Source organism: Pedobacter sp. MR22-3, from assembly GCF_026240075.1.
Classification (GTDB): domain Bacteria; phylum Bacteroidota; class Bacteroidia; order Sphingobacteriales; family Sphingobacteriaceae; genus Pedobacter.
The window spans coordinates 634,387-692,057 of the sequence record NZ_JAPIVF010000001.1; the positions used below are offsets into that span (position 1 = coordinate 634,387).

At 41.4% G+C, this 57,671-nt stretch carries 37 protein-coding genes; 16 read left to right on the forward strand and 21 right to left on the reverse strand.

Annotated elements, in window-relative coordinates:
* The first annotated feature begins 136 nt into the window (after window positions 1–136).
* From OQ267_RS02805 to OQ267_RS02820, 4 genes are all read left to right on the forward strand, one after another.
* Window positions 137–760 carry a DUF6088 family protein gene (locus OQ267_RS02805; protein WP_265834798.1) on the forward strand — a complete coding sequence of 208 codons (624 nt, stop codon included), beginning with the start codon at window positions 137–139 and terminating at the stop codon, window positions 758–760.
* Window positions 744–1,745, forward strand: coding sequence for a nucleotidyl transferase AbiEii/AbiGii toxin family protein (locus OQ267_RS02810; protein WP_265834799.1), 1,002 nt, complete (start codon window positions 744–746; stop codon window positions 1,743–1,745). The genes OQ267_RS02805 and OQ267_RS02810 overlap by 17 nt, the downstream gene beginning before the upstream one ends.
* A gap of 335 nt (window positions 1,746–2,080) precedes the next feature.
* Window positions 2,081–2,845 (forward strand): metallophosphoesterase, encoded by a 765-nt coding sequence (locus OQ267_RS02815; protein ID WP_265834800.1) that lies wholly within the window; start codon window positions 2,081–2,083, stop codon window positions 2,843–2,845.
* Between the two features lie 801 nt (window positions 2,846–3,646).
* Window positions 3,647–8,215, forward strand: a complete 4,569-nt coding sequence (locus OQ267_RS02820; protein ID WP_265834801.1) for a sacsin N-terminal ATP-binding-like domain-containing protein — start codon at window positions 3,647–3,649, stop codon at window positions 8,213–8,215.
* Between the two features lie 219 nt (window positions 8,216–8,434).
* Here OQ267_RS02820 and OQ267_RS02825 read toward each other — a convergent pair whose 3' ends face one another.
* Entirely contained in the window at window positions 8,435–9,745 is a 1,311-nt protein-coding gene (locus OQ267_RS02825) for a hypothetical protein (RefSeq protein WP_265834802.1), read from the reverse strand.
* A 128-nt stretch (window positions 9,746–9,873) separates the two neighbouring features.
* Here OQ267_RS02825 and OQ267_RS02830 point away from each other — a divergent pair, with 128 nt between their 5' ends.
* The 8 genes from OQ267_RS02830 (at window position 9,874) to OQ267_RS02865 (ending at window position 17,468) form a co-directional block, all read left to right on the forward strand.
* Window positions 9,874–10,791, forward strand: coding sequence for a hypothetical protein (locus tag OQ267_RS02830; RefSeq protein WP_265834803.1), 918 nt, complete (start codon window positions 9,874–9,876; stop codon window positions 10,789–10,791).
* Window positions 10,792–11,296: 505 nt separating this feature from the next.
* The gene (locus tag OQ267_RS02835) at window positions 11,297–12,046 is read left to right on the forward strand and encodes a hypothetical protein (RefSeq protein ID WP_265834804.1); all 750 of its coding nucleotides are present in this window, start codon (window positions 11,297–11,299) and stop codon (window positions 12,044–12,046) included.
* A gap of 151 nt (window positions 12,047–12,197) precedes the next feature.
* Window positions 12,198–12,515 carry a helix-turn-helix domain-containing protein gene (locus tag OQ267_RS02840; protein ID WP_265834805.1) on the forward strand — a complete coding sequence of 106 codons (318 nt, stop codon included), beginning with the start codon at window positions 12,198–12,200 and terminating at the stop codon, window positions 12,513–12,515.
* Between the two features lie 677 nt (window positions 12,516–13,192).
* The gene (locus tag OQ267_RS02845; RefSeq protein ID WP_265834806.1) at window positions 13,193–13,765 is read left to right on the forward strand and encodes a BfmA/BtgA family mobilization protein; all 573 of its coding nucleotides are present in this window, start codon (window positions 13,193–13,195) and stop codon (window positions 13,763–13,765) included.
* 18 nt (window positions 13,766–13,783) lie between these two features.
* Window positions 13,784–14,725: a DUF5712 family protein gene (locus tag OQ267_RS02850; protein ID WP_265834807.1), complete on the forward strand. Its 942-nt coding sequence runs from the start codon at window positions 13,784–13,786 to the stop codon at window positions 14,723–14,725.
* 1,120 nt (window positions 14,726–15,845) lie between these two features.
* Window positions 15,846–16,415, forward strand: a complete 570-nt coding sequence (locus OQ267_RS02855) for a Crp/Fnr family transcriptional regulator (RefSeq protein ID WP_265834808.1) — start codon at window positions 15,846–15,848, stop codon at window positions 16,413–16,415.
* Window positions 16,416–16,644: 229 nt separating this feature from the next.
* Window positions 16,645–17,106 (forward strand): hypothetical protein, encoded by a 462-nt coding sequence (locus OQ267_RS02860; protein WP_265834809.1) that lies wholly within the window; start codon window positions 16,645–16,647, stop codon window positions 17,104–17,106.
* Window positions 17,107–17,174: 68 nt separating this feature from the next.
* Entirely contained in the window at window positions 17,175–17,468 is a 294-nt protein-coding gene (locus tag OQ267_RS02865; protein ID WP_265834810.1) for a hypothetical protein, read from the forward strand.
* A 69-nt stretch (window positions 17,469–17,537) separates the two neighbouring features.
* Here the strand turns inward: OQ267_RS02865 and OQ267_RS02870 are convergent, their stop codons facing one another.
* Genes OQ267_RS02870 through OQ267_RS02880 form a run of 3 tightly spaced genes read right to left on the reverse strand, consistent with a single transcriptional unit; the run spans window position 17,538 to window position 23,235 of the window.
* A complete protein-coding gene (locus tag OQ267_RS02870; protein WP_265834811.1) occupies window positions 17,538–18,806 on the reverse strand; it encodes a TlpA family protein disulfide reductase in 1,269 nt (422 codons plus the stop codon).
* 23 nt (window positions 18,807–18,829) lie between these two features.
* Window positions 18,830–20,236 carry a RagB/SusD family nutrient uptake outer membrane protein gene (locus tag OQ267_RS02875; protein WP_265834812.1) on the reverse strand — a complete coding sequence of 469 codons (1,407 nt, stop codon included), beginning with the start codon at window positions 20,234–20,236 and terminating at the stop codon, window positions 18,830–18,832.
* Entirely contained in the window at window positions 20,233–23,235 is a 3,003-nt protein-coding gene (locus OQ267_RS02880) for a SusC/RagA family TonB-linked outer membrane protein (RefSeq protein WP_265834813.1), read from the reverse strand. Before OQ267_RS02880 ends, OQ267_RS02875 begins: the two co-directional genes overlap by 4 nt.
* A 507-nt stretch (window positions 23,236–23,742) precedes the next feature.
* On the opposite strand from OQ267_RS02880, the gene OQ267_RS02885 reads away from it, so the two are divergent.
* Window positions 23,743–24,270: a hypothetical protein gene (locus tag OQ267_RS02885; protein WP_265834814.1), complete on the forward strand. Its 528-nt coding sequence runs from the start codon at window positions 23,743–23,745 to the stop codon at window positions 24,268–24,270.
* A gap of 42 nt (window positions 24,271–24,312) precedes the next feature.
* On the forward strand, window positions 24,313–25,161 hold the full coding sequence (locus OQ267_RS02890; RefSeq protein WP_265834815.1) for a hypothetical protein: 849 nt from the start codon (window positions 24,313–24,315) through the stop codon (window positions 25,159–25,161).
* 260 nt (window positions 25,162–25,421) lie between these two features.
* On the opposite strand, the gene OQ267_RS02895 is transcribed toward OQ267_RS02890, so the two are convergent.
* From OQ267_RS02895 to OQ267_RS02935, 9 genes are all read right to left on the reverse strand, one after another.
* The gene (locus OQ267_RS02895; protein WP_265834816.1) at window positions 25,422–26,585 is read right to left on the reverse strand and encodes a DNA cytosine methyltransferase; all 1,164 of its coding nucleotides are present in this window, start codon (window positions 26,583–26,585) and stop codon (window positions 25,422–25,424) included.
* A complete protein-coding gene (locus tag OQ267_RS02900) occupies window positions 26,566–27,633 on the reverse strand; it encodes a PD-(D/E)XK nuclease family protein (RefSeq protein WP_265834817.1) in 1,068 nt (355 codons plus the stop codon). The genes OQ267_RS02895 and OQ267_RS02900 overlap by 20 nt, the downstream gene beginning before the upstream one ends.
* The gene (locus tag OQ267_RS02905) at window positions 27,630–33,707 is read right to left on the reverse strand and encodes a DEAD/DEAH box helicase (protein ID WP_265834818.1); all 6,078 of its coding nucleotides are present in this window, start codon (window positions 33,705–33,707) and stop codon (window positions 27,630–27,632) included. Before OQ267_RS02905 ends, OQ267_RS02900 begins: the two co-directional genes overlap by 4 nt.
* Window positions 33,704–36,547, reverse strand: coding sequence for a hypothetical protein (locus tag OQ267_RS02910; protein ID WP_265834819.1), 2,844 nt, complete (start codon window positions 36,545–36,547; stop codon window positions 33,704–33,706). Before OQ267_RS02910 ends, OQ267_RS02905 begins: the two co-directional genes overlap by 4 nt.
* Window positions 36,548–37,186: 639 nt before the next feature.
* Window positions 37,187–37,672 (reverse strand): very short patch repair endonuclease, encoded by a 486-nt coding sequence (locus OQ267_RS02915; RefSeq protein WP_265834820.1) that lies wholly within the window; start codon window positions 37,670–37,672, stop codon window positions 37,187–37,189.
* A gap of 462 nt (window positions 37,673–38,134) precedes the next feature.
* Window positions 38,135–38,959, reverse strand: coding sequence for a DUF3883 domain-containing protein (locus tag OQ267_RS02920; protein WP_265834821.1), 825 nt, complete (start codon window positions 38,957–38,959; stop codon window positions 38,135–38,137).
* 7 nt (window positions 38,960–38,966) lie between these two features.
* Window positions 38,967–40,568 (reverse strand): response regulator receiver domain, encoded by a 1,602-nt coding sequence (locus tag OQ267_RS02925; RefSeq protein ID WP_265834822.1) that lies wholly within the window; start codon window positions 40,566–40,568, stop codon window positions 38,967–38,969.
* Window positions 40,561–43,548 (reverse strand): ATP-binding protein, encoded by a 2,988-nt coding sequence (locus tag OQ267_RS02930; RefSeq protein ID WP_265834823.1) that lies wholly within the window; start codon window positions 43,546–43,548, stop codon window positions 40,561–40,563. The genes OQ267_RS02925 and OQ267_RS02930 overlap by 8 nt, the downstream gene beginning before the upstream one ends.
* Window positions 43,535–44,647 carry a DNA cytosine methyltransferase gene (locus OQ267_RS02935; RefSeq protein ID WP_265834824.1) on the reverse strand — a complete coding sequence of 371 codons (1,113 nt, stop codon included), beginning with the start codon at window positions 44,645–44,647 and terminating at the stop codon, window positions 43,535–43,537. The genes OQ267_RS02930 and OQ267_RS02935 overlap by 14 nt, the downstream gene beginning before the upstream one ends.
* Window positions 44,648–45,453: 806 nt before the next feature.
* Here OQ267_RS02935 and OQ267_RS02940 point away from each other — a divergent pair.
* Window positions 45,454–48,615 carry a P-loop NTPase fold protein gene (locus OQ267_RS02940; protein WP_265834825.1) on the forward strand — a complete coding sequence of 1,054 codons (3,162 nt, stop codon included), beginning with the start codon at window positions 45,454–45,456 and terminating at the stop codon, window positions 48,613–48,615.
* Between the two features lie 590 nt (window positions 48,616–49,205).
* On the opposite strand, the gene OQ267_RS02945 is transcribed toward OQ267_RS02940, so the two are convergent.
* Entirely contained in the window at window positions 49,206–50,918 is a 1,713-nt protein-coding gene (locus OQ267_RS02945; protein WP_265834826.1) for an amidohydrolase family protein, read from the reverse strand.
* Between the two features lie 748 nt (window positions 50,919–51,666).
* Between OQ267_RS02945 and OQ267_RS02950 the strand changes: the two genes are divergently transcribed.
* Window positions 51,667–52,278: a GIN domain-containing protein gene (locus OQ267_RS02950; protein ID WP_265834827.1), complete on the forward strand. Its 612-nt coding sequence runs from the start codon at window positions 51,667–51,669 to the stop codon at window positions 52,276–52,278.
* Window positions 52,279–52,331: 53 nt separating this feature from the next.
* On the opposite strand, the gene OQ267_RS02955 is transcribed toward OQ267_RS02950, so the two are convergent.
* The 7 genes from OQ267_RS02955 to OQ267_RS02985 all read right to left on the reverse strand — a co-directional run bounded on the left by OQ267_RS02955 (window position 52,332) and on the right by OQ267_RS02985 (window position 57,332).
* Window positions 52,332–52,859, reverse strand: a complete 528-nt coding sequence (locus tag OQ267_RS02955; protein ID WP_265834828.1) for a thermonuclease family protein — start codon at window positions 52,857–52,859, stop codon at window positions 52,332–52,334.
* Window positions 52,841–53,050 carry a hypothetical protein gene (locus tag OQ267_RS02960; RefSeq protein WP_088301148.1) on the reverse strand — a complete coding sequence of 70 codons (210 nt, stop codon included), beginning with the start codon at window positions 53,048–53,050 and terminating at the stop codon, window positions 52,841–52,843. Before OQ267_RS02960 ends, OQ267_RS02955 begins: the two co-directional genes overlap by 19 nt.
* A gap of 88 nt (window positions 53,051–53,138) precedes the next feature.
* A complete protein-coding gene (locus OQ267_RS02965; protein ID WP_265834829.1) occupies window positions 53,139–53,999 on the reverse strand; it encodes a hypothetical protein in 861 nt (286 codons plus the stop codon).
* An 11-nt stretch (window positions 54,000–54,010) separates the two neighbouring features.
* The gene (locus OQ267_RS02970; RefSeq protein WP_265834830.1) at window positions 54,011–55,339 is read right to left on the reverse strand and encodes a hypothetical protein; all 1,329 of its coding nucleotides are present in this window, start codon (window positions 55,337–55,339) and stop codon (window positions 54,011–54,013) included.
* 21 nt (window positions 55,340–55,360) lie between these two features.
* Complete coding sequence (locus tag OQ267_RS02975) at window positions 55,361–55,792, reverse strand: DUF6804 family protein (RefSeq protein WP_265834831.1); 432 nt, start codon at window positions 55,790–55,792, stop codon at window positions 55,361–55,363.
* Entirely contained in the window at window positions 55,792–56,901 is a 1,110-nt protein-coding gene (locus OQ267_RS02980; RefSeq protein ID WP_265834832.1) for a DUF4236 domain-containing protein, read from the reverse strand. The genes OQ267_RS02975 and OQ267_RS02980 overlap by 1 nt, the downstream gene beginning before the upstream one ends.
* Before the next feature lie 224 nt (window positions 56,902–57,125).
* Window positions 57,126–57,332, reverse strand: a complete 207-nt coding sequence (locus OQ267_RS02985; RefSeq protein WP_265819481.1) for a hypothetical protein — start codon at window positions 57,330–57,332, stop codon at window positions 57,126–57,128.
* Window positions 57,333–57,671: the final 339 nt, after the last annotated feature.

The window sequence follows — 57,671 nt, forward strand, 5'->3', positions numbered from 1 at the left end:
TTTAGGAAGTGCGAGTAGCAAGTAGACTTAAGTGACTTATTCCTATACGTCAATCATTCTTCTTATGAGCCTAAAAAAGCTAGCGTAAAGTGTCACAAATATTTCATAAATTTGTGGCAAAATAATTCATTTTATTATGAGATATTCAGCACATAATCAGATATTTAATAAGATAATAAAGAATAAGCGCGGAAAGCTATTTTTCCCAACCGACTTTTCGGATATTGGTAGTGCTGATGCGATCAGGAGCAGCCTGTACAGGCTTGAAAGGGATCATGTATTGGAACGGCTTGCGCATGGAATTTATTTGTATCCGAAGATAGATCCTGTTTTTGGTAGCCTCTACCCTTCTACTGAGGAGATAGCGGAAAGTATTGCTAGGCGTGATCATGCGAGGATTATTCCTACAGGATCTGCTGCTTTACATAAACTGAGGCTGACTACACAGGTGCCGATGAATGTTACTTATCTGACTGATGGTGCGCCTAGGAAAATCAAGATCGGAAAGCAGCGGATTACTTTTAAGCCTACAACGGCAAAGAAGCTGGCTACTAAAGGAAAGATCAGTACGCTGGTGATACAGGCGCTTTCAGAACTGGGTCAGAAGAATGTGGATAGCCAGGTGCTAGACCGTTTGAAGTTGGTACTGAAGAATGAAGATAACAGGAACATTGAACATGATGCTAAATTAGCACCGGCATGGATTGCGGTGATATTGAATGAACTCTCTAAATCGATAGAAAATGATAAACTGGCTTAAATCAACGGCTGAACGTCAGAAAGAATTATTGGGACTGGCCAGTAACAAGACTGGTCTTCCCGCTTATGCGATAGAAAAGGATTGGTGGGTAACTTTGGCGCTGTATGCGATATTCCGGACTCCCTGGTCGGATCATTTGGTGTTCAAAGGTGGTACTTCTTTAAGTAAATCCTGGGACCTGATCGAGCGTTTTTCCGAAGATATCGATCTGGTTATTGACCGGTCGGTACTGGGTTTTGGGGAAGAGCTGAGTAACTCCAAGATTAAAGAATTGCGCAAGGCTTCCTGTGCCTTTATTTCAGGGGAATTTAGGGACGGGTTGGAAAAGGAGTTGCTCGATTTGGGCATCCCTGCAGATCTGTTTTCTTTAAAAGTGGCTGAAACGACAGAATCTGACCGGGATCCTCAGGTACTGGAGCTGTATTACGAGTCTGTACTAGAAAAAGGCGGTTATTTAAAAGAGGCTGTACTTATCGAAATTGGTGCCAGGTCGCTAAAAGAGCCTTCAGAGCAAAGGGAAATTAGCCCGATTATTTCGCAGGCTTTGGGCGATTTTAAGGTAGCTGGGGAACCGTTCAGCGTGCTTACTGTTCTGCCAATGCGTACATTTTTGGAAAAGGTTTTTCTCCTACATGAGGAATTTTGTAAGCCTGCTGAGAAGATAAGAACAGAAAGAATGTCGCGGCATCTATATGATCTGGATAGGATTATGGATACTGAGCATGGTAAACAGGCGCTGGAAGATAAGGATTTATACAAGGGAATAGTGGAACATCGGGCAAAATTCAATGTGATCCGAGGAATTGGTTACGAAAAACATGGGTATCAGGATATCAGCTTTATTCCACCGGCTGAGGTATTGGGAGCTTGGGAAAATGATTATAAGGCCATGCAGAAAAGTATGATCTATGGTGACTCGAAAACGTTTAAAAAGTTGGTCGGACGTATGGAGGAACTGACCAAAAGGTTCCGAGATGTAAAATAACTTCTTTATTTCAGGAGGATAAATTGCCTGCTTTTTTGTTTTAAGGTTTATTCATACCAGCTGGATTTTGGTTTACGAAAATGGGAGTTTTCGGCGATGATCGCCGCAATTCTCCGTTTCGGTAAACCGAATTTGCGTGTCTGTGCACCGATTATACCTAATTACTTATAAGCCAATTGATTTTTTAGATAAACAGTGATTAGCTAATTGATTGTTATTTCAATCATTTATGTTGATTAAGTTTGAAATAACAATCATCATACATCGAATGCAGTCATCCTTTTTTGTAAAAACGTTAGGAACAATTTCTGTCTGAAAAACCATAATATATTCGAATGTTATCAACTAAAGAAATGAAAATAAAGATAATTAGCGACTTACATCAAGAATTTGGGATCTCAGATTTGGATTTTAGTAATGCTGATCTCATTATCCTGGCTGGAGATACAAACTTGGGGACAAAAGGAATAGAATGGGTAAAGCAAAACATCCCTGATAAACCGGTAATATATTTATTGGGTAATCACGAATATTATAAGGGATCATACCCGAAGACACTCAACAAAATACTTGAAGCATCCAAAAACTCAAATGTAAATGTCCTTGAAAATAATATGGTTGAGTTTGAGGGCATAAGGTTCCACGGTGCAACTTTGTGGACGGACTTTAGCTTATTTGGAAATCCTGTGGAATCTGGCATTATTTGCCAGGCTAGAATGAACGATTATGCACAGATACGTGTTGATCCAGCATACTCAAAATTAAGATCAATAGATACTTACCAGATTCACCAAAAATCAAAATCTTGGCTACAAAAAAGTCTCAAAGAATCAATTGGCTTTAAGAATGTGGTAATTACCCATCATGCTCCTAGTGTGAAGTCGATACCCGAGCTTGATAGAGATCATGCCTTGTTGGCTGCCTATGCTTCGAACCTGGAAGATGTGATTTTGGAGCATCAGCCCTTGTATTGGATTCATGGCCACATCCATACGCCTATCAGATATACTATTGGTAACACTGAAATTATCTGTAATCCACATGGCTATCTGAATGAGAAGTATAATGGCTATGAGAAAGATTTGATCATTGAGGTTTAAGATCCAAATGAAACTTAACATTTATCATCATGAAAAATTAGAACTACGATAGTGATTGATGTTTATATTTTAGCGAAATGGGGTCAATTTGATATTTATACCAATTTTAGAATTTAACGTGCTAAAAAAACAATAAAAATCCTTTAGGGTATAGACTAATGTTCAAGAAATCAAGCGGTTCATGATACATGAACATAAGAATAAAATGAACATTACTGCATTTTTTAGGTAAATGCTTTTTGCTGTCAAACTATCGGCAGTAAAGCGCCATTACTGCCGATAGTTTGTATTTCAGCTAAGTCGTTTTATGACTGAAATCTGGTGCAAATAATAAAATGCTTCTGGGTTTCTTTTTTTAGTTTATTCAATTTTTGGTTGAAGCTTTGATTGAACAAACCAATTTACTTGACCCCATAGGACCAATTTTTGTTTACTTGAAAAATGCATTGATAATTAGTGTATTGTTAAAAAATTGATTTCGGCGACCAGGTTCAACAGACAATGGTTTATCCACTCGGGACTACAGGGCTCGAAAAATAAGCTCCGATTCGAAATTGATAACGACTGATCATCGCATTTTCTTGCCATTGAGTTGCTGCAAATAGCCTTGTGTTGATTTCGAGATACTAAAGAAGATTTGCCTATGTATGATTACTCTTACGCTATTTGGATATATACAGAATAATGGCTCTTATTTGTGCATTTTTTGAATACCTTTCTCAAAATTTCACTTGGAAGTAGGCGATTACGTTCTATATTTATATCCAACGCTATATCACAAATGAATACGCAACCTCAACTATGACCTTCAAAGACGAGATACAAAAGCTCAAGGATAAAAACATAAACACATACACTAACGATTGGGACAGATTTATCGCTGATTTCAATAGGGAACAGGAACTCACTAAGGAGTACAATGGAAGACAGTTGCTGGAGCTTCTTCAAAATGCTGACGATGCAGGTTCTTCAAACGTTCTAATTTCATTGAATACAAGAGAAAAAAAACTAACTATCTCTAATGAAGGCAAGAAATTTGGTGTTGGGGGAATAAAATCCTTAATGCTGGCCAATCTGAGCACAAAGACCAAGATTGAGTACATAGGCAACAAGGGGCTTGGATTCAGATCAATCCTGAACTGGGCCAACATTGTCACCATATTCAGCAATGGTTGTAAAATTTCCTTTTCTCCTGTGATCGCAAAAGAAATTTTTGAAAACAAGATCGGTCTATCTCAAAAAGAACAATTAGTGATTAAACAGGAACGAAATCTGGCGGCTTCCGCAATTCCCTTTCCGGTGCTGGCTATTCCCGAAGTTGTTGAAACGATCTTTGAAAGTAAATGGAGCACCGTAATTGAAATAGATTTTAAGCCTGAATACCTCAAGGATATTGAAGATCAGATTAAGGAGCTTAGTGAGGAGGTTTTGCTTTTTTTAAATAACATTGGATCGATAACAGTAATAAAAAATGGCATCACAGAAATAGCGCTGAAAAGTGAAAAGTTAGATTTCGGCGAGTTCAGCTTGATTACTATAAGAGACAAGTCATGGAAAGTTTTTGAGGAAAGCAAGGAGTTACCCGCAGAATACCAGGACAAAGATAAAAATGAAAAGCAGCATTTCCAACTTAAAGTCGCCTTTCAGGAAAACCTATCGGACAGTTTCAATAAAATATTCAATTTCTTTCCAACCCAGCTATCCCTGTCATTGCCTTGCATAGTACATGGCACTTTTGAACTGAACAGCTCCCGAAATCACCTCAACGAATCAAAAAAAAATGGTTTCATTCTAGAAAACCTGGTTGGATTATTACAAACCTGTTCTATTTACCTGAGTAAGTTATCACTAGATTGGAGAGCTTATCAATTATTGACACCGAGGTTGCTTCAATCAGACTCGAAGCTAATCGACACTTTTTACTCTAACTTAAATAAAGCAAAGCAAAGTTCATTGATTTTCCCGTGTGTGGATAGGTTCTACCGAAACTTTCAAGATATCCATTATTATAACAATGGTTTCAATGGTTTTTTTATGAAGCATTTTCCTAAAGCCCTACCGACACTATTGATACCGTTTCCAGATGAAATCGATAACATTTTCAATGGCAAGACTGTCCCTGAAAATGAAGTGATCGATATCATGGATGCACTCTCTAGGGATGGGCTAACCATTTCAGAGAGAACTGAGCTGATCGTACAGCTTTCTACCCTATCTTTAAAGGAAGAGACTACCAAGGCATCGTTGCTCATAAATGAAAAGCACATTATCATTGACAAGAACGACGTAGCATTCACTCCTGTAATCCGGTCTGGGGAAGAGTTCAATATTCCAAAATCTGTTAAGGTCGACTTTATGAACTCCGAACTCTACGATGCCCTGGTAAAAAAGCTGGAGCATCGCTTTGAAAAAAAGGAGCCCCGGTCCAGGGAGCTTCAACGGATTATCAAGAACATTGTCAACCTGCAGCCTTATGACAGCAACAATGTGATTGAAAAAATCATCATCGGCACCGCAGATGCTCTGGACTCCATAAGAGAACATGAAGATAAAAATGGGTGTATAAGGGAAATGGTATCAGCACTCTATTATAACTTCAGAAATATCGAAAACAGACAAGAGCGAGTAAGGCTAAAAGTTCCACTAATGAGCCGAGCGGGCAGGATAATTACCGCATCTGATCTTTTTCTGAGCGGCACATATCCCAGTGGAAGGATTACCGAGGAAATCTATTCTGGGGAATTTTCTAGTGACAACTATCTCCAGGAGATTGCATATTGGAATTTGAATCAAGAAAACAGCGATAACGTAGAAGACTTCTTCCTTTGGCTTGGGGTAAATAAATTTTCCAAGATCGAAACCTTTAGTCTTCAAAATAATTGGTCCGAGCAAGATTATATTAATTTTTCATTCAAGAACGGAACAGAACGGCCAGACAATTTTGAAATCAACAAGATCCAAAGGGAATCTTTTGTGAGCCGAATTGTAAATTTCGACCAGATAAAAACACTTTCGTTAAGCAAAATGATTTTGCTCGCATACTACGATACCTTTATCAGAAAACAGTTGGAGGGGAATGACGAACGAATCAATTGGTATTATGTAACCCAGCGCCCAGCAATATCCTTTAAATTTTCCTATCTGCGTTATCAATTCATTAGTTCTCGGATTTTTTCAAAGTTCCTGCTTGAGGATGGAAACGACCAGTTCAATAAGTTGATAAACGATGGTCTAGAGATCGACTACGCTTTTCTACTTTCCTATGGGATTAACAAGGCTGATGTAAGGGCTATCTTGTTAAAAATGGGTGCCAAGGAGTCTTTTGGAGAATTGGAGCCTGTGGACATATATGATATCCTAAGGGCCATTCCAACAAAAGATAAGGATGGAAAAGGTTCTACTACTCAAAAAATATACAAGCTGGCCCTGGATGGACTAGTGGACCAAAACTCAAATTATCCTGTTCCACAAGATTTGATATTTTTTTCAAAAATGGGAGACCGGGAAGAGTATCGCCAGGCCAATGAAGTTTATTATTCAGATAATACGATACTCCCTAAGACGATCTTAAATACACTATATCTTCTTAACCTTCCTAAACGAAGTGGTGAGGATAAGGTCGAAGAGTATTTCGGAGTAAAAAGCTTAAGGGAATTCAAGATTTCCCTAGACTCCGGTAAGATTAAGTATAACCATTGCGATACTGATTTTTCGGTCTTTTTTGAATCTATCAAGCCATATTTACTGGCCTATAGGTTGAGCAGTCCCAATTTAAAACGCAAAACAGTGGATGGGGAAGCTAAACGGCGAGAGGCCAGGTTGATCAGGGAAAGCAGCATACATATCGTTGACCAGGCCTTTTTCAGTTTCGGAGAAAAAAGGGACATTCAAGTGGAGCAAAAGGAGTTTATCAATGTGAAAGGAGAATTTTATTACAGGGATTTCGAGACAAATAGCTTGGAAAGCCTCAGAAAAGACTCTATTTTCTGTGATGCATTTGCAGAAATGATCTGTATAATTTTTAAGCTAAACGATCTCAAGAATGATTTTAGGCAGGTACTAAAAAACGACATCACAGATACTGTTCATCTCGCAAGGCAGGATCTGGGAGAAGACACGCTTCAAGAAGCTTATGAATTATTGGGTATCTCAAGGTTAGAAATCGATTTCTGGAATAATATCCTGACATTTAAAAAAATGGATTTGCTCAGAGAACCCATGGAAAATCACGCTAAACTTAAGGCCAACCTCGAGCAATCACTGGGAATTATCATGAACGAAGATTACGACAAAGTTGATTTCATGACCTTTGAAACCAATGAAAGCTTTGCGCTGGCTAGAAACATTATTGAACAACTGGAATTGGAGTTGAGCGACTTCTTGCCCATGGGGATAGGGAAATTTCACACGGCGCAATTTTTCAATCTACTTAAGGACAATGAACACAATTTTAAACAGCTGACCTGGGAAAATCTCAATAAGAATCCCAAAAACCAGAGAAGCTTTATCAAATCGCTCAACCAATATAACCAGGGAATCAGAACCAGATTAGTCCTCAAGGGAGAGGAAACAAAGTACCTTCTCGATGTCCCCTATCTTGATATTCTTTCCGCCATGATTTCGGCTGAAACTGGTATTGACCTGCAGGCCCACTTTACGGAAACGGAAATAGCGATGCTGTACCCTAGATTATTAGCATTACACCATATCGAGGAGAATGATATTAGTAATGAGCATATCAGGAGCCTGCTCTACTTCTCAGGGAATGAAATAGAAGTTCAATCCTACCTATCAGCCTATCATCCAGTATTATCTCCAGATGACAAATCGGATGATAGGACAACTCCAGCTTCCCAAAAAGGAAAATTAATTGAAACAAAAATTGGGAAGGGAGGGAAAATATTTTCCGGCCGAACAGGAAACGATGTCAGCGGATCTTCGTGGGTACATAGCAATAATGGGGAAAAAGGAAAAAAAAGAAAAGGAAAGGATGCCGAGCAGCTGGTTTATGATACCCTTATCGGTGAATTTGGTTTAAAGAATGTACGATGGGTTTCGGGAAACTCTAACACTCCCGATAAAAACGACAAACTGCACTATGACATGGAATACAAAAACCATCAGGGACAATGGAAGAATGTTGAGGTTAAAGCCATCATGGAAAATCAGTTTATTATCTCCGGGGCTGAGAAAGAATTTGGTCTCTCTCACCCTGACAGCTTCGAGATGGCATTAGTGAGGGATACAAATATCTTTCTGGTAAAGGACATCTTCAAGCTTGACGTGCATGAGAGTTTTGAAAACAATTCCAAGTTTAATGCTCAACCCAAAGACTACATATTTACCTTTAACCTAACCGGTCCAATCTAATTTCCTGAGCAGCAAAACTAATTCACAAACAATTTGGCCCATCACAAACGAAATAAAAAATTAAGAAATCTATTGATCAGACAAACCTTGAATAAGTAGCTGCTTAACTAAATAAATAAAATACGTAAAAGCGTTTTGGCTGATTGTGAGGTTGAGCTAACAATATCTTGGTTCACCACCTGGATCAAGAAAGGCCAATATGATCTAACTGCTATATCATTATTCGCTTTGTACCGTATTCGGTATTTTTCTATTCAGCTGCCACATCTTGAGAACCCGGGTCATCGAACAGTCCAGATCCTGATAGGCCCTAAACCATGGGTTTATATCACACAGTGCATTGGTATAATCGGGAACTCCCCCAGCAACTGCGGATGCCCTACAAAAGGATTTCATTCCACAAGGAACTTGGATACCGATCAGGATCTTTAGGATGTTTGCAATCGCCCAATTAAGATCAGGCTGAATATATTTTCCTGCCAATTCTTCAATAACGATAAAAGTTCCGGATGATTTCGCATTGAGTTGAAGAGGGCCACCGATATTCCGCATCGTTAGCTTCAGCTCTGGGTTGTCATAGAAGGAGCCGTGAAGGACTATATCAAGTGGAAATGCGATATTTCGGTTTCTCAATCCCAAACCATGATCAATAATGTGATCCATCCATTCTATGTTTGCCTTAAACATTTTCGATGGGAAATATCCTGCCAAGTAACATTTTGCAATTTGCCCCAGTGCACTAAGCATCTGTATTCTAGCTAATTTCTGGTTTTGGTAAAAAAAGATATCATTCGAAAAATATTCGTATATTTTCTTTGGATTTCCGTTAGTATAAGCGGAATCGCGCAGTTTAAGCAGATTTTGATAAAATTTCGGACCAGGTTCAGCCGTCATGAGTGAGATATCGCATAATGCGAAAATATTGAGTTTGTCCACCGCAAACTCGGGAAACAAAAACCTGCTCAGTAGCTCAGCCGCATGATAAGGAAGCGTCGGAGCGAGTACACTGGCAGGAAACAGTATCTTCTCTGCAATATATGCCATGCTCTCGCTAACCGCCAGAGAGCCAAAAGTATAATGTCGACCGTCATTGAATGTGATAATAAGTTCGGGGATATTTGCTTGCTCACTGGTGATCACACTGGTCTTACGCAATTCTACATGCTCGATATCCACCTGACCAACGATGTTGTGTACCGATCCCAGTAACTTATTGGTGATATCGGTAGTGACCTTTACTCCTGGATCTAATTGGGCGGGATGAATAGGTACAGAAAATACGGTTGAGCCATTCTCAATAATTTCCCTGCAATGGTGGATGTATTCGCCCATCCTGATGATGTTGCTGAGTCCATGGAATGTCGATACATCCTGAATGAAGTGCATGTATTCGTGAAAATAGGTACTTGCAGCTTTCTCGCTTAAATTCTGGATATCCAAGAAGGATTCTTCAGATCCGATTTCCATCTTGAAAAAAGATGGCAAATAAGTACCTGAAGAGGCAAAAAATTCAACTTGATCAAACAACATAAAATTTGGATTGATAGCCTTTCTACACTTTTGCAGATCAGGCCGATATATTCCGAAAACCAGCACATTCCAAATAGAAGTAAAATGTGTATCTTCATGTCATAAATTAACATAAAAAAATCTCAAATATGAAGCGCTCCATGATTCTTTTGGCCTTAGGTCTATGTGTAACCCATACTTTACTTGCCCAAAGCAGCTCTTGGAAAATAAGATACAAGATCTTCCTTCCCGGAAATGAAAACTTTTCGATACAGTATAAGACCGGAGTCGAATCGACTGAAGAGACAACGGGCTATATCACGGATGGAAATGACATCAAAAGTACAGTTACAAGCATCAAAATAAAGGATCTAGGTAAAAAATTTGACTATAACACCTATGGTACTTTCAAGGGGAGGTCATATCTATATGCCGATGTGTTGCAGAGTGCGGACAAATCGAAGCTAATCATTCATTTTTGGCCAATTAAAAATTATGATGCAGCACAGCGTCACGCCACAAAGAAAGACTCATTATCAGCCGATAGCGCAGCGATTACCTTCAACGGATTGATCGAAAACAACACTTTTTATTTTAATCTCAACAAACGGGAATATCTATATCTAAACTCAGCTGCATGGCACGCTGGTCCTTTGACCATGCCCTTCAAGGTTTATCTGGGCTCCAGGGACAAGGTTCACACCAACAATGTCGCAGCGGATATAAATGCAGGACTTTATATTGGCCAAAAATGGGGAAAGAAAGGGTTTGTCGACATGCCAGCAGAGAAAGACGGAAAGAGTCATGAGGGATTCGTTTCTTTAAATGGAATCATTGGTTTTTCAAAGATCAGCGTCGCGAAAACCGACAACATCAATGACAACACAAATGAGGGATCCGTTCTTGGTTTCAGTCCCGGCATAGGGCTTGGTCTCCACTACGATAGCTTTGTGTTTTTCTTAGCTGGGGGAATAGATATACCCATTAGCAATTCGATAGCTGAAAACTGGAGGTACAAAAATCAGCCATGGCTAGGGTTTGGACTTGGCTTCAGCATATTTAAATAGAAAATAAAGGCCAAGATATCTCGATTAATTTCCATATGTTGGCAGAAGATCAGCTGACAATAAACTCTACTGATCCTGGACACTTGCGTACTTTATGATGAACTTAGCAACTTATTTGACCAATCCAGTTATTCCCAGATTTAACTTTTATCCTAATAGCCTTGATTCATATTAGATGCATTTAGTGAACGGTTTGGCCTCATTTACAAAAGAGAAAAAAGAATTCACTGAGTTAACAGAATAGGGATTCCTGTGGGAGCAGTGTTGCCCTCAAGGTGGTGCGAAAATTGAACAGGGAAAGGATGGTAAAATGAAGAGTAAGTTTCATTGAACATCTTTTCCAATAATATGTGTATTTCCGTCGAAAGGTTCCACTCTTAAAAAACAAAGTCAGAATTGGCGAAAGCCGGCAATTGCCTACAGACTTTAATAGTTGTATATTGCTATCAATTGTTAACAGTTCCCTGTCTGGTTACTGAAAGGGAACCCCACTCCATAATTTATCATGACGAAACGTTTCTTTAAATTTCGGGGGAGATTTGATTTTTCTCCACATCCATATGAGATAGGCAACCCAATATTTTCCAATAGAAAATTAGAGGATAATTTCTTTGCTCTAAAACTTTATAGCCTACTTGACAGTGAATATAAAGCCTTTTATGATTTTCACCTCAATCATTATCTGCAACGAAATCCAGATGGAAAGGAAGCTTTCTTTCGTAAGGTAAACCGCAGCATTCAAAGACGAATTACTTTTTATTCAGCTAAGGATCCGTTCAAATCCGTATATGAGATTAACTCGGCCAATCTTGATAAATTAGAAGCCTTCCAAGGATTCTTAAATACCATTGATGAGTGGAATGTAAATACCTCAACAGAAAAGATGCTGAATCAAAAAGATGCAGAAATTGGGCTGCTTAAAAGCAATCTGGCAGACCTGCAGGCCCGTCTCGATGAACTATTGCAGTATGAGGCTAGCGAAAAAATTGTAATCAATAGCGGAAATATAGTGGCATTCATGGATGTGATGAGAAAGATCCGAAAACTGGTATTACCCAATGGCAAAAGGCTTTTAGTTACACAAGGTCACAGTCCATGGTATAAAATGATCGCCAAGAACTTTGTTCATGGAGATAAACCAATATCATTGGCGACAGCTCAAAATTATTTTTCTCCCGAAAACTCCTCCAAGCATATTTTTATATCCGATGAAGATAAAGCATTTGATATTGTTTCCCATGTGCCTGTTAAATAACATTGGGATAGTTGAGCGCATCTATGCCCAAACACCTCCATTGGGCATCTGATTACACGTTTCTGTTCTCACTTTTGATGTGAAATCTCCGTACAGATAGGGGTTTGTCTGTAGCAAGCCGGAGAGAATTGATCATTAAATTTTAAGAGACATGAATTTAGACCTGGTTACCAAAAGTGATTTGCTTGAACTAAAAAGCGATCTGATCGAAGAGATCAAAAAAATTGTTCCACTTCAAACGGCAGCGCCTGATGAGTACCTCAAAAGTTCTGAGGTCAGAAAGCTCATGAAAATTTCTGCCGGTACCCTTCTGCACTTGCGGGTAAGCGGCAAACTGCCCTTTACTAAGATTGGCCGCATTGTATATTTTAGCCGGGAGAATATTAGGCGGATCCTAGGTAATGGTACGCCTGAAAATGCGGTTGTCAAACGGTTATTTCGAGAGGAGGCGCATGGGGAGCGTAAATAAAAATCTTGAATATCTTAAAGACCGGATTCAGGCGGATCAGAGACTTTCAGCGTTTCACGTGAGCCTTTTGGCTGCGCTGATTTTTGCCTCAGAAAACCTCGGCTTGACTCACCCTTTCCAGGTGAGCCGGAGCAAACTGATGCGTTCATCCAAGATCTTCTCGACCTCTACTTATCACAAATGTATCAGTGAGCTTCAGGTTTTTGGGTACATCTTTTACAGCCCGTCCTATAATCCTTTTCTTGGAAGCGAGGTATCCTGGAACCTGGAAAACGAAATTGTATTAGGTTGAATTTATCTTAAGATCGGGCTATGGCTTTGCAGGTTTTGACATAGTAGCGAAGCGTTTTGAGTTAGCGTTCTTAAATATTTCTTATGGGAGATCTAAAGGGAAGGATCTCCCGCTGGAAAACTTTGAGGGGTTATGCGTCATGCAAAAAGTCCTTTTTCATTTTCCAGAAAAAGGAGCAAGCGGAAGTTGGGCAGTGGCCCTACTTTCTGGCCTTACGATACCGTAAGGCCCGCTTGAAGAACCCTCCAGGGGTTCTTAGGGCCCGTTGGAGGGCCAAGGTAAAAGAAAAAGGAACCCCAGGCAGGGTTCAACATATCTGCATATCTATAGCATGGGTAGGCTATATATGCAGATATATAAATAATTAATTTAAGGATTAAAAGTTATGTCAACTGACCCGATCAATACAAAGGAAGAAACATTAAGCACGATAAAGTTCAACAGGCAGACTGCTCTGAAATTGGACAGGATCGTTTTAAAACTGGGACGTTCAAAGCGGTTGGTCTTCACGCAGATGGTGGATTATTTCTATAGGAGTAAAAAAGATCCGCTTGATTTCAATGATGAACTGTTAAAAAATATGCTGGTTAAAAACCATCAGAAGTACATCGGCTTCATCAAGGCACAGGAAGAGATGCTTCTCATTCCTGCCAAAATGGAGATGAGCAGAATATCCGAATCACAGCGGCAGATTATAGACCGTTTCAATAATGAAGTGCTGAAGCACAACGCGAATGTGCTGAATAATCAAAATGCCCTTGCAAATGCATTCGGTGAATCAGCAACGATTTTACATAAGATACTTGAAGGTCTTAATAGCAAGCAGGCTATGAAAGCACAGTTTGTCTTTATTCTGGAAAGCTATATCAGGTCAAGGGATGCGTTCGGCATGATGACTTCTGCCAGGGAAAAAGAAGATCTTATTGCCCTTACCAAAGAACAGATCAGATTACTATAGACAATTAAACTCAAGTTTATGTTTATCAACATTACGGACAATAAACAAACGGATAATAAAGCTAGCAGTAATGGCCTGGTTAATTATCTGGAAAAAGAGAACCGTATCCATAACAAAGAGCCTGAGTACTGGTTCAACGGAAGTCAAACCAATATTGAACCTTATGAGGTGCGGCGTAAGATCGATGGCAATATTGCTAAACTGGGAAGAGATGATGCTAAGTTCTTTTTGATCAACATCAGCCCCAGCCAGAAGGAAATAGCGTTTTTAAAACAGTGCTATGGAGAAAATGGGGCAAAATATCAGATGAAAGTATTTGCTGCCAGGGTAATGGATGCCTATGCGCAGAACTTTAAAAGGCCGGGTATTGAAAGCCATCTCGACCTGATCTGGTTTGGTAAATTGGAAAACTACCGGTATTACAGCCATAATGATCTTGAGGTCAAGCGGGGCATTAAAAAAAGAGGAGACCGTAAACCTGGAGATCAGATGCACGTTCAGATTATTGTCAGCCGGAAAGATGCAACCAATAAAATCAAGCTCAGTCCGCAGAATACCTCACGAGGAAAGAATGCCGAGCATTCAAAGAAAATGGGACAGTTTGACCGCGTAGCCTTTAAACAGAGTGGGGAAAGTTTATTCGATGATCTGTTTGGCTTCGACAGGCACCTGAACGAAACAATGGCCTATTCCAATACACTGAAGAATGGTACGCTTAAAGAACGCATAGAGATGAAAGTCCAGGAAGAACAGTTGGAATCAGTAGCTACTGAGACCAAGGAAGTAACGGCAGGTATGGAAACTTTGCCAGAACCTTATCAATCCCATACTGATTTTCTGCAGAATGAAGATAGCTATGTGTTTTCTCTGGATATAGATATCAAGGATGATATTGATGACGAAGCCATTAATGGGCGCAACCGCCACAGAAAGAAACAGGCGAGAACCAATACACGCTAGCAGATATTAGTAATGTTGAACCGCTAGTCTGGTATCCCCAGCGTACAACTTCCTTATGTAAATCCCGGCCGAATAAGCCTAGGCTGTTTTGGCATCTGAATCCAAATGAAAAAAGAATGGGATATAATACCAAGGGAGAAAAGCAAGACAGCAAGAGCAGGTTATGGAGCGTTTATATTAGTCTGCATTTACTTAATCTTGTTTTAAGAATATTAAATATTATCCCCCTCGCACATTTGCGGCCTGCGAACTGCTCCGCTCATTCCCCCATTTATTTCGCTTCTTGCATTTATGGTAAAATCTGGACTGGAGCAAAGAATACAAACGCCTTAAAAGTCATAATTGTAATTTCCTTCGTCACGGCTATTATGGGGTTTGGTGTAACCACACTTCAGATTCATCCCCTTTTTTTGCAATTCCGGTTATACCCATGTATGTTCAGGCAGAATTTCTCTGATTTCCAGGGATCTATGTTTAGTGATTAGGGATATTTGTCACCTCATTAGGCAATATTAGTAAACTTTTTTCAAGAAAAGCATGCCGAAATTTACTTAAGACTTCATGAAGAGTGATTTATGTGGAGCGGTTCATTTTCTGATCAAATGGTCAATCATTCCCTTTCAAGGCTGTTAAGGAGCCGAAATGGTATATTTTTAATCTTTTGTGATGATATGTTTTGAAATAATTGATAAGTGGAAATTGACTGACTTCGCATTTGTGAACGCTAAAACTCAGTTTATCCCGGTTGAAAAATTAATAAAATATTTTTTTTGACAGTTCGATATCAAAATAAGGTGTTCTTATTGATATCCTTAAAATATTAATTGAATTAATAAAAATTTAAAAAAAGAAGCCTGGGGGTTGCTTGGGGTTGCGAATTCAGCAACTTGACAGGTATTGCCAATAACTTGTTCTTTGTAAATGTAATCGGGAAATAGAAAATGCTGCAAGCCGGATGTCATTCACAGCGTCATGCACGCAATTCACATTATAAATGGTTCCTTCACATCATATTTTTGGATTAGCCATTCCGGATTTATATGTTTTAGGAATTGTGACAAATATGGAAATTGGTATCCAATGGATACTAATATAGATTTAACGAGTTAGAAAGGGTAAAATGGAAAGCCTTATTAATAAATTTAGAGCAATGCAGAATGCAGACCAGGGATTGATCACCCTGCTCTCAGGACTTTTTGTGTCCAGGTTTTTTAAAAAAGGCGCTATACTTTGCATGCCTGGGCAAGTCCTCCACGCGCTTCATTTTGTTGATCATGGACTCGTGCGCGGGTATTTTTCCCGCGGACGGGAAGAGCATACTTCATGGATTTTAGAAACCGGCTTCATCTCCCCGTCAAGTGGAGTCTTTTCCAGATCTGTCTCAACAGAGTATGTAGCATTTTTAAAAGATACCTGGGTTTATTCTCTCGACATGACCTTAGTTAAAACATTGGCTGAAAAGGAAATCCGTTTGAATCATTTGATCATGGAAATATGCGAAGAAAAGATGCAGGAGCGAATACAAACTGAAGAACTTTTGCGCATTGGTCACGCGGAAGACCGCTACCTCGCCTTTAGGCAATTCTATGAAAGGCTCCTCGACCTGCCCGTACATGACATAACCGCCTCCCTTATGAATATAGAGCCTAAGTACCTCTATAAGATCAAAAAGAAACACCTCCGCTCCTAAAAAATCCATTAGTATTTTTTGACACCATTTACGCTACAATTCCCGGTCAAAAGCCGTGAAAATTTAAACTGAAAACTACCAAAAAGCGGTAGAGTTCAAAACATTCATGTCCCGTAAATTTAGGTTGTTCGTTTCAGGAAGTTAAATCTTTCTGCAAGTGAAGGGATTTATGGGGAGTACCGGCGTGCTGACCCTCCGTTCCTGAGGGAGAATACCAGAAATATAATTTGTGAGGTCCCCAAGGTCGAGCCTGCAGATTATTCGTAAAGCCCGCGGTACTGGTAAGAAAAGCCGGGCATCTGGTATAGGGAACGTGGGTACAACGATAAAGTGCAAAACAATGGCAGGCCAGCGCCAAGGTTGCGCCGCTTTTCAAAGGGAAAACAAAAACCAGGATAAAGAAATGAAAATTTTAGATACAGCAAAGATAACACAGGTGCCCAGGATCATTTCCTTAATGGCCACACTTGCCTATATGGTAGTGCTGTTTATCGGATTTATCATTTACTTTATCATTGCGCTGATCCGGATTTATATCCATCAGTGCAAATTGGCCTTAGTGTATCCCCATGCTAAAAAGAGGGTTATCCACAGATTTACGCACAACCGTAAACATAGCCTCTTCGCGGTTATCCCGGATGATGCCAGCAACATTATCCGGGAAATGGAAACCATGATCATTATGTTATGAAATAGTTTCCGGCGAGGTCCGCCAAAGGACAACACCATTAAAAATTTCAATTCCTTAAACTAAAAACCATGAACAAGATGTTCAATATCAAAAGTATCGCTGTAGCAGTGGTACTTTCTCTAACTTCAATTGTAGGATTTAGCGCATTTACCGCGAATCCGGTTTCGAAAGAAAATAAGAGAGTAAATTATTATTGGTACGATCCGCAAACAGGCAACCTGCTTTCGGAAACGCCTAGCGAGGTTTCTCCTAATGGATGTCCCGATGAAGGATCAATTGAATGCGCAAGGGGTTTTCTAGCCCCAACCGATCAACCGACAACTGATACACCTGATAGAATCGTAATGAAACCGACTTTATAGAAGGTTAATCCGTTTGAGATGCACCAGAATAGTCTATTGACTTCTGGTGCATTTTTATGGTGTTTCAATTTATATTCCGTAAAGAACAAGAAATGGGAGATTTCTCTCTTCTTCTACCAATTCGAGACCGTAATGCTTGAGTTGTTTTCGAACACTTTCGATATCTTCAATTTTTCCCTTTAAATTTATGTCTACAAATCCTTCGTAGTCAGTTTCATTGAGAACTGGAAGGCTATATTTTGTTCCAGGGTATCCAACGGTGGCCGTAAAAAACTCTTGCAAAGTGACATGTTCCAGTTCGAAATCAGAATTGTCATCAACTTTATACCGGATCGCACGCTCCGTTTTTTTAGACTTAAGCTTGCTTTTATCAAATATCTTCAATACCAGCACAGGTGAATTCCTTTGCTCGATCTTTCCAGACAGAGAAAAAAACCTTTTCATGTCTTCCAGCATTGTTTCTTTTATCTGCTCCTCAGTTGCACCTTGCTGGAAGAGTTCATAGCAATAAGAATGTTCCTCTGACCATTTTGCAGTCATCTTATCTGGAAATTTATAGTCTTTGGCTTTTCCTTCCAAGATTATACGTCTCCAGTCTGAAAAAGTATTTTTCTTATCGCGAAGAGCAGCTATTAGAACAGTAAGAGGAATGGAATTAATAGACTGGTAGCCATTGATTTTTCTATCGATTGAGTCCCTGGTGAAACCACTCACTGAGGTGGTTCCTTTCACGTGTCGGGATATAATAGATGCATAACTAGGTTGCAGTGAGCTTTTGTTTAGTTGTTTCCATAATGGTAATGACCTTGAGAAATCTGTTTGTCTACTGGCTAAAGTAATTGCATTCTTTCCGAAATACTTTTTTAGGTTCTCGCTATTGCTGCTCTCGCCATCGGTCATATAAATAAAAGCCCCTTTTTCATCAATCCATATATGTGTCGGAACTGCCTGATAGGGAAATAACTTTTTCAGTTCACTGTTCCCTGCGACAATCGGCAAGGTGTTTTTTCGAAAAATCTCTGATTTCTTTTTTAGGGCCTCGACCTTTTCTATATTATCAGGTGTTACCATAACGACCTCGAGCTGGCCCCTGAATTCTTTTTGTAATGCCTCCATCTTAGGGATAGAGGCAATACAGGGAATGCAGCCTGTAGTAAAGAAATCAACAATAACGAGCTTACCTGTTTTATCGTTAAGATCAAATTTCTGCGTAGAACCCAGAATGTCAAGTGGTGCCAGCTCTGGAATCTTTGTCCCGATTTTAAGCGCTTCGGTTTGCTGTCCAAAAAGATCAGCAATAATTAATATTAATGCGATAGTTGATGATATTCTTTTCATTTTAAATTTTTTGATTTTCATAATTAATTATATCCAGGATTCTGGGTGAGCAGGGGATTCCGGGCTATCTCATTGAACGGAATAGGGTATAGGCTGTAGGTCGAAATCCAGCTGGGTTTGGTTTGCTTCATCACCATATCAAGTTTACCTGTTCTTTTCAGGTCAAGCCAGCGATGTCCCATTTCACAGAAAAACTCCCGTTGCCTTTCCTGTATAATATTTTCGATAAGTTCTTCCTGTGCTATGTTTGGATTTAAAACAGCCAACCCCTCTAGTCCTGCCCTTGACCTGATCAGGTCAAGGTCTTTGATTGCTGGCGACAGTTTCCCCTGATGCGCCAATGCCTCTGCCCTGTTCAGAATGACCTCGGCATAGCGGATGAACATATAATATTCGCTAATGGAACTTCCTGTTTTCACTTTGTACTTATAGGGATAATAATAGGTTGTTGCGGCGATAATGGCACTGTTGATCCAGTTACTCCTGCGTAGGTCTGTGGCAGAGAATATATTAAATAGGGAAGGATTCAACCGGTACTGGGGAACCGATCCGGATGCCGGTATAAAGTTGTTCCCATCCCAGGTATTTACTGTGGAAGTAGTAACCGCTCCGGTGGGAAGCAACTGAAAAATCGCCTCCCTGCTCCCCGCAAGAAAAACACTGTTCAGATTTTGAACCAAAGCATATTCGCGGGAGGACACTATTTCATCCGCCTCGGATGCGGCCTCAGCCCATTTCCCCTGATACAGAAATATTCTGGAGAGTAATGCTGTAGCGGCCCACTTATTGATTCTCACCCGGCCTGCCGAAGGGTAGCTCGCTTGAAGCAAGCCTTTAGCCTCTGTCAAATCTGATATAATCTGCGTATATAGTTCTTTTTCCGAAGTTCTGGCAATGACTGAACTCTGTTTGTAATCAATCGAAGTGACTAATGGGACAGGCCCAAAAAGGTTGAGCAGATAAAAATGATAGAATGCCCTGATAAACCTGGCTTCCCCCAAAAGTTGGGTTTTAACCGCCGTGCTTATGGAAGGATTGTCCTGTAGTCCTGCAATTATACTATTGGCCTGAAAGATTAGGTTGTACGCTTTGTTCCATATATAAGTTCCCAGCAAACTATTGTTACTAACCAGTGCATTGTTGCTGAATTCATCATAGGCTGCAACTGAGGAGCTGCGGGATATTTCACCTGCGGAAAGTCCAGGGTACAGGCTCAGTCCAAAATTCCCCACTGAACCGTTAAGGCCTGTCATATCCTGATAAAGTCCGAGCAGTGCAGCAGTGGCAGTTGCATCATTACTGAATACCTCCGCCGAAATAATACGGTCAGAAGGAGAGGAAACCTCAACAATTTTTTCGCACGAGGTACCGGTGATCATTAACACCAGTACAATGGATACCTGTATTCTTTTCGTTATTTTTTTCATCATAGTGTGGTTTGAATACCGATAGAGATGTTCTTTAATGGGCCTGTTCTGAGTAGGGTCTGTGTTTCGGGGTCTGCATATTTATACCCGGTGAGCACAAATAAATTTTGCGCATTCGCATAGAAACGCAGCCGCTCTAAGCCCATCTTCCCAGTTAGCTTCTTGGGAAGTTCATAGGCCAGTGAGATGTTTTTCAATCTTAGGTAAGAAGCATCCCCGACTTTAAAGTTTGATCCGTACAGCCGAATATTATTGATGGCGGAATAAGCTGCGGATCCGGCAGTTGCTGTATATTTCGGAAGCCCGGAACCAATGTTATCCGGTGTCCACCTGTCCAATGCAGCCAGTGGCTGATTGAACATGGTTCCGGGATAGGTGGCATTGCTGTACATATTTCCGATTACCGTGTTACCCAGTTGCTTTTTGAATTCGAACAAGAAGCTTAGGCTAATGCCTCCATAGCTGATCTCATTAGATAACCCACCATAGAAATCCGGATCCAGATTACCCAGGTTGGCATTTTTATCAGCAGAGAACACCGGGCTGCTGATCACGCTGCCATCGGCTTTCCTGAATTCGGGAAGCCCTGATGAAGCGTTGATCCCAGCAAAGTCAAAACCATAGATAATGCTGAGCGGTTGCCCGATGAGCAGATAGTTGTAGCTGGAAGCTGAAAGATTTTCAAAACCAACAAGCCTGTTTTTTGGGATGGTAAGATTGACAGAACTTGTCCACTTGAATTTTCCATTTGAAAAATTAGTACTTCCGATTTCAAATTCCAGTCCGCTGTTTTCTACGTTAGCCGGAAAGTTGACGATGATTGATGTGCCCCCTGTTTGCGCCGGAAGTGCGAAACTGAGCAACTGGTTACCGCTCCTATTGTTATAATAAGAAAGGTTAAAACTCAGCCTGTTCTTCAAAAATCCCAGTTCGATTGCTATCTCCAGTTTCTTGTTCAGTTCCCAGACATAATCAGCATTGGGCAGGCCTGTAGGATATAGGCCATATACGCCTTGAAATGATGTTGTCCTCGGTGAGTAAGTGTTCAGGTAAGCATAATCTCCGATTTTATCATTGCCTGTTAATCCGTAACTTGCCCTGAGTTTACCAAAGCTAAGAAACGATAATGTCCGGGCAACAAGAGGTGCCGCGGAGAATACATAAGCTGCCCCAAGGGCTCCGAAATTGGAAAACCTCCTGTTCGGGCCAAATCTGGAAGAACCGTCCCTTCTGCCAGTAAGATTCAAAATATAAGTATCCTTAAAATTCAGGTTTATCCGGCTGAATACGGCAGCATATTTATAATCTGCTGCAGAAGATGAAACTGTAGTGCTCGCAGCACTTGGAGAACCAAGTAGCAGGTCATTCGTATAACCAGTTGCAATGATTGAACTCGCTTTGTTCCCGTTCACCTGATAACTGCCTCCAACGAGTACATTTAGTTTAAAATCTCCCAGAGACCTGGAATAATCAAGCTGCGGCTCAATAATCACCGAGCTATAACTGGCATCCGAAAACGCAGAGGAACCTGTCGGATTCGTTGAGGGATCAAGTGAACTGATTGGGACCTTGCTTTCCTCACTACTTAAAAGCAGATTATATCCTAGGCTTGTCCTGAACTTCAGATCATTGGTAAATTTGTAACCTGCCTGAAGATTTGAGATCAGGTTTTTGGTAGTCCCCTGATATGTTCTTTGCAAATAAGCCAAAGGATTGTTAAAACTATAACCTCCAAATGACCAGTTCAACCTGCCGTTCTCATCATATAGACTTGGAAGATTCGGTGGAAGATTCAGATAGCCCGAGAGGTCGCTTGAGGTAAGGTTATTTTTGGTAGCCACAAAATTCCCAGATAAGGTAATATCGAACTTTTTATCTTTTGAGCTGTGCCCTATATTAAAGAGGGCTGAACCCCGGTTGTTGCCGAAATTTCCTGGTATTATTGCGCCTTGACGGTTGTAAGTGCCGCTGATAAGGAATTGTGTTTCTGCGCTTCCTCCAGAAACCGAGAGATTGGCATTGGTGCTATGTGAAGTCTTGTTCAGTAACAATTTTTTAAGGTCTGTGTACCGCGTAGTATCCCATACCAAAATATCATAGGCGTTGGCATTTGTCATTGCTACATTATCATTTCTGAACGCTTCTTTTCGCATAGAAACATAATCTTTGGTATTCATCCAGTCACTTGACCTGGTGATACTGCTCCAGCCATAATTGATGTTGGCATCAACTTTTGTCCGTCCCGCTTTTCCCTTTTTGGTCTGGATGAGAATTACTCCGTTTGATCCCCTGCTACCATAGATAGAGGTGGCATCCGCATCTTTTAGAATATCGATGCGCTCAATATCTTCCGGATTGATACTGTTAAAAGGATTTACTGATCCTGCGGCGTTTCTGCCAATTACACTCAGGTCACTGTTATTTGCCGCAAAGGGAATGCCGTCAATGATGAATAGCGGATCGTTTGATATCGCACTATTGATGGAGGTTCTGCCGCGTAACTGCACCTTTACAGCTGCTCCGGGAAGTCCGCCAGTAGATGTGACCACCAGGCCTGGTACTCTGCCGTAAAGTGCTTCAAGCGGATTGCTTACTGGTTGACTGGAAATTTCCTCAGAACTGATCTTTGCAGTTGATCCGGTATTTAGTCTTTTGGTGGTTGTACCATATGCGATCACCATCACATCATCAAGAGAGCCAGCTGACTCATTCAAGATGATCTCAAACGTTAATTTTGGCCCATAAGGCGTATCAACAGTCCGGTAACCGATACTGCTTATCCTAAGCATACCATCAGATCTGTCAACTGTAAAACTGAACTTTCCATCTTTATCCGTGAAGGTTATCCTTTCTTGTTCAGAGGCTTTAATGGTGGCTCCAGGAATAGGCTTTCCGGCTTTATCCCTCACGATGCCGGAGAGTTTTATCGGAACAGTTTGTGCATTAGCCCAAAAATTAAGGCATAGCAAAGCCATTACGACTATTTTTATCGTTTTTTTCATGAATTAGGTTAGTTGGTTTTAGAAGAGATATTCCTTAAAAAGGAGCAAAATATAAGGCAGGGAGCATCATTAAGAACCTATTTATCATTAACCATTAGGTTCCCTGCCTTCTTGTAAAAAGCTATTCTGGCGCGCAGATCACCAACGAGATGAGGTGATCGAAAAGGTGTGATAATTTGAAATTCATACTCGTATTGGTTATACGAGTCTTGCAAAATGCTTCCTTAAAATAGAAGTGGGTTTCCGCATACCGTAACTCCATTCAGTTCTCAGGCCTCACGTTGATACGGATTTACAGCAGAAACCCACTCTTATTTAGAAATGCTAAAATAACATAAACCATATAAGAAGTGGGCATAAATCTACTGTTTTGCATCAACGGCCTGAGATTGGAGCTGCAAAACTCTTATTTATACCTAGTTATTATAAATCAAACTTACATTATTAACATCAAAAAAAGAAATAAATTACCGTTTTTGTTGTCTTGAATGATTTGAGATTAGCTAAATGGCCAATTTAAGTCTCAAAATTATAACAAAAAATATCTTTAAATTATTGGATTACTCAGGACTAACAGACATAATGTTTGCAAACGTATTGGGTATTTCTGAAAAGCAGTTGAGATTAGTTAAATCTAATGAAGCTGAATTCAATATTGATAATATTAATAAAGCAGCTGAATTTTTCGCGGTATCAATAAATAAAATCAATAGTGAAGAGATTGAGATAGATGTTTGTTTTCGAGAAAAACTAGCATTAAAGCATAAAAACAATATCGAATATTATAGCCTCTTAGAAACCAGACCGACTTTGAGACATGCTATTAGGTTTACATTACTTGAAAATTCTAATTTCAAAAGCAATGGATTTACAATTGGTGAAATTCGTGATCTATTTCTTGAGCAAAAATGGAATTTTACAAGTGGATACATTTCGACAGGGATGGCTAGAAACAACGATTTGATTGAAATTGCAAGTAAAAAAATAATAAAAGGAAAAGAAGTGAACGTTTATAAACCTAGGAAGACTATCTAACATCACTACTCAAAACAATACCAAGATTAACAAAAGTACTCCATGACGTGGCAAGAATATCAGTTAGCAACTTCGAAGTTTTATGAAAAATTTGAAACTTTTGGAAATATTACACATAATATTCAAATCCCTGATAGATTGACTGGGCAACTTCGTCAAGTCGATGTATGGGGTGAAATTTATGTAGGAAGTCATACTATAACAATGCTTATTGACGCTAAGTTCAGAAAGATTAAATTAGATGTTAAAGATGTCGAAGAGGTGGAATCTTTGGGAAGAGCTGTAAAAGCAAACAAAATTGCCATCGTAACGAGTTGTGGCTGGACAGCACCCGCAGAGAAATACGCGAATTTGAGTGCTATAGATTTGAAAATCATGGATACAGAGGAAGCATTAGATCTAATATTAGAGGATAAATGGTTCATGTGTTACAATTGTGAGGATGAATGTGTAATAATGGATAGCGATGGTGTTATATATCAAGAAGACTCTGGTTTGTTTTTTATTTGGTATTCAGGAAAATGCAGAAATTGTGGAAATATTTACTTCTATTGTCCGGCCTGTGGAGATCGTAAAATTCTAGAAAAAAATGATAAATACGAATGTCGCTGCAATCATATTTGGAAAAAAAATAAGGATGAGTTAATGATTAAATTTAGAGGTTTTAAAGCTTTCCAGCGAATTGATAATAGAAGGAAAATACCAATAGAATTTTTGTATTGGATTAATGGATATACAAAAGAATACTGGGGAAGGTTAATTATATCAACAATCGCAATGGATACCGATAAGCAAAATACTCATTATTTTGCTATCGCTCCTGACGGAAGTTTGGTGAAACCTGATATGATGGATGACGATGAAGCAGTTTTCTTTTTTCCAGTAATCTAATGTCTTTTGTGGTGAATATGTTAATGTTGAAGAATAAGTTATGGGGCTTGTGTTTATAATAAATTCTTTTTTAATCTTTGGCTCTGGAGCTTGAACCAGCCATTTGTTGAAATGAATTTTACTATCTATTATTAGCCCCTTCAGCAAGGATTAAAAAATAGCTTCGATGTAAAATTAACTAAGAAAAAATGCTGGATTGCATAATTCTCTAGATTATCCAAATAATATTGTTCATTCTAATCAGTTTACAACAATGCAGATTATATGGTTTCCACTGATTTTTGCTTGACCACTGCCTTTGCCTGGATACCGGGTGAAACAAGAAATCCTGACATGGCATCAGCCATTGCCTTTGCAAGTGGTACTGGAACCCCATTGCCAATCATTTTGAATTTTTTGGATATCGGGATATCTAAGGGAAGCTGATATTCATCTGGCACACCTTGTATACGCAGAGTCTCGCGGACGGAAAGGCGCCTGTTCAAAAACGGATGCAGGTGAACCTCGTTGTTCCCGTAACAGGCCGTCGGGCTGTATCGGTACCGATGGAGCCTTTTGAATGATGGCCTTGTGGTTTCTCCTTCTTTAATGGTTTCAAGTCTTTCTTTCGGAATTCTCAAATTAAAATATTCCCCTGCATTGGCCATTGTACCAATCTCCTCTTCGCTCACCAAACAGCTATCCACGCATAGTTCAATCGGTAAGGTGTCTGGCTTTAAAGGTTTTCCGCCAAAGTCACTAATCAGCGGCCATTGGAATTTATGTTCCGCACCACGGTACTTTTCATTAACAGGAAATGGAAACCAGCTTTTATCCAAGCTTTTAGAAATAAAATTTTTGTTCAATCCCTGTTTACGCAAGCCCACGAAAAATACGCGCTCCCTCGACTGGGGAACACCAAAATCCAAGGCATTGAGGACAGCATGGTCAATGAGGTATTTTTTTCCGACTTTTTTGAGCAATCCAAATAGAAATGCTCTGGATTCCTGGTTCCGGATAAGTCCAGTAACATTTTCCATCACGAAGAAAGTGGGGGCGATTTCAATGACCTTCTCAAGATATACAGCGGTTAGCTTACCCCTGTCGCCAGCAAAACCCTCCATCTTTCCGTTAATCGTGAAATCTTGGCATGGCGGACCGCCGACCATTCCAAAAATATCAGGTGTGCCAGAAGGAAAAGCCTGCTGGAGGATTTCGTTTGAGGGAATATCTGTGATGGAACGGCTGTTGAAAAAGCTATATCCGGTCTGAAGCCCCTGTGCATCTTTCCAAGCGCTGATGCCCTGCTTGTTCATCTTTGCAAAACTACTGTCAAATTCATTGCTCCACACCGGGTCGAAACCTGCCTGGTGGAAGCCCATGTCCATAAATCCACCTCCGGAATAAAAAGAAAGTATAGGGATTTTAGTGTTCTGTCCGTTCATATATAATCGTCGTTGGCCCTGCCTGGAAGGCGTTTGGTGTTTGCTTCTTTTTGAGGTTAAAAATATTTATTTGACAGCCAGTGCGGCCAAGTAGCGGTGTATATAAGGATTGGGACAAGCCGCTTATCCGCAGCTGTCCCTGGTCGGTATCCATTAATAGGTTAATGCCGTCTCCACCTGATGCGGAAACCTGGCTGACGCTGCCAGTTAGGTCCCCCTTCATTTCCGTTGTACCAAGGTAACGGAGGTAAGCTGCGCATGCCGGCCTATAAAGACAGTATCCGCAATTCTCTTCTCTTGGATTTGCATAATAAATGCCCTGCTCTACACCCTTGTTTATTTTGTCTAAAATATTTTTTGCTTCGGCAAATATAGCAATGCATTCCTGGCTGGAAAATTTTACGTCATATTTTTGGCCGAGCATATCTACCAAGGACAACTGGTCTGGGAAGCGGCCGTTTTGTTCAAAATAAAGGTAAGCATATAACCTGAGCTGGTTAACGTAATCCGTTTTAAGTACACCAGGGAGGTTCTGTTCTGCCACTTTTCCCGTTTTGAAATCAATAATTTCCACTTGCCCACCGTGTTCCTGGATTCGATCAATGAATCCACCGACCGTTTTATCCTTTGACTCCAGCCAGTGTTCGCTAAGCACTTCCGAACGCCCATTCCTGGCGGGGTGGTAATTATAAACTGGAAGCTGAGAGCGAAGGAATATTTTTTTCATGGTATAGTCTTTCACAAAGCGGCTCAGTGGCACCCCCATTCCCCAGCCTGACTGGGTGAGGGTGGTTTCTATTCGTAATACTTCGCTTGAAAACGCCCGCTCGAAACCCTGTTCATTCCGGATTACGCCTTTAGTGATGAGTTCGGAGATTTTATGCAAAACCGTACCGTAACTGGCGTATGGTGAAGGAGGAAGCAAAATCTTGCGCTCTAGCGCCTCCCCCAACACTGCCTGTTGTGGACAGCGCAAGATGGCGCTGAGCTGGCTTGGGGAAATTCTTTTGAGCTTGATAGGTTCTATCAAAGGTATTTCTTTGATCATTTGCTCAAAAGTTTTTCGTAACACCATCCCGGCCTTCTTTGCAAGTTGAAACTGTCTATAATGTCCAGCTTGCCTCCGTTGCGTCCTGTTTCCAGACGCAATGCCGTCAGATTGCGCAGAAGCCAGTTTTCAGGATAGTTTAAATTCTGTACATTCCAGAAAGGATGGACCACAACAACGACATCTCTGTTAGTTGCGCCCCAGCGGATAATCGGCAAACCGTCAAAGTCTACCGGGGCTTGCATATCGAAGCTCTGAGCAAAGACTGACAGCATTTTCTTGGCATCCTTTTTCCATCCGCGGAGTTCCGTAAAATCAAAATTTCCGTCCGCGCCGCACTGGAATTCAACGCTGTTTAAAATACGGAGGAGTGAAAGGGCAAGTTTCCAGTCTAGTAAGCCATGAAAGCTCATGTTACGGTAAACTTTTAGGCACTCATAACATGCATTTTCACAGTTTTCTGCGTGCTTGGGGTTGTGAATGCCAAGAAGGTAAGCATCCTGGGTGCCAGGCGAAAGTGATGAGGCCAGTATCTGGGTAAATTCTTCATGTAGACGGCGTACAAAGCCAGAGCCGTTGGGAAGCTCATCGGTCAGGATGATTTCAGCGGCATAGCGGTCAGGGTTTTCTTCGATTTTTTTTCTCAAGATATCCGCAATCTCGATTTCCGCTGGATCCACGTCTAGCCTGTCGGCGATGATGCGCTGAAACAGGAAGGCCGCTGAATAGTAACCTGCTCTGGTACCATAACTCTGGGCGACAACGCTGGTCGGGTCACCGGGCTCGCTGACCATATTTAAATTGAGGGCAGGATGTACTGCTGCCGGTGAGATACGGAGAACTTCGGTGGTTTTACTGCTGGCGATGGCAATGGTTTCTTCCTGCCCGCCCTGTAGCGCGTAGGAATCCATTCGATAACGCTCATCGCCCGGAGTACTGGCCAAATATTCGGTGGCAATCCACTGCTGGCTTAACCGCTGGTTATCACTGTCAAATGGAAAAGTGTTTCTGGTATCATACAGTCTTCCAGTAAAAAAATGGTCACCATTGGTATTAATCCTCCAGGTTACATCTTTATCTTTAATATCAAGCAATGCATTTCCTACAAATTTTGGGCCTTCACCTTCAGCATCTCTAGACTCAGCGAAAACCGGGGGACGTGAAAGAATGATACCCATATCTTCACGGGAATCTCTACCTTGGGACAAATTGGTCCGGTATGCCCGCGGCGATTTAAGCATCACTGGGGGCTGATAAGCCGGGCCTTCTTCAAGGCAGACTAGGCAATGCGCTATCGCATTCGTGCTTTCTGCCTCCGTCCGGTATGTTTTAAAATCCCCGCAAGTTTTGCACCTGGACATCCATCTATTCAGGTAGAAAGGCCCACCTGGAAAGTTCTGTGCTCCTCTGCCATTAAACTTTTCTGAAAATTCCGAAGTAAAGCCGATAGCAGTATGAATTGCTTTGTCCTTGGTCTTCTGTGCACCTGGAGCAAATTCATATATGGCCATGGCCTGGTCCCGGTCAATAACAAGAGGTTCCATGTCCTCGGAAAGGCCGTGGTAAAGGTTTTTAACTGTAGTAGGCATTCCAAACATCGGCAATAATCCGCCTTCAGCAAGTTTTTGAGCTATGTCTTCAGTAGAAATTTCTTCGTTTACGATGATGCGTTGCGCGTGAGCAATCATGCCCTGGACAGTATCTAGGTCGCATACCCAGTCGACTAATGCTGGACTACTCTCGCACAACTGTCTGCTAACGAGGGTATGCACAACTTCCTGCACGACTCTCCGGTTTGCGCGTATCCAAGCTACGATCTGGTCTTTATATTGCAACCAGCCTGACTGCTCTGGCCCGATGGAGCCGAACTGGCCATGGATACTGGATTCTTCATTGACAGTGATTTCTGTAGATAAATATGCGCGTCTGAACACTTCCTTGGCTAACAGTCTTTTTAGTATCCTAGGCTGGTCCATAGTTAAAAACGGCGTCGGAGGAACATCATTGGTGATTTTTCCCGGATGCAGAAAATAAAATTCATCATGACTACGCCCACGACAGAATGTCAGAATAGCCGAATAAGCCTGTCCGCGCCTACCTGCGCGCCCGACGCGCTGTTGATAGTTGAAACGCTGCGGGGGCATATTGCCGAGCATGACTGCCTGCAAGGATCCAATATCCACTCCAACTTCCAGCGTGGTTGTTACGCTAAGTAAATCAATTGTCCGCACGTGGGACATCCCTTCACTAGGTAGAATAACATTTCTGAAGTGCCTTTGACGTTCAAACTGGTCATCGGTTTGTCCTGTGAGCTCCTCACAGTGCAGCCTGATGGGGTTGCGTTCTTTAACAATTGCGTGATAGGCCAGGTAGTTTTTTTCCCAGAGCTCTTCACATCGGCTTCCGTCTGAGGTTAGGCTGGTCATTTCCGGGGTAGATTTAATGGTGCCTGCAAATGTACACACCCCCCCGCATTCGTGCAGGTGTGGCCGTTTAGCAAGCGGTCCGTAACTGATCGGATCACCAGGGCGGGAGACAATCAGAAAAAGCCTTTCAATAACGAGGCCATTAGTGGGATCAAGCACACCGGAATCGCTTAGCGTGCGGTGTATATTTTCTCCAAGCAAATCGGGATCTCTTTCCTGCGAGCGGGCTACATTTTGTATCCAGCGTATAAGCGGTGCTGGAAAATCGCTGTAGGCCCGTATGGGCTTCTGGTCGAATTCTGAATAATTATGTTTCGATTTATGGCCTAAGATCCTGATAGTTCCGTTTAGGATACCAAGGAAACGTTCTTTGGTGAAATTGAGGCGCGCCGCACTCTGTCTGACTTCCAAAGCCGAGGGGTCTATCGAAAGGTAACCAAAGCCCGAAGATTCAAAAGAATAAAAAAGCTGCCCGAAAAACATCTTAGTCAGCACTGAAAATGTCTTTTCCCGTACTGAGTTGATAAACCCATTTAATTCAGGGTTGCTTCTCCATGACCCAGCCTCGAAATCTATAAGCTCATACCAGTGTTGCCAGACGTTCCTGCCTGCATACTGCCTACGCAGAGAAATATCAGGCCCTCCAGGATTCACCCCTAATCGGGCAAGGCTCTCCATTAGTGGGGCAAGCACCGTTGAGGGTGAGCGGTCAATTAGGTCTAGGATTTTGATTGCACCGGTCCTAATTTTGTCCAACTCCCGCAGCGCTTCTTCTCTTTTTTGTTCGGTAGGATGGTTTGTTTCGAATCGCAACGCATTTATAGAAGCGTAAACTTTTGGTGACTTTTCATTGAATTCATCTATTCTGGCTTTGTCGTTTTGGTCAAATGCTTCCAGCAGGCTGCGCTGTGCAGAGATAGTCCGGTGGAGTTCTACCAGGAGAGTTTCCCGCAACAGGTCGTCGAAATGGTTGCGCTCAATACCATTAGCCACCTGTGCAGCATCCTCTCTGCTGTCGGAGAATACCACTAGCTTACGCTCATCGGCTTTATCAGGCAGCTGCAACATAAGTTCCTTTGCAAATATCTGGCTGGTTTTTGCGAAACCAGTCCTGAAGCCCCTAATTGGTGATTTCCGGTTGCGTTTCATGGAATAATCACTAGCACAGCACGGACATACCGTAGGCAAGGCAAGATGGGTTTCATTCAAGCTCTGCCCACTCAGCCAGTCCTCTTTTGCAACATCACTGCGATTATGTTCGATCTTAAACATATATCCTTCAATCCAGTCCTCCGGATGTTCCATTTCGCTCGCTGGTCCTGAATCCACGTCACCTGAACGCTTGTTTATAATAGCCTTGCACCATTTAGAGTGGTAAGTTCGGTTGTCGTTAGCGTCAGTCAGTGGCTGGCCAGTCCAGTGGTCGACTTCGTGTCCTGCATTGGCTCCCCTGAGTTGGGTACGTCGCACAAACTGCTGTTTGCCGATTGGCCAAAAGATACCGTATTCCTGGTACGTCCTGTTCTCCAGTAGCTTACCTGGAGTTTTCTCTGGGATCCCTTCGATTTTGGGGCTGGTGGGAAGCAGTTCATGTATCCCGTTTCTGCCGACCGAACGGCTGCCACCAAACATTGTTGTTCCGCAGCTGTCGCAATATAACAGTTCCAAAATCCGGTTCCCAAGCGCAGAGGTGATGCGCATCGACGGGTAAAGTCCTCCTGCGGTCCGCAATCCGTCCTGGTAATCTGTCCGGTCAAGATCGCTGGGATCAAGAGAGGCCCAAAGACCCTCAATATTGCGCAGAAAATAGTGGAAGCGGAACCTGGGCAATTTTGCTCTCAGGATTGCCGCCGAACTGGGTTTTTCCATAAGGGACCTGGCGATGAGCAGTCCGCGAAGAGCCTCATGTAGCGCCTCCGGTATCTCGCTCGGTTGGAATATTTCCTCTGCATAAAACTTCTCCTCTGATTCATCCCCTTCGATGCGCAGGGATGCTACTGCCTTATAGTCCCTGCATGGGGAAAACAGGCGCTCGCGCAAAAGTATTTTAGCATTGGACAGAACTGAAACTAAGGCTTCTTCGCCTGCGCCAGTCGATTTGAGGGAAAATTGCGCAGCAATCGCTTCTGAGGCCTGGGTACAGGCGTCTATAAAGAGTTGGCCAGAAGTATCACCTGCGCAGTCGCTAAAAGCTTTTGCAACTGCTGCAAATGGTTCAGGCTTTAATTTTTCAGTACCCGTAGGAAGTTCAGCAACCCTTGTGTTTTGTCCCTGGATAATCTTAAACGGCCTGGTTTTCCAGTCGGTGCCGAAAAAGTCTTGCAGGAACTGTTTGCTTTTTTCGCCTTGTATGGATTCATCAGCCACAATAGAGGCGCTGGATGCCATTATTCTCAGTTGCGGGTGCCCTGGATTCAAGCCAAGCCTGTCCAATACCAAACGGAGCAGATATGCCACTTCAGTACCCTGGGTACCTCGATATAAATGGAGCTCATCAATCACCAGGTTGAATATTCGGTTGGTGCGTTCCTGCGCCCGCTTTGATTCATCAAGATCAAGGCACTGAAGCCAATTTCGTGTTTCGTCAAAAATCCCTGAATCCACTTCGCGCATCATCATGATACTCAGCATGGAATAATTGGTGATCAGAATATCCGGCGGGCTTAGCTGCATATCAAAACGCGAGCGCATCTCCGAGCTTTTTTCCAGACGCTGAAAGAAAGCTTTAAGGTCCTTAATTTTTTCAGCCTTTGCAGCTGCGTCCAGTTTTATGAATTCGGGATCATTGGGAAGGTTTTCAATAATATACTGTTCCACACGTTGGGCAGCATCATCCACACCCTGAAGTTTTTTCTTAAGTTTATTGATTTTAGTGTCATTGCGCTCCCCACTACGTTTGAACAGCCCGCCGGCTATCGGTGTTACCCCGTTATAGCGGCCAAAATAAATGGCATTACCATTAGCTTCGCGCTGAAGCCAGTTGCGCGCATCATCTGAATCCAGGGCTTTTCGGAGTCTGCTCATCTGATCTTCAACTAGGGCATTCATCGGATACAATATCAACGCCCTGACCCCTGACGGACGTACCTGATGGGCCCGTTGGGCAACCCTGGAATCAAGAGCTTGGGTAAACGGATCACAGATATTTTTCGGGCTCAGCCCGACACGCGGTTTCCACCATGAGTCCAATTCTGCTGAACGTTCACCTGCGGCCGGCCAGCTTGCCAGTTCTTTGGCCAGCTGAGCAAAAAGCGGTAGTAAGAAAGATTCTGTTTTACCCGAGCCCGTACCAGAGGTAATGATACAGTTATGTCCCTCCATGGCCGCTTTGAGCATATCTGTCTGGTGAAGGTGTAATTTCCCTGTAGCTGGAAACAGCCCCTTTTCCACAAGGCCAGCAAAAAGGCGTATTTCCTGTTCGTTAAGCTTTCCGGCGAAGTTTTCGCTCCTCAATCCGCTGACAGTTAGTTCGCTACTTATATAATCAGGCAAGGGCTCCATCCACGGGGTTCGGTAAAGGACTTTGTCGTGGTTGAGTTTTTCACGACGTTCTTTTTCAATGCCTGTAAATGCGGTGGAAAAGGCTGTCTCCACATAGCGTATAAAATTATTTTTGATGGTGTCAAAGGCACCAATTGGATCTTTCATAATGGCTCGTCTGTTTTGTGGATTTCTATATTCAGCTTGAATTTAAATAGGTTATCAATGAAGGGCGTTCCCGTGTTTCCATAGATGTTATAGCTTCCACGTACTCCTTGAATATTCAGCTGCTTGAATTCTGGTGCGATTCCACCGAGCTGGATGATCAGTCGTGAAAACAGCCTTGGAAGGGGCAGCTGGGCTGGTAGGGCAAGTTTTGTGCCGTTGCGTAGCAAGCGCTTGGTGCCCGCCAAGTCGATATCACGGTCATACGAATATACCTTTGGGGAATAGTGGTGGAAAAGGAGGTATTTTCCCCAGTTTTTATCCACCACGTAGTAGCTTCCCTTAATCCAGATTCCGTACTCAGGTAGATATTTAGGGCGACATTCGATTAAGGCGTAATTGCGGTCATAGTCTTGCCCAGGCATGAATGCAAGGGTCTGGAGGGAAAAGCTTTTTTGTTCAATATCTACCCCATCCCAGGACTGGGCCGACTCGCCGCCTAGCAGCATCGCTTTGTAATCGCTAAGCGAAGGCAGCAGAGCTTTTAGTTTTAAAAGGTACCATTCATCAAATTCGATGGATGCTTTTTCTGCAAGCCTTTCCAGTGTTCCCACCTGTGCGCATTCAAAAGTAATTACTGGTGGGATGAGCATTTCCTGGTGCTGCAAAGAGCGTGGATTGACTGATATGCTGATGTCCTCCTGGTGTGCCCGACAATAAGCGGCTAGATCTTCCAGCAGCCCCGCTGACGCACAGCCGATCAGCAAAGCTTTACGCCCGCTTGACGTCGGCAGGCTGATTAGCTTAGGGGGTAAAGCTGTGATTTTATCCTTGTTATAGTCATAATCGATATAACCCAAATAATCTAGCAGGTTCACAGCCGACTTGCGCTTTTGCAGCAGTCGGGTTGGCTCTCCAGGAAAGAGTTGGCGACAAATGTATTCAAAAGCGCAGTTAAATCCCGCGGTATTGGTGTTCACGGTAGCAATAAGCCAGTTCATTAAGATGTTATCACTTGTAGGAGAAGCATCGTTTTGGCAAGGAATCCATTTTAGATTTGGTGTAAAGGGATTGCGGTCGGCTAGGCTCTCAAGTTTCGTACTTACTTTGATTAAATTGCCCTGGTAACTCTCGGCAGGATTCTCCACAGGGTTTCCAAAAGCATCCCTTAAAGGAACATTTTCATTTTTTAAATCATTCAAAAAGGGCCGTATAATCTCATAGAATTTTGCTCCTTCTGCAGCAACATCCTTTAGGCATATGGTGAAGGGTGAGCCGACGCGTACCTCTTTCGGCAACAGCCATACGCCTCCGAGCGAAGGATGGGCAAGCAGGTTTTGCTGAGTGTCATCATCCCGGTATCGCAAGAAGGGCTTCTCATTCCCTTCAGCGTTGCTGACGGTGAATTCCGGCATGTAATGGTTTAGATAGCGATTGTAGCTAACTTTTAGTCCTGTACTTTCCCTTACCGAAACCGATTTTTCTCCCTGGACTTTGAGCATTTCGAATTCGGGATGGCTGGCGCGGGGTTTACTAAAGCGGAACAATGCATAACCGACCGGAAGGCCTTGCAGTTCGGACTGGTCTGAAAATGTGGCACAATTTTCCCTGCCCCAGTTTTTGATTTTTTCGGTTAACGATTCTTTGCAAAGCAAGTACATATCATCAATCCGGGAAAGCCTGAGCGTTTCCAACCAAAACCGACTATTAAGGTTAAAATGTGCAGCGTTGATGAAAAGGCGGATTTCGCGGTTAGGTGACTGGGCTTTCCATTTATGCACTTTGTCCTGTAGAACAAGTGTGTCTTGGAATTCAATATCAAGAGTTCTTGACCAGTTTTCACCCTGGTACAAATCATCCATCCCCCCCAGGCACAAGTCTGCTGGCGGTTCGGTGTTGAAGGCGGCCCGGTAAGAAAAGCTGACTTGCCCCGCTGTGCCTGGTTTCAATTGCACCAGCAGCGGTACAATGGTGCCGATACGGTAAGCTCGTTCCTTTTCCTCGCCCGTGAGCTGGAACTGCTCACCTGTCCAGCGGGAAAATTCAGTCTGAACCAGCTCGGTTAAGGATTTTCCAAGCCCGCTTTCCCCCTGAATTAAGGAAATGGCATCTGCCCTTAGACCAAGCCACTGCACCCCTTTATCAATCAAAAGATCTCGAAAAGATCGCTGGGTGTAAAAGTCCCCGGGTATGAGTGAAGCTTTTGAGAAAAATTCGGGCAGCCTTCTAATTGCAATTGGTGGAAAAACGCATTGTGAAAGTGGCTTAGCAACATATTTCCAGCTCTTGTTGCCGGTGTAGCCGGCTTGAAAGCTACCCCACTGGCTATCCATGCGAACATTAGCCCAATCAGCAAGCTCGTCCCACAAGTGGTCAATATCCTGTAGCTTGTTTCGCAGATTTTGAGGCCGCCTGGGTTTACTGCCAATTTCATAGGGACCATTCTCTTTGATAAAATCTTCCATCCTCCCGTGATAATTATTGGTGTTGTAGCTGCCTTGCACCTCAATGAGCGGTAGGATACTGAAGACCAAATAAGCTAGATATGGAGGAAAGCTTTGGTCGTAACCGCTGAGCCTTTGGTATTGGCCAGCCCGCCACTTAGTTGCTACCTGTGCGGCTTTGTCAAAAACGCTATCTGCACCGTTTGCTGCTAGTGGTCCTGTTTGGAGCGCACTCATGAAATCTGCCCAGATTTCACTATCCTGTTGCTCTTGAGTAAAATGCAGCCTTCCCATAGCAATGATTTCGGCTTTACTTACAAAGAGCCTCACCTGCCTAGCGGACTGCGAGGGATTGAAAAAGTGGTTGGCAAGAAGGTTATTCCAGTCTAAAAACCTCATGGTATATAATACTCGGTTAGCTAACGATAAAGTCAGTTTTGTACTGGGCCATTTAGTCGTTTTTGGTATTTAATTAATTTTTTATCGGATATTGGCGGTAAATCTGGTTTTTTAAGCCGGAAATGCCCACCGCGGGTAATCCTTGTCATGCGCGATGCTTAAAAAAGTTATCTTAGGACTTTTCCCCTTGGCTAATAAGGAAATAAATAAATCTGTCGAATGTTTTAACGTTTTGGCCGCAAGGCCTGTAAGTAATTTGATGGAGCGTCATATGGCTAATATAATAAGTATTCTCAATAAAAGAAATGTTGGCTGAAAGTTTCTATGATAGGAAGCTGGATAGTGCAAATATAATGCTGGCTTTAAACCTGATGATACGGTTTTCCGTATTTTTTAGATAAATTGATAATATCCCTATCCCCTTCGCAGTATTGAAACCTTAAATTGGCATTATTTTTTTTGCTAAAGCCTCTTTCGATCTAAGAGCAGTCAATTTCAGGTATTGGTTTGACGCGACGACTAATGTGGGAAATATTAGGAAGCAGTCCGTGAAGTGTTTTAGTCCGAGTTGCTTACACTATATTGAAAGGCTGATAGGGCAAAAATGGTGATTGAAGAAATTTTTTATCAGTTGGAAGGTTAACTAAAATTTTCAGGAATGGTTCCTTCGCATGACGATTCAACATAAAGCATTATTTGATTGACGCACTTGTCAAGTTCTTTCAATATCTGATGGTCCCAAAAACGCATCACGGTATAACCGCTTTCTAGAAGTAAATGGTTGTTAGCCCTGTCCCTTGCTATATTACGTTCTATCTTTGCCACCCAGAAATCAATGTTTGTTTTCAGTCTGGCCTTTACGGCTGGCCATTCGTATCCGTGCCAAAAACCGCCGTCTATAAAAATGACAAGTCTATATTTTTTTATAAAAATGTCTGGTTTGCCCGGAATCTGGCGGGTATGGATTCGGAAGCGCAGGTTTTTCTTCCAGAGTGCCTTCCTGAGCATAATTTCTGGTTTGGTGTTTTTTGAGTGGATTCTCGACATGTTAAGCCGCCGTGAAGCACTTGGTAACTTTTCGTTTTCATTGTCAGGAAAATTTTCAAGTTGTAGTTCTTCCTCCATTATTATCTAACAAGCGTCCAATATTGAAGTTTTAAATTCTTTAAATTTGTATTCTTACTATGATTCAACTCATAATATGGGTGGGAAAATTATCTCATTGAATTGTTAAACCAACCACTATTTTCGAAACATACATCACTATATTGAGTTAAAAAAATATACTTTCATTGAAGATCAATCGATATCTTTACTAAAGCGAACGACTATCCAATGTTTTAATCATCTTTTCCAGTTATTGAGAAAGGTTTAAAAAACACAAAGCACTATCATAGCATTTAACAATACAACTAAATAAGTTCCTTGTTTTTCAAACTAAGCCATCTCCACTATATCGTCAATAGTGGCTATTTGTCAATGTTGTTGAACTGGTTGATTTTGATTAAGATTTAATATTCAATGAGATATCACGAATATTATAGTTAGGATTAGTTGGGGTAGGTGGCCACTTTTTAAAGAATCCAGTTAAAATATGCCTTTATAGTTGACTGGCTCAATGGTGCAAAAGCTCTCAAAGCTTCCATTCAAGATGAAGATCTTGGGAATGTTGACAAAGTCAAAAATGCGATAAAGATGATAATGGGCAGCGTTCTGTCTTGAAAAACTATATTCGTTGGAGGAAAAGAAAAAAGGCGCCTCCTTGCCTAATTTTGTCGTTTTTACCTCAATGTACTTATCCGTCCCATTGCTATTTCTGGATAAGATATCGAAACCCAGTCCGTCACCCTGTTCTTTGGAGACCCATTCCACCTGATCGGCAAGAAAGCCCTTTCCGCTACTGGTCAGCAGGAACCTTTCATATTGTAGTGCGAGTTCTTCACCCTTTAATCCCAATAATCGATTATTTTGTTCTCTTTCGAGGTAATTTATCTTGATCGGTTTTCTTGCAAACTGTAATGTTTCTCTTTGGTCAACGATAGGTGGCTCGACTAACCATTCCTTGAAGGGCCTTATTTCCTTTGGCCGGGCAACTTGATCCGCAAAGTCAGAGAAAACAAGCTCAATATTCGCATGATTGAGGAGATATTTCTGCACTTTTGATATTAGCATTTCCTTTTGAAAGTTGAATCTGGGCTTATACCCCGTGATAAATGGTAGTTCCATCCCAAGCAGGACAGCGCTTATATTTTGATGTTTGAATTCAATCGAACCGTTCGAGCGGTTATTTAATAAGGGTATTAACGCCTTCCGATGTGATGCCTTGTTTATAGGGACATGATTGAGCTCATCAATCAACATGGAGAAGTAGTCGGCCACAATCAGTTCGACCTCGATATCAGTCCAATCCATATTTATCCTAAGCAAGTAAAGATCTTCTTAACCATTCCGACTCATCTAGTCCTACCCGGGACAATGATGCGGCATAGTCGGAGACAATCCTTTGAGCATGAAGGTCCTTAAGGTCCATGATCCAGATAAATTGCTCATCACCATCATCATCATACATTTGTCTAAACAAATATTTATCATCCACTGGTAACGCATGTATAGCGCCATTATCGTTGGATGCAAATTTTAACGTCCTGAGGTTATAACTTTTCTTGGCATAGTGTAGCTTGATGCCATCAGTGGTAATGAAGTTGAATTTACCTGTAGCCACATCCAGGGGAAGGAACAAAAAACGTCTTTTTTCATCCTCTGATATCCTAACGCTATCGCACCGTTGCTGGATGCATAAGTAATATTTTTCATGATTAATACTACTTTTCACTAATGTGCCTAGGGATAGTTTGGGTGCGACATCAGCTGGCAGGAAAACGTTTTTGTGGTGAGTCAATACCGCGAAATCATTGTCTATCGCCTCGTGGTTATCCTCCTGCTTTTCCTTAAACAAAATGGTAGATTTCTTGAGGTAGCCTTCTCTGGCTGCTTTGGATATTGGATGTTGCTGGGTGACGAAATTACTGGAGATGATATCACTAAACCTTTGCCTTTCATCGGTAATATCAGAAGCGATCAGTTCCTTCAGAAAGGCACTTGTTCGAACGAAAGAACCTACATCGATGTCTTTCCGGTCATCTAGATAGTCTGATATGAGCTCATCATTTATCTTCCTTCCAATATTCTTGTATTTCAACAGGTCAACTAGCGTACTGCCAAACATTTCCATCAGGAGGTCCTCCGCATCGTTCTGATAGGGAAGCAGTGATTTATGTCCAAAATACGCAGGATCAAGTTTTTTGCTATACAATGCCAGGAGTTTGCTGGAGTTTTTTCTGATAGCAGTCAGGGCCATTAAAGCGAAATTTGACAATAGACCCGAGGTTATGCTGGCGAATTCGGAGATTACAAAGCCGGGAATCTCAGGATATTGTAATATCTTGCCCTCATATTTGCTTTTGATTTCCTTTTGCTTGATCTCAAAATTCTTGGCCCTAACCAATACCTTGAAATGATCCGATGTGATAGAGAAATCCGCTTTATCAAGCGTGTAAGCTTCCTGGTCAAAAATTTCTTCGTAGACTTCAGTTGTAATTTGCTCAAGCAAGGTGTAATCACCTGTGTAGATTAGTATGAGTTTAACTCCCTTATCAATTTGCTCCAAGATCGCCTTGATGATCGCCTTGGTGTATTGCCCCCTGGGGTCTTCTACTTCGGCATCGGCCTCAGGATCCGCCACTTCATTTTGATTAGCGAGGTTGATCTGCCAATCCAATATTACGATATCGGCTTTATTGGCGATGATCTTGAAGTTTTCGATATCCTCTTCGCTTTCTGGCCGATAGACAGCGCAGATCTTGTTTTCTGATGCAAATACCTTAGAAATTTGAAGGGCATCAAAATCGTGGTCAGGATTTTGTCCATCTCCAGTCTGATAAGCCTTGTCATCCAAAAAAACCACACTTTGAATATAGTTGTTGGCAATTTCCTTTGATTTTTCAAAAAAGGGACTATTCATTTTCTTCTTGTTTGGTTTTTTCAATCTTAAAAGTTACGGTACTGCCCTCTTTTGGAGTATCCACAGTGAGGTTATAATCCTCCGCGTTGAGTACCTCTCTGCTGATATTTAGGCCCATCCCCCTTCCATTGGTCTTGCGGGAAAAGCCCATCATGAAAATCCGTTCCTTATCTTGAACAGGTATATTGATTCCGTTGTTGGATATATATACAGCCGATTCGGTGGCGTGCAGCCTGATGATCTTCTCTTTCACTGCGCTTTGGTTCAACCAGTAAATGGCATTATCGATCAGGTTGACAAACACCGGATAAAAGGTGGATCGGTAGCCAAATATCTTCTGCGAGGCAAAGCCTTTTGTGTGTTTGAATTGGATATTGTGCCTTTCCATTCTGGACTTGAAGAGGTCTATCAGAAAGGTCTTAATCTCCAGGAGACTTATATTTTCTTTCTTTCTGTTCAGCCTTCTGTTCAATGGGGTAAATAGGTTTAGATACCCATCCAGGTGTTCAAAATTCACCTTGATGTTACTATAAACGCTCTCCAACTGGTCGTTGACATCGGACCATGCCTTTAAGTCCTTGATGCTGCTTCTTATGGATTTTACGGTGCTGTTGAATTCATGATGGAGTACGCCAACGGCCAGGCCCAATTGGCTCAATTCCACATCGGCGTGAACCCTTTCCCTAAGATCATCCAGTTCCTCTGCCAGGGCATCTGAGATCTGGTCGTTTGTAATGATTTGTCCATTCTCATCCTTTTCCAGATAAAAACTCTCAAATTGTCTGATGATCCGGTCCATGACAAAGGTGTTACGCCCACTGATCAACTCAATTTCGTCCTCCATCCTTTTTCTTTCCTCTACCAGATCGAAATCCTCGAGATCGTTGATGCCGATTGATTTAAACCTGTCCTTGACACTGCGGATTTGGTAATCCAAATCCAGCATCAATTCGCTGGTGATGTCCTTGATCTTTTTGGAAACCTCACCGACAATGTCATTAGTCTCGCTTCGCTTTTTGCTATTGATCTTTATTGCTTCCGTTGAGATAAATTCGACGGCCTGCTCCAGTCTTTTTCTTTTGCTGATCTCCAGGTCAAGTTTTTGGGTATATTCATCCACTAGGCTATCAATAGCCTCGAGGGATTTTTTGAATAGGGACTGTTCCAGGATCTTAAACTCACTTAGGTAAGTTTCATAATCCATCCTCGCGCTTTTGGAAATGGTAAAACCCTTGGGACTGGAAACGGTGATCTTCCGCCTATAGTCAGATATGTATTGCCTTGCCTCAAACTCAAAATCGATCACCTTCTGGCTGGCTTCCTCCAGATTCTTTAAGTAGGTCAGTGAATTGAATTTATGTGAACTCTGACTGATGATTCCCTCAATATCCTTCTCAAATCTGGCACTGGTAAGTCCCTTAAAAAAAGCGTCCAGGTCCTTTAGGAATTTATCTTTCCTTCCCTTTGCTAATTTGCTTCTCTTTTCAAGTGCTTCATGAACAAGATTAAATTCTTTCTTCTTTTCAAGCCAGTATTCGGACTGCGGTGTCTTGCCATTTTCATCAAAAAAATCAGCTGCGAGTTGTGCAAAGAAATTTTTGAGGATGGCCTGAAGATGTCTGTAGGCCTTATTTTCAATGAAACCCTCCCGGCCTGCTTTTTCGATTAGTTTCGAATTGTTCTCGCTCGAGATATCAATCACGCCAAACATTCTGCGGTAGGAAAAAAAATAAGTTGAAGCCCGTTTGGAGCGGTTTTTTTCAATATCCAGAAAATCATAATCTGAATCGCCGTAGGGCAAGACCCTGATGTTGTCTTTGTAAATGTAAAGTCCACCGAACTTATCTCCCTTCGCTTTTATTATGGCATAGTTCTCTAAGTCTACTTTTGAACTCTTTAATTCTCCTTGCAAATAGGCAAGGTTTATCTTGAAGGCACCACAATCCGTGGGGTTGAAATTGTTTTCATTCCAGTTGACAATATGATTATAGTTTTTCTCTCCGTATATCTTGATATCGCCCTTAAACTGTCCATAGTTATCAAATTCACCCTGAAAATGGTGATCGGCTAGATCAAACTCTTTTGGCGTAAAAAATTGCTCTTTGTCGATCAGATCGACATAGGTATTGTCATTTCCCTTATAGTCCCGGAATGATATATTCATCACCGGATCGGGATGATCGGGCACCATGGTATTATGAAAACCAACGAGCATCTTTTCAATTTTCGTCGCGTCCTTGAATTTCTTGTCGCCCTCAATGTCAAAAACGAGTGTTTCGTTTACGGGAGAGATGTAAAAGAATGTTCCTCCCTCATCGCCACTTAGGTTGAAATTGCCTACAAGTTTTTCGTTGATCTTTGCCGGGTTGAGCTTAAGTCCGTCAATGGACTTAAAGATCCTGGAAAAGCTTTGTTCGGAAATGATCTCATCCTTTAACAAGGACTCTAGAGAGGCTGTCAGTTCCTCTTTTAAGCTATCGATATCCTTGGCATTAGGCAGTTCGTCAAACTCCCCAATTGGAATGACTATATCCTCTAGATTTATGCCTGGCAGTTCAAAGATCTCCCAATTAATCAGGATGACAACGATCTTATATTTTTCATTTCTTTTTTTCGCCTTGGTTATTATCAAAACCTGCTTTCCAATGGAGGCGATCGCCAGCCTTCCAATCCCCTTTTCACCCATCACTGGTCGAGAGGTTTTGGAGGGATCTTTTGGCGGGAGTGCTGTCTTCGAGTTGACGAACTTGCTTTCTGTGCCAATGGTGAGCCATCTGGTTTCAAATTCTTCCCTGGTCATGCCCAACCCGTCATCCCTGAGGATGAGCAGGTCCTGCCCCCTTAAAAAATCAATATCAAAATGATCGGCATAGGCATCATGCGCATTTTTGATGAGTTCATTTATAGCGGTTGGAATTCCGGCGATTTGTTGCCGGCCTAATAAATCTAAGGCCCTGGCCCTTGTTTTAAACTGTGCCATTTTGATGATTTTGAATTATCGCCTCGGCAATTGCTTGTGCATACCTTGGAGGAACCGCATTCCCGATGATTCGGGCTGTATTGCCTATCGTCGTCGTTTTGAAAACGTAGCTTTTTGGAAAGGATTGCAGGATGGCGCCCTCCCTCAAAGAGATCGCCCGGTTTTCTTCTGGATGGGCAAACCTTCCATTGGATATGCTAAAAAATTTTGTGGTAATCGTTGGGGAAAGTTTGTCCCATGAGATCCTGCCATAAGTATCCTTGAAGTTCACCTTGTCGTTCTTATGGCACTTTGGGGCCAATAGTTCATTATCTGCATAAGATATTCTTGAGCCTCCATTTTTTGCAGTTTGTTCCAATCGCTGGATATTTATTTCCTTAAGTCCAGCTACCGTGTGCATAAAGCCGGTTTTATCCTTGTGTCCAGCTGGTATCTTGGGGAATCCATTCGCTTCTCCAATGACGTCCTTGACCAACAATTTCTTGCCAAGAGCTTTAACAGGTGCAATCTTTTCCTTGGTTATCCGGTTTGCCAATAGGGTAAACCGCCTTCTACTTTGAGGCACCCCATATTCACTGATATCGTGATTATCAAAGTGGACAGAGAAGGAGTTTTTTTTGAGCCAGGTAATAAAACCAGACAATCCACTTTTTCTTTTATTCCTCAATACACCAGGAACGTTCTCGACTACGACATATCCAGGATTAAAGTATTCCACAAATTTTCTAAACTCTTTAAGCAGGTTTTTGGATTTTTTGGATTTTTCCTTATCGGTATTGATGATGCTCCAGTACTGGCAGGGACTACAACCTATGAGGATAAGATTATTATCGTCTCGCTGTAGATTTAACTCAGTCTCTAATTTTTCTACCGTTAAATCAAAAACATCTTCTTGCAGAAACTTTGCACCGGTAATATTAGCCTCGAAAGTTTCCTTACAGGATTGTTCAAAGTCAATTCCAGCAATGACCTTTACACCTGCCATTTGCATCCCATAACTCATCCCACCTCCACCACAGAAGAAATCAACAGCCTTAATTTGTTGATCGTGAGAATTATAATTATTATCCTGTTCTTTATCTAGAGTTGTTAATTTCATTGAATATTTGTAATTCTGAGCGCTTAATAAAAAATAACAATATTACCAAAATTTAATCAAAACAAAGATTCAAAAGGTAGTTAATTTACTGGAGATTTCTTCAATTTAACTTATAAAAAAAATAAATTGGTTGTGTGCATTATTCTTTTGTCGGAGTTTTTGTGATGGTTAGTCGGAATAGGACTTAGTCAAAATATCTGGTTTCATATAGAATGTGAGAACGTCTGCTCATTTTATCTTGGTCTCTTTTCGCAATCTATGTTTATGATTTTTTATCTTTATATTATGTTCGTCATTGCGTTTATCAATATAGTTTCAATTTGCTTCTAAAATATTCCTTCAGGAAACACCCGATTTGGGCAGTGGTATCGGTTCCCAGTAGGCCAAATGAGGATTAAAGTAAAGTAGGTTGGCCTTGCTCAAGGCCAGAATTTATTGAGTTAATGAAAGTCTAGCATGAAGCATTCTTTTGGTTCGAGCCGCAAGACAGTGGTAAAGACGATCGGTTAACTCGTCATTTCCATCCAGTGCGAGCGGGAGGTTTTGGCGATGTGGTAAACGATAAACTGAGTGTTATAAAAAACATTTAAATTAGGTATTTTCTGCATAATGTGTTCGATTGTCTTATAGGCACTTAGGAGTATGCTCGGATTTAATTGGCAAAGCTTGGATCGCATTTCCATCCTATCCCCCCTTCCCAGCATACTCTGATGTTAAAAAGGAACATCCGCAACATAAATTTAGAGCCTTTTTTCTACTTCTAGAGTGATTGACTTACTTTAGCGGGATAAATTAATGCTTTCCATATGAAACTTGAACAAATTAAACTGGTACTTGGAGACCTTTTTAAAGCGCATGCAGATGTCTTCGTCATCCCATGCTCTACGTTAGGTACCATCGGTAGTCCCTTTAGATTGGGGCTTGACCGAGAACTAGGGTATCGGTTCAAGGATGATCTTGGCAACCTGGAACTTAGTAGTGTAGCAATGCGTCTCTTCAAGAAATCAGTAAACAGGGACATTGTGCTGCTTTTCGCCGCGGCAGTGGATGAGCAGAATAGCAGCTTTGAGGCGATTGAGAAGCTTATTGTCAACATCTTCTCGATCGTGTCGAGTTTAACTGAGGCCAAATCGATTGCCATGCCCCTAATTGGTTCGGGTGCAGGCGGACTTGAAGGGGTGAAACTTTATGAAACCTGGATGAGGGGACTACTGGCTAGTGACCTATCTGCTGAACTTTCGATCTATATTAAGGACATAAATTTATACCATCGTATCCTTTCTGCTGAACCCAGCTTAGCTGTTGAGGAAACTGTATCGCTTGAAAGGATTTATCTTTTCGAGCCTCCTGCTCAGACCGAATTAAGCGAATACCTGGAAAAGGGCATATGGATCAATAAACATTTAAATGCGATTCCGCTAGTCAAAGAGATTGAACTTGGTGCACGTATACTGGTGAAGCGCTATCAGGATATCGAAGAAAGATCGGGCCTAGTAGTGATAGCCATCGGAGTAGTCACATATAATGCGGGCAATGGAGAGAACCTCATTGTAGATTGGAAGCTCAAGGACCTGGAATTAAGGCTAGCGACTGAACACCGATATGACCGGGCGGTGGCAAGGGTCGGTGCGAAGAATACGAAGACAATTATGGGAAAGTTGGAGGAAGCAATAGCCATTTACACCGAGGTAGGAGATTTGCTTCCAGGCCCAGAACTTCCCATTAGAGCCACGTCCAAGATTGCCTCCCTACGCAGTGACAGTGACAAGGGAACCGATCATTTGGAGATGGAAATGGATTATACCTCTTTTGCCAAGATTATCGCTGCAAAGGATTTTATCCCGCCCCTTTCTGTCGCGCTTTTTGGCAAATGGGGGTCTGGAAAGAGTTTTTTTATGAATAAGCTCAATATGCAAATTCAGGACTATTGTGGCCTTCCAAATTATTGCAGCGGTGTGGTACAGATTCATTTCAATGCTTGGTCTTATATGGATGCGAACCTTTGGGCGAGCATGGTGAGCAGAATCTTTGAGGGCTTGCAGTTTTATATCAAGGGACAAAATGCGACTGATGATGAAAAAGGGTTGATTCAGAAACAGCTCAACCAGCAGCTCGTCATCACCTCTGATGAACTGTCTAAGATTTCTGATGAAAAAGCCAGGGTTACTCTGGAAATAAAGAAACTTCAGGCCAAAAAATCAAGTGCCAAAACCATATTGACTGCCAGGATAAACTCTATCAAGCGGGGCAGTTTCAAAAAGGCTGCCCTACAGCTGGATCAATCCTTTAAGGTGCGCTCAAGGCTGGAGGATATGATCAAAAATGATGAAGATATCCAGATGAGCATGAAGGAGATCCAAAAAGTAGTCCCACAACGTTATTTAGATAATCCGGAGGAAGCCTATGAAAAGGCGAAGTCTGGATATGCCTTCGTTTCCGCGTTCCTTGACCAAAAGCGTCTTGTCGGGAACCTGATTTTTTTGGCATTGGTACTTTTAATGATTGCGGTAATGCCCTGGTTGGTGAACAAGATAATGGGATTTACCGATCTGGCTATATTGCCTTCGATTCAGTCTGCGGTTTTTCTCTTGGCGGTAGTTACACCCATCTTGATCCGAGTTAAAAAGACATATGGAAAGGTGGCCACTCTGATATCGGCATTCTGGAAGATCCGGGAAGACTACCGAGACGAGATCGCCAAGGCAAAATTGGAGGCAGATCGGCAAGAAAAGGCAATTGAACTGCAGATCTTGGCGGATCAGGCGGAATTAAAATCACTTGATCAAGGCCTAATAAAGGCTAAGGAGGAACTGAGTAAGCTGAACTTTCGAAATGAGCATGCAGTAGCGACCGAGGCCCTTTACAGCTTTATCGAAAAACGCTGTAATAGCGGGGAATACCAAAAGCACCTAGGTATCGTGTCGATCATCCGCAAGGACTTCGAGGTACTCAGCAATCTTTTTGTCGACCACAATCTGGAGGAAAAGGAGCGCAGCCAGGAAGCAGAGGAAAAGATACAGGCCTTTAGGAAGCTTTTTGATAAGCCGCTGGAGCGGATTGTGCTGTACATTGATGACCTGGACCGCTGTCCAGAGGAACGTGTCGTGGAGGTACTAGAGGCGGTCAATCTGCTTATGGCCTTTCCCCTGTTTGTGGTAGTGGTTGGCGTGGATCCCCGATGGGTAAAAAAAGCGCTGGCCATCCGCTACCATAAGCAGTTTGGCGAGGGAAACCAGCAGGATGAAGTGACAGCCGCAGATTACCTGGAAAAGATCTTTCAGGTACCCTTTCATCTTAAGCAGGCAAATGATGCGGCGGTAAAGAACATGCTGGCCCAGTTGATTGATGTTGGCGAAGAGGTCTCTGATGCAAGCAGATACGCGCCGAGTATCGATATGACCGATTCAGGTGCTGGGCTGGTTGCTACTGGATCATCTGCCCATTTGGATGTCGTTGCCCACGCTAGTACCGAGCTGGATCTGGGTTATGGAGAACACGATTCGGGAGGAGACAGCGAGCGGGTTAAAGATGCACACCTTAAACTCTCGCTGATGGAGCGCCAGGTGATCCAACAAATGTCAGGAATCTTGGGATCAAACCCAAGGGCGATTAAGCGCTTTGTGAATATCTATAAAATCGTGCGGTCTCATGAGGGATTGGAATACCTGAAAAGCGAGGAAGAGAATTCCTTCTTTATGGTTATGTTTCTGCTGGCGGTCTACCATGGCAGGTTTAAAAGATTGTCTGCGTCGCTTGATGCTGCAATCATGACTGCTGGAAGCGGTAATGGAACACTCGAGAAGTTTCTCGATCCGCTTCAAAACAGCATTGGAAGCTTAAATTCCGATCTCATTCGCTTGAGTGAGGTATTGAAAGCCATACCAGATGGAGAGCAGTTCTTGAGAAAGGCACTTGCTTCCTTTATTGGATTCAATACCCTGATCAGGCGGTTTTGTTTTACGCTTTAAGGATTTCAATGCGTTTTCATTTCATTTGGTGAAGGTGCATCCAAAAGGTAATAAGATAAATCTTAAAAATCGCTTAGCCAGGGAGATTCTACAGTACATACCTTTTGATTAAAACTTAAGCACATTCGCATAAAATGAAAGTCAAATAGATACCTCTTTCCAATCGGAACCAGACGCAAAATATTATGACATATGAATTATTCCTTGCATTATTTCAGTTCATTTAGTAAATTTGAATGATAACATTTGAGACCAAAAAAAGGTGATTTTGATAGTTAGTGAGTCGGAATTGTATTTTTCAAGTATTTGATAGTCAGAAAGTTATTTAAATAAAACTTGTTCTGGTTTCGTCGGTACATCAATTCATTTTACCATGCTGGATGATAAAAGGCTAAGCTTTGACGGGCATGTTAAATCGCTCAGGATGACGGGAGATTCGGCGCTTATTAAGCTTTCATTACCTAAACAAAGTAATGATATTCATAATGGGCTGAAAGCCAACCATTAGTATAGGTGTAAAGTTGAGATGGCTAAAGTAAGCATCATGACAGGGATACTTCGCAATACCCTGAATAGGTAAACGCGATGATTCAATTGGTGATCACAAACTGATTCCTGATGATGGTAGGAATGTGTTGCAAGGTATTGATATGGAGCAGTGGATTCTCATCAAGAATCAAAATGTCGCCATCTTTGCCCTGGCTAATGCTTCCGTTCTTTTGCGCTTCACCCATTACTTCAGCGGGGATGATCGTTGCAGACCTGATCGCATTAAGGGGACTTATACCACATCGTATATAATTCTGAATCTCATCGGCAATAGTCCCCTCATTGTCTGTTCCGGCCACGATTGGGATATGGTTATCGGCAAAGAGCTTAACAAGCTTCTGGTAATAGGCCACTTTTTTATTTCCCGCCAACTGGTAAACATTTAATGTGGGATCCAAAAAGGTATGATGCGATCTCATGCTATCCAGCAGACTTTGATTAGCTGTTTTCAGGTCACTGGAAGACCAGTTTATACTGTTCATGAAATAATTGATGTGACTGATACTCCGCATTCCGTTATTAATAAAGTAGCTTACCGTATAGCCTGTTGGTAAATGCCCTACAACATCCATATGATACCGTTTGGCTTCTTCCACGATACTGTTAAAGTCTTTCTTTTTAACGCTGCTGTATACTTTTATCTGCCTAAAACCAGCATCATGGTAGGCACCTATATTTTTTTTGATTTCGTTTTCATTAGTGGCTAGCATGGTCCCCAGTGTGGCTGGTGACTTGCCATCCAAAAGCCCGGCGGCATAGTAGTTGGGGGCTGGTGTTGATTCCTTTCTAACCATATCCATCAGCTGTTTTGCAAAATCAAACTCATTACCCATATCTCTGATTGAAGTTACTCCTGAGCGTAACTCCCGCTGAAGATAAGACGGGTGAAATATGTGTGCATGCATATCCCACAGACCAGGAAGCAAGAATTTGTTGGTTGCATCAATCAGGCGTGCTCCCGGTGGAATTAGCGACCTGTTAATGGTTCCTACATAGTCTATTTTTCCTTTGATGATCAGCACCATAGTGTTATTTTGCAGTTCGCCATGGTGGGTAACATCAATGATTGTTCCACCTAAAATGGCAATTGCAGGATTTTTTTTGGCAGAGATGCCACTGTTATCTGTATAGGCCTGTAGCAAATGGTGTGTTGATTGTTGATTGAGCTTGGTGAATGCCGATAGATACCGTTCATCAATCACCTCTCTCTTGTCACCCTCACTATCTATTGTGGTTAAAAAAACAGCTTTACCCTGCGCATCTGTCCAGAATATCTCATCCAGGCCATTGTTGATCAGAAAGGTTTTCCATCCACTTACTTTATATGCATCTGTCATGTCAGTTATTTCACTGATTCGGATAGCGGATCCATCTAATGCAGATTTTACAAAGGCAGGACGTGCTGCTTTAATCCAACAATCAATCAGCATTTCTCTCAATTTTATAGAGCCGTTCTGGCTCAAAGGAAAACCCTGGCTGGCGGAATACAGTTGATCTATTTTTTCTTGCTTGAAACGCGACGTTTGTCCGATGGAGGTATATCTTGTGCCAGTAGCATTTGGCGTTAGTGCAGCGGTAAGCATTAAAGCCTGACCACGGTCTACGGTACGGATAGTGATATCAACAGCAGTGTTGTCAGTGCTTCCCGCAATGGAAACTTTTTCTGTGCCGATTTTATTTTCGAGTTTATACACCTGATAGTTCTGTGTTACCTGAGCTGCCGTGAAGGGTAAATAAACCGTGAAACTGAGCATGAAAACTATCAGTAAGCTGTAATTCCTTGTCTGTGTCATACTTGTAATAATACTTATAATGACTGACAACGGGAAAAAAACTTATTTTTTGTATTCAGGCAAGTAAAACAGCTTCCCCCAGTAACGTTCTGGTAGGCGAAAAGTAGTGGAGTAAAGTCAGACCTATGCCTGTATATCCATCAACGATACTGTGTTCATTGTAAAGAGAATTATTTTATCCAGATACCTTTGCAAATCTAAATTCAAAGAAATGTAGCAGTATGAAGCGGATGAAGAGGTTGCCATAAATAATTCATTACTTGATTCAACTTATCTGGCTTTAATGCCTATTTTCTTTGTTCAAGTCCCAAGAGAAAACGAAGGTCTAGCCTGGCTTTATGAAGATATTGACCAAAATATGAGCAGGACTATTTATACCTAAAGGGTATAAACAACAATACAACGCCAAATTATGACCTTTAGGGTATAGCCCGGTGTGTTCAAGAAACCAAGCTGTTCATGATACGTGAACAGGCAAATAAAATGAACATCACCACATTTTTGAAAGCCGATGACAAACATCTGTGTAGCCGCAAAGGCTGGATTTAAAAAAATCAGGCCAGATAACCCATAACCGTTCGTCTAGAAATTACAGGCGTTGGTCTAGCGGTTACTGATGCTGGTATAATACCGGGTTTTTGCCTGCAACGTTTGATGGACAGCTGCGTCTTAATCACAAAACAATAGCAAAAATTTAAAACATAAAGATATGAAAACCTTCACTAAAATAGTATTCGCAGCAGCATTAACAGCAGTCGCATTCACTTCATCAGTAATGGCCACTTTTGCCGCTGAGCCCGTTAAAGCAGAAACAAAAACTGCCTCATTATCAACATTCAACAGAATTTGGGTGAGCGGGAATGTAAAAATCATCTTAACGCAGGGTGACAAGCAAAATGTATCGGGCACCAGTAATTATGACGCTGCAAAAACCTTCGTGTCAACTGATGGAAAAACCTTGTTCATCAACTCCATGGAAACCAATCAGGTCATACTGAATATTACTGTAAAAGATTTAGAAAGAATTGAAGCTTACGGTCAATCGGTGGTGGTAACCAGCAATAACTTCGATGTAAAATACCTTCAGTTGTTTTTGAACCAGAGTGCTACAGCGAAGATTAAAACGACAACAGGCAGTTTGTATACCATTGTTAAGGATGATGCAGTATTAAAATTAAATGGTACTGCCGATCAAAGTACCATGATCGCCAGCAATATGAAAAATGTGAAATTAGGAGACTTTGCCAGTCTTAAATCTGCATCATATGCTTCTGAAGCGATGATGGAAGCAGCGCAAAATGCAATGGTGTTAGCCAAATAAAAAATATCAATCAAATAGTTAAAGCTGCCCATTGGGCGGCTTTTACGCTAACCCTATTTTCCGGGCAATGGCGCTTTTGATTTCCGCCATTCCCAGGGGGCTATGGCACTACTATCCTGCCATAAACCCACTTTGTTTTTCCTGGCTGTGATTTCTAACCGGGCATATAAGAGATCGGTTGAGTATTTTTTAAAATGCCAGGCCATGCCCAGCTTCAGCATTTCCTGATTGATTATTTGTTTTTTATGGTTAATAACCACCGCGATTAATCTTTTGTAGCGGTCGTATTTTTGGCCCTGTATTTCCACCAGCTGTCCGAAACATAAATCTGACAGGGCTTTTTTTGCTTTTTGACCGTAAGGTTGTGAGCGTCTTTTTTCGGGGCAATCAATGTGGGCCAGCCGGATTTTAATGGGAAAATCCTGATATAAAACTTCCATGGTATCGCCATCTAAAATGCGGATTACTTTGGCTGTAAAAACAAGATTACTATAATTTATGCCTTTATTTCCTCCTGGCTGGATAAAGCAGGCCTGAAGCGTGAGCAACAATAGCAGCAGGCTTACTTTTCCCAGCCGCATAGTGTTTTGCCGTCTTTTTTGGCTTTTTCGATATCAATGGAAATAACCCTGTAAGTGCAATTGCGTAAACCGCGGCATTTTGAATTATTATGGTATTTTTTGGCATTCGGACTGTTGCAGATGTACACTGTAAGGGTTTCTTTGCAGGTCATGTTAGCAAAGAAGAGGATAAGTAAAGAGAGTGTTTTCATGATGAAAGGATGATTGAGGGAAATTATGGGATAGTTTTTCTCTGTTAATGAAGATTTTTTTGAATGTGATAAATAGTTATAAATCGGATCATTGTTTATAGCCTCCCTGAATAAAATCATTAATTACAGGCGCTAAATTAGTAGCTAAATCAGTCGTCCGTAGTTCGAATTTCTTCACCTTCATTGCTTTAAACCAATCTGTCCAATATTGCTTAATCACATCTTCCTCGTAAGGGTTATTAACGGATGGCTTAATGCCCAAAACGATTATTTCGAGTTCTTTCAAATTATAAGGGAAGGTAATAAAACCAAGATTGTTCTTTCTCATAACGGCAGGAAAATTTGCTGTCGTGAGTTTTTTCAAGCTAAGAAATTGCGGAGTGATGTAGGAACTTTTACCTGCCTCTTCAATTTTACTGTTTTTATAATACATGTAACCATCGGTTAGTATCACTAAAATATTCCGATGATCTGGTTTAATACAATATTGCTGTACATTATTTTTAAAAAACCTCCAGATATCGGAGCCCACATAATTACCATCTTTAATGGCGCTCTGGTAAATTTTAGTAGGATTATCGGTATAAACCTTATCTATATTTTGGAAATCCTTTTTACTGGTTTTGGGATTAAAATCAACCTTTAATTGTTCACTTAATTCATTAATGTTGGGGATATTGGGCAGAGGATTAAAGAAAACCTGCATCTGGTCTTTTAACAGCAGCATCTTTTTTCCTCTTACATGATTAATAAAGGACTTTTGTACTGATTTAATATACTGAAGATCGCGTTGGTAAATCCCAGGATTCTTTTTAGGATCAATCCGATCAGATAAATCCAGTAAAAAGCTGATATTAAGGTTCTGTTTCGCAGGCTGGGCTTTAGCCTCGGTTGCAAAAACACTGGTCATTAAGATGCCCAGCAATATGTTTGATAATTTTAAATTCATGATCTTGGGCTTTATAACGTAGTAGTATAAACAGCATTTTGGGAATCTTCACTGGCCCCTACACGTTTAAGGTTTTCGTGATAGCAGGCAATACACTCACTTTCGAGCGTACTTTTTTCATATTGAGAAATATGCAGTTTTTGGTTAATAAAGGTGATCCATCCCTGCATGTATTCTGAAGCATATAAAACGTACTCCTTCGTTGGTATAATTACAGCATCGATTATCTGTTGCAATGCAGTAACCCTTCCCTGTGCCTCCAGCGAACTTTTCTTGATTTCACTAAGTTCCTCGAGCAATTTTGCCTTTTGAATTTCAATATCGGCTATCCTATCCTGATGAATCTGGATGTCTTTTTTTCTACGCAATTGCTCATGTTTGATTTTGTCTTTCTCCCGGTGTTCTTTCATGATAAAATCGAACACTACACCCCAAATCAGATACACTACAAAACCTGCAAAGATGATTCCCCAGAACTGGATTTTGCTAAAAGCAATTGGAATATTAAAATCCTGGCTATCAACAGTTCTATTCAATTCATATATTTTTTCTTCAATCTGATAGGCTAAAATGGCATCGAAAACAAAGGTGGTAAGTAACAGTAAGCTAACTTTAATATAGTTTATCACACTTTTAACCTCTCCAAACATGTGAATCAAATAACCCAAACCTAAAAACACAAAGGGAATAAAGGTTACAAATGCACCTTCCAGTGATCCATCCTGCCAGGCCTTTTCAAAAGCTTTAGAATCGAGCACATTCATAATGATGGTGCTATTGGCATCAAAGGGTTTAAAAAAGGCAGAATAAGAGGTAGAAATATAAAAGGTAAATAAATACAGGCTTAAAGGCATCAGGATGATCAAACCAATCCAGAACTTACTTGAAGCACCTTTTGAAGCACTGATGTGGTATTTCTCGAGATTCCGGGACAGGTCGTTAATTTCAAATTTTAACTCTTCAATATGATCTTTTACGGCCCTGATATCGCTTTCCACCTTGTTAATCTGCTGTTCTTTACTTTCTTTACTGATGACCAGTGTTTTAATTTCGGTTTCTTTAGTTTTCTGCTCACTGATATAGGGTTCTTTCGCCAGTTGCTGTTTTTCTACCAACTCCTTTTCTTCATTTTGAAACCTGGCATAAATGGCATTTAAGCATATCGAGAGTGCCAAAGGGCTGCCACTGTTTCTAGATGCGTCCCTAAAGCCAGCTTCGTGGTAAGTTCTCCTTCTTACCTCTTCTGTTTCATTGGTAACCGGATCCTTAATTTTTATATTTCCATCCTGAGGCAGATCAGCTGTTTTTGGGTTGAAAAATTCTTCTATTTGGGCAATCATAACATTAAGTTTTGGGTTGATTTATGATGTGATTATTGTATTTCTTTTTGCCGAAACAATGCGGTCTCTGGGGTATGTTTTTTGAACGGGTAAAATTTCAGCCGCTTTTTCTTCTTTTTTTTCAGGTTCACTTTTCTTATAAAAAGCAATAATTAAAAACAATAGTCCGGTGATGATATCCAATGGGATCCAGATGCTTTTTCTATGCAGGTAAATGGGAAATAGGGGGTTAAAAAGGATAAGCACGAGAACAAAAATGATGGCTAAGGAATATTTTTTTTGCTTAATCCAGCTGTAAATAAGCAATGCCGCTCCCAATGAAACAATGGTTCTTAAAAAGGCATAATATTCTATGGGCAACTTTAGTATAGCGATGAAACATGCTATGGCACAGATGACACCTGTAAACCTTACTGTAATTATACCCTTATTATCTTCATTCATCTGTTTCATCAACGGTATTTTATTGTCGCTTGGTAATCCCTAAACGTTTGACTAAATGCTTCTGTAAATTCATAATTGCTAAATTCGTATTCTTCATTTAAGCCTGTATTTGTACGGAGGTTGATCTGTCCATATTTGGCGATCGGAATTTGATAGTTACCTTTAAACCTTTTATCCGGTGTGCCGTTTTTATTTACTTTTGCCCAAGTCTTGTCAATAACTTTCGAATCGCGGGGTACCGTTCCTGTTTCTGTAAACCGCACATAACTTTGCTGTACATTAATTTCATCAAGTCCGATGATGGCAAAATCTTTCTGGTTAGCGTACATTATGATAAAACTGGGGTAGAAGTATAAATCTGCGCCATTTGCATTTTCAAAATAAAGTGCTTCAACATCAGACCTGATCTCAGCAAGCGATTTAAAAGAGAACTTTACGTCTCTTTTGCTTACAATAGTGCTGGCCAATGAACGCGTAGCAACACGGTCTTGAAAGTGTGCACTGGTTACATCCCAAATTTTATGCGAGGTAGTTAAATTTTTAAATGCTTTAATTAGCTGTTCGTACTTTTCTCTGATTTCTGAATCGAATTCTACATCCAGTTTCACGTAACAGTGATCAATCAGATCTGTAGTTTGTTTTATAGCCTCCTTTTGTGCCTCAATATTGAGCTTCAAATTTTTGGGTATTGTTTTATTTATCAACCCATAAAGGAATAGGTAACTTAAAATCAGTTTCATTTTTGAAGTGCCCAATGCTGTCTGAATGTTTAGCAGATCACTTTTTAACTCTTTTCTTTGTTGCCGGGCCAAAAGGATGGCTTCTTTTACCCCTGCCATATTTTGACTGGTTATCTCCTGCACATCTGCACTAAAAATATTCCCAAAAAGATGCAGAGGCGCATCGCGATCGTAGCTATCAGGAGTAGTGTTTGAACCCGGCAGTTTATGTCTGTTGTTAATGTTTAAAAACGGAAGAGAAGTATTTAGATAAGTTCCCGATTTTCCGAAAGTCATACTTGCCCCTTTAACCCCAATGGACGTGGATATGCCACTTTTACTTAAGTTTAAATGAACACCTGGGATAATTTTAATTCGTTTATGAAAGCTCCAAGCCATTTTGATGTTTTTTAATTTTGATACTCCAAAACTATGTAGCTTAAAGAGGCTTTCCTTACGGAAAACCGTAAAATGATAAACTATTTATAAAAAAGCTAAATCTTGATTTACAGGTGATTATGTTTTTTAAATTGGAATATAAACACTAAAAAAGGATTGCCTCTTATTCTTAAAATGAATAGGAAACAATCCTGCAATTTTAAACACTTAAAGCGATATCAGTTTTAGGTGGTGTGGCAGTCTATGGAACATGTTCTGCAACCATTTGATTTGCTATAAGTTTTTTTCGCTTCTGTTACTGCACCCTTGCATGAAGAAAATTCACCCAGATACTTCCTGTTATCACTGGAAGGTAAGTAAGTACAATTTTCATCATGAACTTCATGATCGCCGTTACTTTGGGCATTTTTGTTTACATAATACTTTTTCATCTTAAATTATTTTAGACAATAAACCTAAGGCGGCAAGAATTTTTTTCCTAAAGGAAAACCGTAAAGCAAAATTTAAAAGTTTCTTTCTGATCAGATTTCTCCACTGCGTTCGAAATGGTCATCTCGCAAGACAGAGGCCGGACTGAAGGAGCCGAAGCAATCTTTTTAGGATAGATTGATGTTTTAATCGTTCATGTTTGAGAGCTTAGCGATTATTCATGCTAAACTATCAAACATTAGCTTTTTTTAGCCATAGAGATTTACAGCGGCATATCACAGCGCATACTGAGTTTTTTAAAATTAGCAAATCCAATAGAATGATCGTCATCTCGACCGGAG

Coding starts and splice junctions, on each gene's coding strand:
- OQ267_RS02865 (WP_265834810.1), top strand. CDS start 17,175: ATGAACAAGATGTTCAATATCAAAAGTATCGCTGTAGCAGTGGTACTT.
- OQ267_RS02935 (WP_265834824.1), bottom strand. CDS start 44,647: ATGAAATTAACAACTCTAGATAAAGAACAGGATAATAATTATAATTCT.
- OQ267_RS02820 (WP_265834801.1), top strand. CDS start 3,647: ATGACCTTCAAAGACGAGATACAAAAGCTCAAGGATAAAAACATAAAC.
- OQ267_RS02925 (WP_265834822.1), bottom strand. CDS start 40,568: ATGAATAGTCCCTTTTTTGAAAAATCAAAGGAAATTGCCAACAACTAT.
- OQ267_RS02805 (WP_265834798.1), top strand. CDS start 137: ATGAGATATTCAGCACATAATCAGATATTTAATAAGATAATAAAGAAT.
- OQ267_RS02970 (WP_265834830.1), bottom strand. CDS start 55,339: ATGATTGCCCAAATAGAAGAATTTTTCAACCCAAAAACAGCTGATCTG.
- OQ267_RS02815 (WP_265834800.1), top strand. CDS start 2,081: ATGTTATCAACTAAAGAAATGAAAATAAAGATAATTAGCGACTTACAT.
- OQ267_RS02910 (WP_265834819.1), bottom strand. CDS start 36,547: ATGAGGTTTTTAGACTGGAATAACCTTCTTGCCAACCACTTTTTCAAT.
- OQ267_RS02975 (WP_265834831.1), bottom strand. CDS start 55,792: ATGAAACAGATGAATGAAGATAATAAGGGTATAATTACAGTAAGGTTT.
- OQ267_RS02870 (WP_265834811.1), bottom strand. CDS start 18,806: ATGAAAAGAATATCATCAACTATCGCATTAATATTAATTATTGCTGAT.
- OQ267_RS02890 (WP_265834815.1), top strand. CDS start 24,313: ATGACGTGGCAAGAATATCAGTTAGCAACTTCGAAGTTTTATGAAAAA.
- OQ267_RS02840 (WP_265834805.1), top strand. CDS start 12,198: ATGAATTTAGACCTGGTTACCAAAAGTGATTTGCTTGAACTAAAAAGC.
- OQ267_RS02955 (WP_265834828.1), bottom strand. CDS start 52,859: ATGCGGCTGGGAAAAGTAAGCCTGCTGCTATTGTTGCTCACGCTTCAG.
- OQ267_RS02930 (WP_265834823.1), bottom strand. CDS start 43,548: ATGGCACAGTTTAAAACAAGGGCCAGGGCCTTAGATTTATTAGGCCGG.
- OQ267_RS02985 (WP_265819481.1), bottom strand. CDS start 57,332: ATGAAAAAGTATTATGTAAACAAAAATGCCCAAAGTAACGGCGATCAT.
- OQ267_RS02885 (WP_265834814.1), top strand. CDS start 23,743: ATGGCCAATTTAAGTCTCAAAATTATAACAAAAAATATCTTTAAATTA.
- OQ267_RS02900 (WP_265834817.1), bottom strand. CDS start 27,633: ATGATCAAAGAAATACCTTTGATAGAACCTATCAAGCTCAAAAGAATT.
- OQ267_RS02810 (WP_265834799.1), top strand. CDS start 744: ATGATAAACTGGCTTAAATCAACGGCTGAACGTCAGAAAGAATTATTG.
- OQ267_RS02960 (WP_088301148.1), bottom strand. CDS start 53,050: ATGAAAACACTCTCTTTACTTATCCTCTTCTTTGCTAACATGACCTGC.
- OQ267_RS02945 (WP_265834826.1), bottom strand. CDS start 50,918: ATGCTCAGTTTCACGGTTTATTTACCCTTCACGGCAGCTCAGGTAACA.
- OQ267_RS02965 (WP_265834829.1), bottom strand. CDS start 53,999: ATGAATTTAAAATTATCAAACATATTGCTGGGCATCTTAATGACCAGT.
- OQ267_RS02895 (WP_265834816.1), bottom strand. CDS start 26,585: ATGAACGGACAGAACACTAAAATCCCTATACTTTCTTTTTATTCCGGA.
- OQ267_RS02880 (WP_265834813.1), bottom strand. CDS start 23,235: ATGAAAAAAACGATAAAAATAGTCGTAATGGCTTTGCTATGCCTTAAT.
- OQ267_RS02940 (WP_265834825.1), top strand. CDS start 45,454: ATGAAACTTGAACAAATTAAACTGGTACTTGGAGACCTTTTTAAAGCG.
- OQ267_RS02835 (WP_265834804.1), top strand. CDS start 11,297: ATGACGAAACGTTTCTTTAAATTTCGGGGGAGATTTGATTTTTCTCCA.
- OQ267_RS02905 (WP_265834818.1), bottom strand. CDS start 33,707: ATGAAAGATCCAATTGGTGCCTTTGACACCATCAAAAATAATTTTATA.
- OQ267_RS02845 (WP_265834806.1), top strand. CDS start 13,193: ATGTCAACTGACCCGATCAATACAAAGGAAGAAACATTAAGCACGATA.
- OQ267_RS02850 (WP_265834807.1), top strand. CDS start 13,784: ATGTTTATCAACATTACGGACAATAAACAAACGGATAATAAAGCTAGC.
- OQ267_RS02855 (WP_265834808.1), top strand. CDS start 15,846: ATGGAAAGCCTTATTAATAAATTTAGAGCAATGCAGAATGCAGACCAG.
- OQ267_RS02915 (WP_265834820.1), bottom strand. CDS start 37,672: ATGGAGGAAGAACTACAACTTGAAAATTTTCCTGACAATGAAAACGAA.
- OQ267_RS02980 (WP_265834832.1), bottom strand. CDS start 56,901: ATGGCTTGGAGCTTTCATAAACGAATTAAAATTATCCCAGGTGTTCAT.
- OQ267_RS02830 (WP_265834803.1), top strand. CDS start 9,874: ATGAAGCGCTCCATGATTCTTTTGGCCTTAGGTCTATGTGTAACCCAT.
- OQ267_RS02920 (WP_265834821.1), bottom strand. CDS start 38,959: ATGGATTGGACTGATATCGAGGTCGAACTGATTGTGGCCGACTACTTC.
- OQ267_RS02950 (WP_265834827.1), top strand. CDS start 51,667: ATGAAAACCTTCACTAAAATAGTATTCGCAGCAGCATTAACAGCAGTC.
- OQ267_RS02875 (WP_265834812.1), bottom strand. CDS start 20,236: ATGATGAAAAAAATAACGAAAAGAATACAGGTATCCATTGTACTGGTG.
- OQ267_RS02825 (WP_265834802.1), bottom strand. CDS start 9,745: ATGTTGTTTGATCAAGTTGAATTTTTTGCCTCTTCAGGTACTTATTTG.